The 50,481-nt window shown below is 58.6% G+C and carries 42 protein-coding genes, 1 tRNA gene and 3 pseudogenes; 32 read left to right on the forward strand and 14 right to left on the reverse strand.

The genetic code is table 11. The features are described from left to right. Positions 1 to 78 precede the first annotated feature (78 nt). Together rocD and JCM12178_RS06210 are read right to left on the reverse strand one after the other, a co-directional pair. Positions 79 to 1,313, reverse strand: a pseudogene (rocD, locus tag JCM12178_RS20730) (ornithine--oxo-acid transaminase). Positions 1,314 to 1,412: 99 nt separating this feature from the next. Then, the gene (locus tag JCM12178_RS06210; protein ID WP_054649717.1) at positions 1,413 to 1,805 is read right to left on the reverse strand and encodes a Ros/MucR family transcriptional regulator; all 393 of its coding nucleotides are present in this window, start codon (positions 1,803 to 1,805) and stop codon (positions 1,413 to 1,415) included. 236 nt (positions 1,806 to 2,041) lie between these two features. Between JCM12178_RS06210 and JCM12178_RS06215 the strand changes: the two genes are divergently transcribed. The 11 genes and pseudogenes from JCM12178_RS06215 to JCM12178_RS06260 all read left to right on the forward strand — a co-directional run bounded on the left by JCM12178_RS06215 (position 2,042) and on the right by JCM12178_RS06260 (position 13,420). Further along, on the forward strand, positions 2,042 to 2,512 hold the full coding sequence (locus JCM12178_RS06215; RefSeq protein WP_054649719.1) for a hypothetical protein: 471 nt from the start codon (positions 2,042 to 2,044) through the stop codon (positions 2,510 to 2,512). Between the two features lie 227 nt (positions 2,513 to 2,739). Continuing rightward, the gene (locus JCM12178_RS06220) at positions 2,740 to 3,633 is read left to right on the forward strand and encodes a MerR family transcriptional regulator (protein ID WP_054649721.1); all 894 of its coding nucleotides are present in this window, start codon (positions 2,740 to 2,742) and stop codon (positions 3,631 to 3,633) included. A gap of 127 nt (positions 3,634 to 3,760) precedes the next feature. Beyond that, on the forward strand, positions 3,761 to 4,189 hold the full coding sequence (locus JCM12178_RS06225; protein WP_054649723.1) for a hypothetical protein: 429 nt from the start codon (positions 3,761 to 3,763) through the stop codon (positions 4,187 to 4,189). A 208-nt stretch (positions 4,190 to 4,397) separates the two neighbouring features. After that, positions 4,398 to 5,020, forward strand: a pseudogene (thiD, locus tag JCM12178_RS21310) (bifunctional hydroxymethylpyrimidine kinase/phosphomethylpyrimidine kinase); the annotation flags it as partial. A 144-nt stretch (positions 5,021 to 5,164) separates the two neighbouring features. Further along, a complete protein-coding gene (locus tag JCM12178_RS21315) occupies positions 5,165 to 5,677 on the forward strand; it encodes a thiamine-phosphate synthase family protein (RefSeq protein ID WP_245628654.1) in 513 nt (170 codons plus the stop codon). Between the two features lie 67 nt (positions 5,678 to 5,744). Further along, positions 5,745 to 5,829: transfer RNA gene (locus JCM12178_RS06235), tRNA-Leu, on the forward strand. 46 nt (positions 5,830 to 5,875) lie between these two features. After that, complete coding sequence (gene tig, locus JCM12178_RS06240; protein WP_172677075.1) at positions 5,876 to 7,555, forward strand: trigger factor; 1,680 nt, start codon at positions 5,876 to 5,878, stop codon at positions 7,553 to 7,555. 161 nt (positions 7,556 to 7,716) lie between these two features. Beyond that, entirely contained in the window at positions 7,717 to 8,325 is a 609-nt protein-coding gene (clpP, locus tag JCM12178_RS06245) for an ATP-dependent Clp endopeptidase proteolytic subunit ClpP (RefSeq protein ID WP_054649725.1), read from the forward strand. A 21-nt stretch (positions 8,326 to 8,346) separates the two neighbouring features. Beyond that, entirely contained in the window at positions 8,347 to 9,582 is a 1,236-nt protein-coding gene (gene clpX, locus JCM12178_RS06250) for an ATP-dependent Clp protease ATP-binding subunit ClpX (RefSeq protein ID WP_439646697.1), read from the forward strand. Between the two features lie 137 nt (positions 9,583 to 9,719). Beyond that, positions 9,720 to 12,179, forward strand: a complete 2,460-nt coding sequence (lon, locus tag JCM12178_RS06255) for an endopeptidase La (protein WP_054649729.1) — start codon at positions 9,720 to 9,722, stop codon at positions 12,177 to 12,179. A gap of 194 nt (positions 12,180 to 12,373) precedes the next feature. Beyond that, the gene (locus JCM12178_RS06260) at positions 12,374 to 13,420 is read left to right on the forward strand and encodes an ABC transporter substrate-binding protein (protein ID WP_157054799.1); all 1,047 of its coding nucleotides are present in this window, start codon (positions 12,374 to 12,376) and stop codon (positions 13,418 to 13,420) included. Between the two features lie 113 nt (positions 13,421 to 13,533). Here the strand turns inward: JCM12178_RS06260 and JCM12178_RS06265 are convergent, their stop codons facing one another. From JCM12178_RS06265 to JCM12178_RS06280, 4 genes are all read right to left on the reverse strand, one after another. Next, positions 13,534 to 14,265, reverse strand: a complete 732-nt coding sequence (locus tag JCM12178_RS06265; protein WP_054649733.1) for an amino acid ABC transporter ATP-binding protein — start codon at positions 14,263 to 14,265, stop codon at positions 13,534 to 13,536. Continuing rightward, entirely contained in the window at positions 14,265 to 15,272 is a 1,008-nt protein-coding gene (locus JCM12178_RS06270) for an amino acid ABC transporter permease (RefSeq protein ID WP_054649735.1), read from the reverse strand. Before JCM12178_RS06270 ends, JCM12178_RS06265 begins: the two co-directional genes overlap by 1 nt. Before the next feature lie 72 nt (positions 15,273 to 15,344). Then, complete coding sequence (locus JCM12178_RS06275) at positions 15,345 to 16,211, reverse strand: transporter substrate-binding domain-containing protein (protein ID WP_157054801.1); 867 nt, start codon at positions 16,209 to 16,211, stop codon at positions 15,345 to 15,347. Positions 16,212 to 16,346: 135 nt separating this feature from the next. Further along, positions 16,347 to 16,526 (reverse strand): hypothetical protein, encoded by a 180-nt coding sequence (locus tag JCM12178_RS06280; RefSeq protein WP_054649737.1) that lies wholly within the window; start codon positions 16,524 to 16,526, stop codon positions 16,347 to 16,349. Between the two features lie 375 nt (positions 16,527 to 16,901). Between JCM12178_RS06280 and JCM12178_RS06285 the strand changes: the two genes are divergently transcribed. The 6 genes from JCM12178_RS06285 to JCM12178_RS06310 all read left to right on the forward strand — a co-directional run bounded on the left by JCM12178_RS06285 (position 16,902) and on the right by JCM12178_RS06310 (position 24,738). After that, positions 16,902 to 18,470: a hybrid sensor histidine kinase/response regulator gene (locus tag JCM12178_RS06285; RefSeq protein ID WP_054649739.1), complete on the forward strand. Its 1,569-nt coding sequence runs from the start codon at positions 16,902 to 16,904 to the stop codon at positions 18,468 to 18,470. Positions 18,471 to 18,473: 3 nt separating this feature from the next. Beyond that, a complete protein-coding gene (locus tag JCM12178_RS06290) occupies positions 18,474 to 19,574 on the forward strand; it encodes an AI-2E family transporter (protein ID WP_054649741.1) in 1,101 nt (366 codons plus the stop codon). A gap of 3 nt (positions 19,575 to 19,577) precedes the next feature. Continuing rightward, on the forward strand, positions 19,578 to 20,771 hold the full coding sequence (gene mltA, locus JCM12178_RS06295) for a murein transglycosylase A (RefSeq protein ID WP_054649743.1): 1,194 nt from the start codon (positions 19,578 to 19,580) through the stop codon (positions 20,769 to 20,771). Positions 20,772 to 21,578: 807 nt separating this feature from the next. Beyond that, complete coding sequence (locus JCM12178_RS06300; protein WP_054649745.1) at positions 21,579 to 22,352, forward strand: THxN family PEP-CTERM protein; 774 nt, start codon at positions 21,579 to 21,581, stop codon at positions 22,350 to 22,352. A 470-nt stretch (positions 22,353 to 22,822) separates the two neighbouring features. Further along, the gene (locus tag JCM12178_RS06305) at positions 22,823 to 24,241 is read left to right on the forward strand and encodes a sigma-54-dependent transcriptional regulator (protein ID WP_054649747.1); all 1,419 of its coding nucleotides are present in this window, start codon (positions 22,823 to 22,825) and stop codon (positions 24,239 to 24,241) included. A 68-nt stretch (positions 24,242 to 24,309) separates the two neighbouring features. Further along, on the forward strand, positions 24,310 to 24,738 hold the full coding sequence (locus JCM12178_RS06310) for a hypothetical protein (RefSeq protein ID WP_157054803.1): 429 nt from the start codon (positions 24,310 to 24,312) through the stop codon (positions 24,736 to 24,738). Here JCM12178_RS06310 and JCM12178_RS06315 read toward each other — a convergent pair. Then, the gene (locus JCM12178_RS06315) at positions 24,704 to 25,822 is read right to left on the reverse strand and encodes a sensor domain-containing diguanylate cyclase (RefSeq protein ID WP_054649751.1); all 1,119 of its coding nucleotides are present in this window, start codon (positions 25,820 to 25,822) and stop codon (positions 24,704 to 24,706) included. The two genes, JCM12178_RS06310 and JCM12178_RS06315, sit on opposite strands and share 35 nt — an antisense overlap. Further along, entirely contained in the window at positions 25,819 to 26,433 is a 615-nt protein-coding gene (locus tag JCM12178_RS06320; RefSeq protein WP_054649753.1) for a DUF294 nucleotidyltransferase-like/CBS domain-containing protein, read from the reverse strand. Before JCM12178_RS06320 ends, JCM12178_RS06315 begins: the two co-directional genes overlap by 4 nt. Positions 26,434 to 26,567: 134 nt before the next feature. Here JCM12178_RS06320 and JCM12178_RS06325 point away from each other — a divergent pair, with 134 nt between their 5' ends. The 3 genes from JCM12178_RS06325 to JCM12178_RS06335 are packed head-to-tail and all read left to right on the forward strand — an operon-like array spanning position 26,568 to position 30,025. After that, positions 26,568 to 27,068, forward strand: a complete 501-nt coding sequence (locus tag JCM12178_RS06325; RefSeq protein WP_054649755.1) for a PilZ domain-containing protein — start codon at positions 26,568 to 26,570, stop codon at positions 27,066 to 27,068. Positions 27,069 to 27,089: 21 nt separating this feature from the next. Continuing rightward, the gene (locus JCM12178_RS06330; protein ID WP_245628651.1) at positions 27,090 to 27,992 is read left to right on the forward strand and encodes an N-acyl amino acid synthase FeeM domain-containing protein; all 903 of its coding nucleotides are present in this window, start codon (positions 27,090 to 27,092) and stop codon (positions 27,990 to 27,992) included. Between the two features lie 17 nt (positions 27,993 to 28,009). Beyond that, the gene (locus JCM12178_RS06335) at positions 28,010 to 30,025 is read left to right on the forward strand and encodes a ThiF family adenylyltransferase (RefSeq protein WP_054649759.1); all 2,016 of its coding nucleotides are present in this window, start codon (positions 28,010 to 28,012) and stop codon (positions 30,023 to 30,025) included. Between the two features lie 154 nt (positions 30,026 to 30,179). Here JCM12178_RS06335 and JCM12178_RS18945 read toward each other — a convergent pair whose 3' ends face one another. The 6 genes and pseudogenes from JCM12178_RS18945 to JCM12178_RS06365 form a co-directional block, all read right to left on the reverse strand. Beyond that, the gene (locus JCM12178_RS18945; RefSeq protein WP_054649761.1) at positions 30,180 to 31,049 is read right to left on the reverse strand and encodes a PEP-CTERM sorting domain-containing protein; all 870 of its coding nucleotides are present in this window, start codon (positions 31,047 to 31,049) and stop codon (positions 30,180 to 30,182) included. Positions 31,050 to 31,198: 149 nt separating this feature from the next. Further along, on the reverse strand, positions 31,199 to 31,888 hold the full coding sequence (locus JCM12178_RS06345; protein ID WP_054649763.1) for a CAAX prenyl protease-related protein: 690 nt from the start codon (positions 31,886 to 31,888) through the stop codon (positions 31,199 to 31,201). Further along, entirely contained in the window at positions 31,885 to 32,973 is a 1,089-nt protein-coding gene (locus tag JCM12178_RS06350) for an HlyD family secretion protein (RefSeq protein WP_054649765.1), read from the reverse strand. Before JCM12178_RS06350 ends, JCM12178_RS06345 begins: the two co-directional genes overlap by 4 nt. After that, positions 32,970 to 33,605 (reverse strand): ABC transporter ATP-binding protein, encoded by a 636-nt coding sequence (locus tag JCM12178_RS06355; protein ID WP_245628652.1) that lies wholly within the window; start codon positions 33,603 to 33,605, stop codon positions 32,970 to 32,972. The genes JCM12178_RS06350 and JCM12178_RS06355 overlap by 4 nt, the downstream gene beginning before the upstream one ends. Further along, positions 33,488 to 34,822: an ABC transporter permease gene (locus tag JCM12178_RS06360; protein ID WP_245628653.1), complete on the reverse strand. Its 1,335-nt coding sequence runs from the start codon at positions 34,820 to 34,822 to the stop codon at positions 33,488 to 33,490. Before JCM12178_RS06360 ends, JCM12178_RS06355 begins: the two co-directional genes overlap by 118 nt. Positions 34,823 to 34,834: 12 nt before the next feature. After that, positions 34,835 to 35,865, reverse strand: a pseudogene (locus tag JCM12178_RS06365) (SDR family oxidoreductase). 471 nt (positions 35,866 to 36,336) lie between these two features. Here JCM12178_RS06365 and JCM12178_RS06370 point away from each other — a divergent pair. Genes JCM12178_RS06370 through JCM12178_RS06425 form a run of 12 tightly spaced genes read left to right on the forward strand, consistent with a single transcriptional unit; the run spans position 36,337 to position 50,369 of the window. After that, positions 36,337 to 37,386 (forward strand): FemAB family XrtA/PEP-CTERM system-associated protein, encoded by a 1,050-nt coding sequence (locus tag JCM12178_RS06370; protein ID WP_054649769.1) that lies wholly within the window; start codon positions 36,337 to 36,339, stop codon positions 37,384 to 37,386. Beyond that, positions 37,383 to 38,570 carry a DegT/DnrJ/EryC1/StrS family aminotransferase gene (locus JCM12178_RS06375; RefSeq protein WP_054649771.1) on the forward strand — a complete coding sequence of 396 codons (1,188 nt, stop codon included), beginning with the start codon at positions 37,383 to 37,385 and terminating at the stop codon, positions 38,568 to 38,570. The genes JCM12178_RS06370 and JCM12178_RS06375 overlap by 4 nt, the downstream gene beginning before the upstream one ends. After that, a complete protein-coding gene (locus JCM12178_RS06380; protein ID WP_054649773.1) occupies positions 38,563 to 39,675 on the forward strand; it encodes a glycosyltransferase family 2 protein in 1,113 nt (370 codons plus the stop codon). The genes JCM12178_RS06375 and JCM12178_RS06380 overlap by 8 nt, the downstream gene beginning before the upstream one ends. Positions 39,676 to 39,682: 7 nt before the next feature. Beyond that, positions 39,683 to 40,939 (forward strand): O-antigen ligase family protein, encoded by a 1,257-nt coding sequence (locus JCM12178_RS06385; protein ID WP_054649775.1) that lies wholly within the window; start codon positions 39,683 to 39,685, stop codon positions 40,937 to 40,939. Next, positions 40,926 to 43,163 carry a WD40/YVTN/BNR-like repeat-containing protein gene (locus JCM12178_RS06390; RefSeq protein WP_054649777.1) on the forward strand — a complete coding sequence of 746 codons (2,238 nt, stop codon included), beginning with the start codon at positions 40,926 to 40,928 and terminating at the stop codon, positions 43,161 to 43,163. Before JCM12178_RS06385 ends, JCM12178_RS06390 begins: the two co-directional genes overlap by 14 nt. 27 nt (positions 43,164 to 43,190) lie before the next feature. After that, on the forward strand, positions 43,191 to 44,180 hold the full coding sequence (locus tag JCM12178_RS06395; protein WP_054649779.1) for an acyltransferase family protein: 990 nt from the start codon (positions 43,191 to 43,193) through the stop codon (positions 44,178 to 44,180). Positions 44,181 to 44,187: 7 nt separating this feature from the next. Next, on the forward strand, positions 44,188 to 45,306 hold the full coding sequence (locus tag JCM12178_RS06400; protein WP_054649781.1) for a glycosyltransferase: 1,119 nt from the start codon (positions 44,188 to 44,190) through the stop codon (positions 45,304 to 45,306). Between the two features lie 18 nt (positions 45,307 to 45,324). Next, positions 45,325 to 46,803: a lipopolysaccharide biosynthesis protein gene (locus JCM12178_RS06405; RefSeq protein ID WP_054649783.1), complete on the forward strand. Its 1,479-nt coding sequence runs from the start codon at positions 45,325 to 45,327 to the stop codon at positions 46,801 to 46,803. Positions 46,804 to 46,812: 9 nt separating this feature from the next. Further along, positions 46,813 to 48,015: a glycosyltransferase family 4 protein gene (locus JCM12178_RS06410; RefSeq protein WP_054649785.1), complete on the forward strand. Its 1,203-nt coding sequence runs from the start codon at positions 46,813 to 46,815 to the stop codon at positions 48,013 to 48,015. A gap of 54 nt (positions 48,016 to 48,069) precedes the next feature. Continuing rightward, positions 48,070 to 48,978 carry a sulfotransferase family protein gene (locus tag JCM12178_RS06415; protein WP_172677076.1) on the forward strand — a complete coding sequence of 303 codons (909 nt, stop codon included), beginning with the start codon at positions 48,070 to 48,072 and terminating at the stop codon, positions 48,976 to 48,978. Continuing rightward, a complete protein-coding gene (locus tag JCM12178_RS06420) occupies positions 48,975 to 49,784 on the forward strand; it encodes an acyltransferase (RefSeq protein ID WP_054649789.1) in 810 nt (269 codons plus the stop codon). Before JCM12178_RS06415 ends, JCM12178_RS06420 begins: the two co-directional genes overlap by 4 nt. A 3-nt stretch (positions 49,785 to 49,787) precedes the next feature. Continuing rightward, on the forward strand, positions 49,788 to 50,369 hold the full coding sequence (locus tag JCM12178_RS06425; RefSeq protein WP_054649791.1) for an acyltransferase: 582 nt from the start codon (positions 49,788 to 49,790) through the stop codon (positions 50,367 to 50,369). The last annotated feature ends 112 nt before the right edge of the window (positions 50,370 to 50,481 follow it).

The following is a 50,481-nucleotide window of genomic DNA, read 5'->3' on the forward strand; positions in this document are numbered from 1 at the left end:
GTATGAGCGGGCTTTTTTGCGTTCGTGGTTTGACTTGCAAGCGGAAGATAGGCGTCCCGCTTGTCTTATTCCAGGGCCTTATGTCAGTACCTTTTCGATCTCGCCCAGTGCCCAGTCTAGTTGCTCTTTGGTTATGACAAGAGGCGGGGCAAAACGGATAACCGTTTCATGTGTCTCCTTGCAGAGCAGCCCGGCTTTCATCAGTTTTTCACAAAACGGTCTTGCAGGGCCCGTTTCCGGAGTCAGCTCAACGCCAACAAGTAAGCCCTTGCCGCGCACTTCCTTTACATATGGTGAATTGAAGGCCCGCAACTGGTCCATGAAGTAGTTTCCAAGTGTCTCGGCATGCTGGATGAGGTTTTCGTCCTGCAGCACTTTGAGCGCCTCACGGGCCACAGCGCAGGCGAGAGGATTACCGCCGAAGGTGCTGCCATGGTCGCCCGGCATGAATACATTGAGAATGTCGTCGTTGGAAAGAACGGCCGAGATAGGGTAGAAACCGCCGGAAAGCGCCTTGCCCACCAGGGTGGCGTCAGCTTCGATTCCGTCATGCTCCTCAGCAAAAAGTTTCCCGGTTCTGCCAAGCCCTGTTTGAATTTCATCAAAAATAAGCATGACTTCATGCTGGTCGCATATCTCGCGGCATCGCTTCAGGTAGCCTCTGGTGGCACAATGACGCCGCCTTCTCCCTGAATGGGCTCCACAAGGAAACCGACAGTGTTCTGGGTGATGGCATTCTCAAGGGCCTCTGCGTTTCCGAACTCGACGACCTTGAAGCCGGGGGTGAACGGTCCGAATCCTTCCTTGTACTGTTCGTCCGTACTGAAGCCGACAATCGTGATGGTTCGGCCGTGGAAATTGTTCGAGCAGACAATGATTTCCGCCTTTTCGGGCTCAACCTTTTTGTGCGCATATCCCCATTTGCGGACGGCCTTTATCACTGTTTCAACGGCCTCGGCACCGCTGTTCATCGGCAGCACTTTATGTGAGTTGGTCAGGGCGCATATCTCTTTATAAAAAGGCCCAAGCTGGTCGTTTCTGAAGGCGCGGGAAGTCAGTGTAAGTTTGGCCGCTTGGTCTGTCATGGCTTTGAGGATTCGGGGGTGGCAATGGCCCTGATTTACGGCGGAGTAAGCTGAAAGACAATCGAGATAGCGCTTGCCCTCGACATCGTAGACCCAGACGCCTTCGCCTTTGGTCAGAACCACGTCCAGAGGCTTGTAGTTGTGGGCACCGTAGCGGTTTTCCAGTTCGATGAGTGACTGCGTATTCACAAGACCTCCATGAGTTATGCGATGAGTATTGTTGCTCACATATCACGCAGCCTTGATAAAATGAATGTTCTTTTTCACTCATTGTCATGCATAAAAAAAGCCCGCTTGCTGGCGGGCCTTTCGTAATATCGATCTGAATTACTTCTTTTTGCCTCTCTTTTTCCAGAGCTGCATTTCTTTCATTTTTTTGCGACGCTCACGCTGCAAGGATTTGCACACAAGAGGAGTGTTCTTTTTGTAGCCGAATTTTTCGCGGTACTCTACCGGGGTCAGGTCGTGGCTTGCAAGGTGCTTCTTGGTGAGAATCTTGAAAGACTTGCCACAGACGCAACAGATTACGGATTTCTCACGGATGGCCTTATTGGGCTCACAGGCCATCGGTTCTTCTTCGGTTGTGGGGGTGCCTTCTGCAATCGCCTGGATTCCGGTTGCAATCTTCTGCACCATGGAAGTGATTTCTTCTTCAGTCATGGTACGAACGCTTGCCTGCGCCTTGACGATTTCAAGTGCTTGTTTGAGGTACTCTTCCATGTCGACTCCCTATTGTAAAATGGTGTAACATTGCTCAAAAGACGTAATGTTGCTTTCCAATAACAGAAGAAATCTTTTGCGTCCAGATTGAAAGAGAAAACAATCAGTCGTTATCGCAAATTAATAATACTTTGGAGAGCTCATGCAGTTTTTGTAGCTTCACAGGGAAATGTTGATTCCCGGGACCTCATGACGTATTAAGGCTTCTTCAGAAGCCAATCATGAGAGGAGGATTCATGTCCGCTGAAAAAAGCAATATTCACGTGTTGGAAGACGCCAAGAAAGAAGGCGAAGAGCAAACCGCAACTGAGGCGTCTATCGATGCCACGACGCTGGACGAGGCCATCAAAAGCCGCCTTTCCACCCAGAAAGACATGAGCAAGGTCGCAGTCATCGTCTCCCTGCTTTCCGTGGTTCTTCTGGTTATCTTCTTTTTCGGCCTGAACAGGAACATCGCCGGTCTGAACGCCGAGGTAAAAAGTCTTGGCGAGCTCCGCGGGCAGGTGCAGAGTCTTGATGAACGTCTGATTTCACTTGAGGATGTTTCCGGCCAGATGAAACGCACTGCCATCTACAACCTGACCAACGAGATGACCATGGAGTCTGCATATCTGGAAGGTCAGATTGAAGACGAGGCGCAGAAAGAAAAGCTGCGTGAGATTCAGAAGCTTCTTGGCGAATTCAGGCAAGGTCTTTTAAATAAGTAGTCGCGACCGAGACGAAGTATGAGGGAGGGGTGTGCCCCTCCCTTTTTTTGTTCAAGTGACTGAACACCGTTGATCACTTTAGTTGTGTAATATCAATGTTATTTTGTTTTTTGTTGCTCATTGGGTGGCTTTTAGTTTGTTGTTCATCCATATTTCATAAGGGTAGTTGACTTGTTGTGATCAAATGTGTATTGATCGTTCAATGATTGGTGCTTTAGAGGTGTACGATGAACGGCTGTGGTGAAGAATTTGTCAGTTTGCGCGAGGTTGGTCGTCGGTTGAACATTCCGGCGTCCACCGTTGTGTATTACAAGGATAAGTTCTCTCGTTACATACCGTCTGTCGGTGGAGAAGGCCGCAGGAAACGCTACCCTTCCGAAGTGTTGGAAGTGTTCAGGAGGATCAGGGAAATGTTCGGCAAGAATTATTCAGTTGAACAGATTGAGCGTGAGCTGGCGCTGAAATTTGGGACAATGATCAATGATGAACAAGAGGGTGCCACTTCTGTCTCCGGCGACATGAAGCGCGTTTTGACGCGCCTTTCGGAGGCCATGCAGGATCAGACGCTCTTTAGAAGTGAGATCCGGTCGCTTCGTGATGAAGTCGCCGAGTTGCGGCGTGAGCATCGTGAAGTTGTGGGGCGCTACCGCGAGCGAGTCGGCCTTCTCGAAAAGGGCTTTGAGATGCTCAAGAAAAAGAACGCGGAGCTCGAGCGGAAAATTTCTACCAGTGCAGGGGGAGGAATAGATTTTCCGCCTGCCGAGTATCTTGCTAGCCCGCTGGTCATTCGGACGGACGGTGAGTTCCTCGGTGTGCAGGGGAAGGGGCGCAAGCATTTCTCGCTTAAGGATTTCGTCTCGCTCATTGAGCGGCGCATGTCTGAGTCCATGAAGGTTGAAACCTCGTGGTCGCGCAAGGATGGCACCTGGGTGCTGGTGGTGCGTACACAGGCCAACGGCAACGGGACCGATCAGAATATCGTCCTCGTCACACGGAAAACCGTGACTCCGAGCGGGAACACCGTGACTGAAATTGTCCGCATGAATATCAACGGCAACGATGCGCCCGAAGCGCTCCTGCTGAGTCTCTTCCGTCAGGTTCGTTCTGTTTTTGGCGGCTAGGTGCCTATATTTTTTTTACTAAAATTCAGTCTAGAAAATTTCTTGATCTGGTTGACGCTTTTGATTATATAGTTGGAGTTGAAAAATGACAGCAGTGCATGCCCTGAAGGCCAGAGAGGAGAGCCGTATGCCCCAGGTTGCCGCAAGGATTTCGCATGATCAGGAGAAATGGCTCAAGGAGTTTTTCAAAACGAAAAGCGCCGGAGCCGAATTCATCCTGCCGTGGGCCGTAGATGTTTTCTTCAAATCGATTCGCAGTGTCTCCAACGAGTTCTCCGTTGCCGAGCTCAAGACGATTCTGGAGTCCCACAAGGACGTCAAGCTGCTGCCGAATCAGTCCAAGCAGGCCTACCTCATGCTCCGCGTTCAGGAAGCATGTGACGAACACAATGTTCACATCCAGCACGGAGCGAGCAAGAGCAACCTGGAAGTGAAGCTCCGTCGTCTTTCCGATCTTCAGGCCACCGCTCTCATGATCTGGGCATGCGCGTTCTGGGTCAGCAAGAGCTGGAACGGCGTTGCTGTCGATGATTACGTGAAGCTCTCCTGCGGTTAGGCGCTTTTATCGCGCCCTGCTTGCCTGCGTCAGCTATTTCCAGTATTGGTCCTGAACCACGCTTTGTGCGGAGGATGTATGGTGCATCCTCCGTTTTCGTATTCAACGCGCAAGGAGAGCCATGAACCCTCTTCCCTGTATCCTTACCATAGCCGGATCCGACTCCGGTGGCGGCGCCGGGATTCAGGCGGACCTGAAGACCATCTCCATGCTGGGCGCATACGGTGCGAGCGTCATCACCGCACTTACTGCCCAGAACACCACGGCCGTCACGGCCATTCACGCCCCACAGCCGGTATTCGTGGCCGAACAGATGAAGGCCGTTATTTCGGACTTTGACGTGCGGGCGGCCAAGACCGGAATGCTGTTTTCCGCACCGATCATCAAGCGCTGGCGCCGTTTTTTGCGGCCAAGACCTTTCCGCTGGTGGTCGACCCTGTCTGTGTCGCGCAGAGCGGTGCAAAGCTGCTTGAGGATGAGGCTGTCGAGGCGATGGTCGAGTTGGTGTTCCCCCACGCGACCCTTCTGACGCCGAACATCCCAGAGGCCGAGCTGTTCACTGGCATGAGCATCAAAACCACTGACGACATGGTCGCAGCGGCCGAGAAAATGCTTGGTATGGGACCAAAGGCCGTCCTGATAAAGGGTGGACACATGGATTCTGTGACCGCCACCGACTGGCTGGCCATGCCCGGCCACAAGCCGATGCCGCTCATGCAGCGCCGCGTGGATACGCAGAACAACCACGGCACTGGGTGCACGCTGTCCGCAGCCATTGCTACGGGACTCGGTCAGGGGCTTGATCTTTATGCCGCCGTACGCGGTGCGCAGAAATATCTCAATCTGGCTCTGCGGGCGTCATTTTCCCTCGGCGCAGGCAGTGGGCCGCCCAACCATCTTGCGCCATGGATCAAGGAGAAGGCGCGCGGGGAGGTTGTGTCCGAGCTTGAAGCCGTGGGGATGCGCTTCGTGGGCATGAGCGGTTTTTCCGAGCTGGTTCCCGAGTGCAGGATGAATGTTGTTTGCGGTGTTCCGTTTGCCGACGAGCCGGATGATGTTGCCGGATTCACCGGCGGAATCTCCGCTAGTCGTAACGGAGTGATTTGTCCTGTCGGGCATCCCGGTTTCGGCGCTTCGACGCGCGTTGCCGCGGCGCTTCTTGCCATGCGAAAATACGATGAAGAACAGCGTTGGGCAGTGAATCTCAACCCGTCGGAAGCCGTGATAGGCGCGCTTCGCGGTGCTGGCTTGGGCGTTGCGTATGTCGATCCGGATGCGCAGTGGTTTGATGAGCATGTTGAGGACGGCATTTCAAAAGCCATTGCGCGTGCTCTTGCGGAGAGCGCTGCTGCCGACGCGGCCGCCGTGCTGTGTTCCGGGGGCGAGTGCCGTCTGCCGATGCTCTGGCTTTTCGCTGCTGACTCAGAAGAGCTTTTGGCTCGGATTTGCGCCGTTATCGATCAATTGAAAAGCGCCGAAAGCCTTTAGCAGAGGGGGATTGAGTACGCTAAAGGTTGACAGATAGTAAAATGCTTGCTTAATAAGCACGTCTTTTGCGGGCGTGGCGGAATTGGTAAACGCGCCAGATTTAGGATCTGGTGCCTTGCGGCTTGGGGGTTCGAGTCCCTCCGCCCGCACCAGCTTTTGCAAATTATTGCGCTTTGTTAGCGCTGCCAGGAGGATAGGATGGAATACAAGGTTGAAGAAATTTCCCCGGTAGAACGGAAGATCAACGTCACCGTTCCGGCCGAAGAGGCGACCGCGGCGGTGTCCGCAGCCACGGCCATGTACAGAATGCGCACGGACATCAAGGGCTTTCGCAAGGGCAAAGCTCCGGCGTCCATGATCGAGAGTCGTTTCCACAAGCAGATTTATGGTGAGGCCACAACCGACCTCATCAACCTCCACATCAACCAGATTCTGGGCGAAGTGGGCATGCAGCCCCTTTCCCGTATCGACGTTGACCACGACCTCATCAAGCGTGACGAGGACTTCGAGTATTCGATTTCCTTCGAAGTGGCGCCCAAGGTCGAACTGCCCAACCTCGACGGCCTCAAGGTCGAAGAGGAAAAGGCCGTTGTGCAGCCTGAAGAGCTGGAAAAGGTCGAAGAGCGCGTCATCGATAACGCCGCCGAAGTGAAGGTGCTCGAGGACGCCCGTCAGCCCAAGGACGGCGAAGTCGCCACCGTGAGCTTTGCCGCCTATCAGGGTGACAAGGTCATTGACGGCATCAAGGCCGAAAACTTCGACCTCCCGCTGGGCGAAGGTCAGGCCCTTCCCGAATTCGAGGAGCTGGTCAAGACCCTGAGCCCCGGTGAAGACGGCGAGAAGGAAGTGACTTTCCCGGCCGATTTCATCAACGAGAATCTCGCTGGTCAGACCGTGCTGATGAAAGTCAAGCTGCATGCCGTCAAGGAACGCGTCCGCCCCGAAATGAGCGACGAGGTTGCCAAGAAGGCCGGTTTCGAGTCCGTCGAAAAGATGCGTGAGATCATCGAAAAGTCCTATCTCGACAGCCGCAAGCAGCTCGCCAAGTCCAAGGCCCAGCAGGATCTGCTGAAGCAGGCCATGGACGGTGTCGACTTCCCGCTGCCGCCCTCCATGGTCGAAGACCGTATCGACCGTCTGGTGAAGGACACCGAATACAAGCTCGACCGTCAGGGCAAGAGCCTCGCCTCCCTCGGCAAGCCGATGGAGCAGGTTCGTGAAGAACTGCGTGAGGAAGCCGAGCAGACCGTCCGCAGCGAAATCTTTCTGCTGGCCGTCGCCTCCGAGGAAGGCCTCGAAGTCACCCGCGAGGAGATCGACGCCACTCTCGGACAGCTTGCCATGCAGAACCAGATGCCGCTGCACGAGCTTAAGAAATATTACGAAGACAACAATCTCATCATGCCGCTCAAGGACCGCATCATGTGCGACAAGGCCATGGAGTCCATCTATGACCGCGCGGAAGTGACCGAGGTTGAGCCTGCAGCAGCCGAAGGCGAGAAGAAGGCCCCGGCCAAAAAGGCTCCGGCCAAGAAGGCTGCCGCCAAAAAGACCACCAAGAAGGCTGCGGACAAGGAAGAGGGCGAAAAGAAAGCCCCGGCCAAGAAGCCCGCTGCCAAGAAGGCTCCGGCCAAAAGGCTGCCGACAAGGAAGACGGCGAAAAGAAGGCTCCGGCCAAGAAGCCTGCCGCCAAGAAAACCACCAAGAAGACCGCCGATGAAGCCGAGAAAAAGGCACCGGCCAAGAAGCCCGCTGCCAAGAAGGCCCCGGCCAAAAAGGCTGCAGCCAAGAAGGACGAGGAAAAGTAGCCTCGTTTCTCCGAATGTGAAGCGGCGGTCCGGATGTCCGGGCCGCCGCTTTTTTTCATTGCAGTATTGACTTGTGATTCTGCGTGAATACTTTGGATTTTCAGACCTTCTTCCAGAGCTTGTTTTGGAAGGGGAAATGCTCCATAATGACCGCAGAAGGAGACTGGTTCAGTCTCCGCGGAACAAGCCGGCCCATGGCGGCCGGGTAACTGGGACAATAAGGAGAGTGGAATGACCGCCATTCCGATGGTCATCGAAACCACCGGCCGTACCGAACGCGCCTACGACATCTATTCGCGTCTTCTCAAAGACCGCATCGTTCTTCTGAGCGGAGCCGTTGACGACCACGTTGCCAGCCTCATCTGCGCACAGCTGCTCTTTCTGGAGTCCGAAGACCCGGAAAAAGAGATCTACATGTACATCAACTCTCCGGGCGGCGTAGTCTCCGCCGGAATGGCCATTTACGACACCATGCAGTTCATCTCGGCTCCTGTGGCCACGCTCTGCATGGGACAGGCCGCAAGCATGGGTGCCGTGCTGCTGGCTGCCGGTGCGCCGGGCAAGCGCTACGCGCTGCCTCATAGCCGCATCATGATGCACCAGCCGATGGGCGGTGCTCAGGGGCAGGCCACGGACATCAACATCCACGCCCGTGAAATCCTGCGTCTGCGGGAGGCGTTGAATTCGATACTGGTCCACCACACGGGCCAGAGCATCAAGACCATTGAGAAAGACACCGAGAGGGATTTCTTCATGTCCGCCAAGGAGGCCGCCAAATACGGCGTCATCGACCAGGTTATGGCCTCGCGCGAAGACATTGTGGAGTCCGAGGAAGGGTAATCACGAAATATGGCTGAAAATATGCAAGAAAAAGAACTCCAGTGCTCGTTCTGCGGCAAGAAGCAGAGCGAAGTGCAGCGCTTGATAGCCGGGCCCGACGTCTACATCTGCGACGAGTGCGTTGCCCTGTGCAACGACATCATGGCGCAGGAGACCGTGCACGAGGAGTTCGAGCAGGGACGTCTTCTGCCCCCGCAGGAGATTCGAGCACTGCTGGATGAATACGTCATCGGTCAGGATCAGCCCAAGAAAATCCTGTCCGTGGCGGTGCACAACCACTACAAGCGCGTGCACTACTCGCAGGGCCGCGAGAGCGACGATGTGGAACTGGACAAGAGCAACATCCTGCTCATCGGTCCCACCGGCTCGGGCAAGACGCTTCTTGCCCAGACGCTCGCGCGCATCCTGCACGTGCCTTTCGCCATCGCAGACGCCACCACGCTGACCGAAGCGGGGTACGTGGGCGAGGACGTCGAGAACATTCTCGTTCAGCTTCTGCAGAACGCGGACTACGACATCGACGCCGCCAGCCGCGGCATCATCTATGTCGATGAAATCGACAAGGTCGCGCGCAAGGGCGACAGCCCTTCCATCACCCGCGACGTGTCGGGCGAGGGTGTGCAGCAGGCGCTTCTGAAGATCATCGAGGGCACCGAGGCCAACATTCCGCCCAAGGGCGGCCGCAAACACCCGCAGCAGGAGTTCATCCGCATGGATACCTCGAACATCCTGTTCATCGTGGGCGGCGCGTTTATCGGTCTCGAAGGCATCGTGCAGCAGCGCGCGCAGGGTTCCGGCATGGGCTTTGCCGCCAAGGTCGAGGCCAAGAAGGAGCGTCCCATCGGGGAAGTCTTCTCCGAAGCCGAGCCCAACGATCTCATCAAGTTCGGCCTGATCCCCGAATTCATCGGCCGTATCCCGGTCATGACCGCGCTTCAGGAGCTGACCAAAGACGATCTGGTTCGCATCCTCAAGGAGCCCAAGAACGCTCTTGTCAAGCAGTATCAGAAGCTTTTCGACATAGACGGCGTCAAGCTGACCTTCACGCCCAACGCGCTCAAGGCCATCGCCAAGAAGGCCGTGGAGCGCAAGACCGGCGCACGCGGACTCCGGAACGTGCTTGAGTCCGTGATGCTCGACATCATGTACAAGCTGCCCGGCATGACCGGCGTCAAGGAGTGCGTGGTGAACAAGGCTGTCGTGGAGAAGGGCATTGAACCGTTGCTCTTCTACCGTCAGGAAAAGAAAAGCGCCTAGAATATCATTTCGTCCGCCCCGCTTGGCGGGGCGGGCGGATGCCGAAAGGGTTTGACATCCCTTTCTGCGGTATTAGCTATACTGCACCACGGCGTTTCGCGTCCGCGAAGCGTAACCATGTCAACCGGAGGAGCCACATGCCGACGTTTTCCTTTGACGGCAAGAAAGCCCCTGAAGATACACGCCTTCCGATGATGTCCCTGAGGGAAGTGGTCATGTTCCCGCGGTCCATTGCGCCGCTGTTCGTGGGCCGCGAAGCTTCCATCAAGGCCATCGAGACGGCCATTGCCGATTACGAAAAGAAGATTTTCCTCGTTACCCAGAAGAACCCCGAGAAGGAACACCCTGAAAAGGATGACCTTTACGAACTCGGGACTGTAAGCAAGATTCTTCAGATGTTGCGCCTGCCCGACGGCACCATCAAGGTGCTTTTCGAGGGCCTTTACCGCGCACGCTGGAATCGCGAGACCGGGAACTTCAGCCACGAGCTGGGCGAGGACGAATACCCCTGGACGACCATTGAGCGCGTCTACGAGGATGACGCCGACGAGGCCGAGTCCGTGGCGCTGGTGCGTTCCGTGCAGGAGTCCCTTGAAGAATATGCCAAGGTGAACAAGAAGCTCGCACCGGAAGCCGTGACCGCCATGACCTCTCTCAAGGATGCGGGGCAACTGGCCGATTCGGCCATGCCGCACCTGAAGGTGGACTTCGTGCGCAAGCAGGAAGTGCTGGAAGAGCTGGACCCCATCGCTCGTCTTGAGGCCGTTTACGAAATGCTGCTCGGAGAAATCGAGATCGCCAGCATTGAGAAGCGGGTCAAGGGTCGCGTCAAGGACCAGATGGAAAAGAACCAGCGCGAGTACTACCTCAACGAGCAGATCAAGGCCATCCACAAGGAGATGGGCCGCGAGGACGACCCAGCCTCCGAGGCTGCCGAGCTGGAAAAACAGCTCGAAGAAAAGGTCATGCCCGAAGAGCACAAGGACCGCGTCCGCAAGGAAATCAAGAAGATGCGGCAGACGCCGCCGAGCAGTGCGGAATACACGGTCGTGCGTAACTACATAGACTGGATCTTCGATTTGCCCTGGGGCAAGATCAAGTCCACGCACACGAGCATCGACAAGGCGCGCGGTATTCTCGACGAAGACCACTACGGCCTGAAAAAGCCCAAGGAGCGCATCCTTGAGTACATGGCCGTGGAGAGTCTCGTTGACAAGCTGCGCGGTCCGATTCTCTGTCTGGTGGGTCCTCCCGGCGTTGGCAAGACGTCCATCGCAAAGTCCATCGCCCGCGCCATGGACCGCGAGTTCGTGCGCCTGAGCCTTGGCGGCGTGCGAGACGAGGCTGAGATTCGCGGCCACCGCCGAACCTATGTCGGCGCCATGCCGGGCAAGATAATCCAATCCCTCAAGCGTTGTGAGAACAACAACCCGGTCATGTGCCTCGACGAAGTGGACAAGATGAGCGCCGATTTCCGTGGCGACCCGTCTTCGGCTCTGCTCGAAGTGCTGGACCCGGAGCAGAACTACGCGTTTGCCGACCACTACCTTGATCTGGACTACGATCTGTCCAAGATATTCTTCATCACCACGGCCAACACGCTGGATTCCATCCCCCTGCCGTTGCAGGATCGTATGGAAATCATCCGGCTGCCCGGATATCTGGAGAACGAGAAGGTCGAGATAGCCCGCAACTTCCTGCTGCCCAAGCAGCTTGAAATGCACGGGCTGAGTGAAGACAATCTCAACCTCTCGGACAATGCCATCGTGGACATGGTTCGCCGCTATACCCGTGAGGCTGGCGTGCGTAACCTTGAACGCGAACTGGCAAACATCTGCCGCAAGGCTGCCATGCAGATTGTCGAGGCAGGGGAGAAGGACAAGACCGTCAACGTCACGGTCCAGAACCTCTCCAAGTTCCTCGGCGTGTCCAAGCACCGCTACGGCGAGCGCGAGGACAAGCCTTCCGTGGGCCTTTCCACCGGCTTGGCCTGGACCCAGCTCGGCGGCGAACTGCTGATGGTGGAAGTGGCGCTTATGCCCGGTAAGGGCAAGGTGGAGATTACCGGTAAGCTCGGGGATGTGATGCAGGAGTCGGCCCGTGCGGCGCTTTCGTACCTGCGTTCCCGCTCCGACCTGTTCGGTCTCAAGCCCGACTTCTACAAGGAAGTGGATATGCACGTGCACGTTCCGGACGGCGCAACGCCCAAGGACGGCCCCAGTGCGGGTATTACGCTGGCCACGGCCATCATCTCCGCGCTCCTGAACGTGCCTGTCCGTCATGATCTGGCCATGACCGGCGAGATTACGCTTCGTGGTCGGGTACTGCCCATCGGCGGCCTGCGCGAGAAGCTTCTCGCCGCCCACCGCGGGCTGGTCAAGACCGTGCTCATTCCCGATGAAAACGAGAAGGACCTCAAGGACGTTCCCCAGACCATCCTGAAAGAACTTGAAGTCATTCCCGTCAAGCATATGGACGAGGTACTGGAGCAGGCGCTCATCATCGACGAGGGAGAGCCCTTGTTTCGTCGCGTTGAAAAGGCCACGCCCATAGCCAACAGGCTCCTCAAGGAGGAGTTCTGCAAGCAGGCCCACTAGAGTCTGTTTACGCTGATTACAACAAAGGCCCGGAACCTTGGTTCCGGGCCTTTTTGCGTTCGGGAAGGCGACTCTGTCTTTGGCTTCGGGGCGCGGGATGATGCAGGCCGATCCGGCCTGCGGCAAAGGGCGAGAAGACTGCGGCTCTGGCAGTCTCCACCAGCGATGAGTCCTCCTCTAAGGAAAGGTTGCTGATGAGTGGTGAACGTAGATCAAAATATCATTGTTTTTGCGCGGTGCGCACAGTAAAAGAAGTTTGTATCGTCTGTCCGGTCTTTTTCTGGGTGGATTTTGCGATGAAAGGTCGCAGGAGGACCATGCGCAACCTACTTTGTATATTTATACTTGTCTGCCTCATGGCAGTTTCTTCAGAAGCGGCTCAAGCAGACTGTGTTGTGTTGGTCAATAGCTATCACCAAGGATATCGATGGGTTCAGTCCTATCGCAAGGCGTTTGTCGACAACATTGCCAAAGATGCGATGGTCGTGGAAGTGGACCTTGATACCAAGCGCATCCCCAGATCCGAGTATGCAGAGCGGGCACGCAAAGCGCTTGCTCTTATTGACGAAGTCAAGCCCGAGGTGGTTGTGTTGGCGGACGACAACGCCTTTGCCCTGCTTGCGGAGGAAGTCGCCACACGGAAGATTCCCGTTGTTTTTCTCGGCGTGAATAGCAACCCTCGAAATGCGGTTACATCTCTTGATACTGTGGTTGGCGTACTGGAGCGTCCGCTGGTCAAGCGATCCATTCCGATAATCAACGAAGTGCTGAACAAGGATTTCAGGAACTTTTTGGTGTTGTTCGACGTAAGTACCACTTCAGAAGTGTTATTCAATGAGGTCTTTCACGAGAATAGTATCAAATTCATGGGATACACTGCGGAGATCAGGACCGTAGCAACCTATGATGAATGGAAAAAAGCCGTTCTGGCCGCTCCCGGGCAAGGGTTCGACGCGATCATGCTCGGGGTGCATAACACGCTTCGCGATGAAGACGGCAGACATGTTCCGTATCGCAAGGTAGCCCGCTGGACCAACATCTACTCGACCCTTCCACTTTTTGCCTTTTGGGATTTTTCCGTGTCCAGCGACATGGCTTGCGGCGGGCTCGTTCTTTTTGGTGGCCCGCAGGGCGAAGCGGCGGCACAGTTGACCAATCGCCTGCTGGAAGGTGCCAATATCGTTCAGTTGCATACCATTACGGCTGAACGGGGCAAGCTCATGTTCAGCGGGGCGGGTTGAAGCGATGGGGCCTGAAGGTCGAGAATCGAAAAGACGAGACAATCTTTTTTGTCGATTGACGTGAAAAACCGGGGCCGCTGATGCGGCCCCGGTTTTTTTGAATTTGTATCAGATTAGAGAATCTGGCTCAGGAAGAGTTTGGTGCGCTCGTGCGTTGGGGCGGTGAAGAAGTGCTCCGGCGTGCCCACCTCGATGAGCATGCCTTCGTCCATGAAGACGACGTGGTCCGCCACTTCACGCGCAAAACCCATCTCATGGGTCACGACCACCATGGTCATTCCTTCCTTTGCCAGCGTTTTCATGACATCCAGCACCTCCCCGATCATTTCCGGGTCCAGCGCCGAGGTCGGCTCGTCAAAGAGCATGACCTTGGGGTTCATGGCCAGTGAGCGTGCAATGGCGACACGCTGCTGCTGCCCCCCGGAAAGCTGACCGGGATGCACGTTGGCCTTGTCCCCGATGCCCACCTTCTTGAGCAGTTTCATACCGATCTCGTTGGCGTCCGAGTTTGATCGCTTCAGCACGGTGGTTTGCCCTATGGTCACGTTCTCCAGCACGGTTTTGTGCGGGAAGAGGTTGAACGACTGAAACACCATGCCCACGTCGGCGCGAATCTTGTTGATGTCGGTTTTGGGATCGAGGATGTCCACCCCGTCGATGAGGATTTCTCCGCGATCGGCGTATTCCAGCCGGTTCAGGCAACGCAGGAAGGTGCTTTTGCCGGAACCGGAGGGGCCGATGACCACGACCACATCGCCTTGCTTGACCGTGTAGGATACGTCCGAGAGCGCCTGCACCTCGTGGGGGACGTGGAACGTCTTGTAGATGTTCTTGACTTCGATCATCAGGAGACCGTCCTTCTTTCAAGGTACTGGACGAACATGGACAGCGCGAAGGTCATGGTCAGGTAGAGCACGCCGCAGACGAACCAGAGCTCGTAGGGCATGAGGCTTGAAGTGACGCCTTCGCGGGTGGCCTTGGTAAGCTCGCGAATGGCGATGATGCCAAGAAGCGACGAGTCCTTGATGAGGCTGATGAATTGCCCGGCCAGCGGCGGCAGGATGCGTTTGAAGGCCTGCGGCAGGATGATCTTGCGCATGGCCTGCGTCCGGGTCATTCCGAGCGATCTGGCGGCTTCCATCTGGCCCCGGTTCACGGACTGAATGCCCGCGCGCACGATTTCCGCCACATAGGCCCCCGCGAAGATGGCCAGCGAGGCAACACCGAACCACAGCGACGGAATCTCGGGGATGCCGTAGCGTATCAGCAGCGCGTTGATGAGTGTGCCGACCACGAAGTACCAGATCATTATCTGGACCAGCAGCGGCGTTCCTCGAATGATTTCGATGTAGGTTATGGCCAGCCATTTGAGGCACGGGTTCTCCGATATTCGTGCCAGCCCGGTGAAGAGACCCAGAAGGATGCCGAAGACGATGGCGATGGCGCTGACTTGTACGGTCAGCCATAAACCCACAAGGAGCAGGCCCACTCGCCACTCCTTGTACGAGCCGAGCACGTCGCCCATGTAAACGGTGTCTCCCTGCGTGACGAGCAGGGCGTTTGAAGGAACGTGGTACTGCTCGGACTGGCCGTCGCCTTCAACCACGATCACGGAGTCCTCGCCAGAGGGCTTGATGGAGGCTACTTCGCCCGGAATCTCTGACCGTATCTCGACGGTATCTTCAAAATAAAAATATTTGGGAACGCGGTTCCAGTGCCAGATGTAGTTGGCCTGTCTGGACGCCATATAGAACGAGGCGGCCACACCGATGATGATGAGGAAGAATACAGACTTCCACAATATGTGATAATACGGGCCCTTGCGTGCGGCCCGGCGCTTGCTGTCGGACATGGGTCGAACGGCCTCCGGTGGCGTGAGGCGGCCGGGAACCGCGTGGCGGTTCCCGGCCGTCGGCTTGCTCTATTACTTGAGTTCCTTGGACCAGTCGGTGCTGCCGAGCCACTTGCCGTAGATGCGGTCATAGCGGCCGTCGTTCTTGACCTGGCTCAGGAAGTTGTTCAGCCAGTTCAGGAAGTCGGGGTCACCCTTGTTGATGGCCCAGGCCAGAGGCTCGTAAGTGAAGGGCTGGTCGAGGAAGATGACCTTGCCCTTGCCCTGTTCCGCATACAGGAATGCGCAGTTGGGCAGGTCGTAGACATAGGCGTCGGCCTTGCCGTTCATCACTTCGAGGAAGGCCTCGGTTTCGGTCTCGAAAGACTTGTAGGTGCACTTGGGGATCATGCGCTTGACGGCCTGTTCGCCGGTGGTGCCGAGCTTGGAGGTCACGACGTACTTGGGATCGTTCAGGTCCTTGTACGATTCGACGTCCGCAGCGTGCTTCATGTTAAGCAGGATGGTCTGACCGACGACGATATACGGGTCGGCGAAGTTGATCTTCAGGTTGCGCTCCTGCGTGACGGTCATGCCGGACATGATGATATCGAACTTGTCGGACATGAGCGCCGGGATGATGCCGTCCCATGCGGTGTTCACCGGCACGAACTTGACACCCATGGCCTTGGCCATTTCCTTGGCCATGTCGATGTCGAAGCCAACGAAGTCGCCCTTTTTGTCGGTCATTTCAAAGGGTACGTAGCCTGCTTCGAAACCGACGCGCAGTTCGCCGCGGCTCAGAATCTTTTCAAGCGTGGATTGCTCCACGAACTGTTTGCGGACGTTGACGTTGTTGTTCGTCTGGGTCTGCTGCTGGGAGTTGCCCTGATTGCAGCCGAATGCGAACAGCAGGGTAAACAGGGCGATGGCCGCGGCCATCCAGGAATAGCGTTTCATGAGTCCTCCTTTCCACCGCATCATGCGGCCTCGGATGTCCCTTGGGACATCACGTCCTTCCTTTTTAATGATTTGTACACACTGCCTGACCGTCCTGCTCCGAGTGACCGGCTCAAAGCGGATTGCCGTACCAATTCAATAATATTTGCCTTCGGTTAGAATCTCGCTGACCAGCATTTCCACACGACAGTCAGGGCATTTCGGCACCTCTTCCATGGGCAGGTAGACTATCTGGGTGCTGCGGCACTTGGGACAGACAACTTCCACGGCTTCGGGCTGCTCCCGCTTTCTTTCACGTCCGGAATCGTCGGCCATGAAATCCCTCCTTTTAACGAGAAGTTGTACGGTAGCTTTGCGTTACGGAATTATCAAGATAAATCTACAAAAATGAGAAACAGTCACGTGGTTTTTGTTTGTATGTCTTGCTGATTGTCGAAAATGGAAAACTCCGAACAGATGTTGATTGATTTGGTTACAAAATCGTTGATGTCGGGGTTTGTTTTTGCGAAGTTTTGCTTCTTTGGGGTTTAATTTTACGTTTTGCAAAGCGCTGGCCGACCAGTGCTGGTGCCGAATGGGGGTGGTGGTATAAACCGTTCAGGTGTCTTGACCGGTCTTCAGGACCTGCTAATGTATGTTGTGACCCGTTGTATTCGTTGATAGGGTGCGGAAAAATCTCGGAGTGACTGCATGGCCGACGACATCAGGATTCTCGTTGTTGAAGACGACACCATAGCCAGCATGGACGTGCAGGCGGCGCTGGAACGCATAGGGTACCGCGTTGCGGCCACCACCTCGTCCGGTGAGGATGCTATCCGTCTTTGCGGGGAGCTGTCGCCTGACCTCGTGCTCATGGACGTCCGTCTTGAAGGCGAGATGGACGGCATTGAGGCCGCGTCGAAAATCGCCGAAGTATACGGGATTCCGGTCGTCTATCTGACTGTTTTTTCCGACAATGAAACCCTTGGGCGCGCCAAGACGTCCGGGCCTTACGGGTTCCTGCTCAAGCCGGTGGATGACCGCGACCTGCGTTCGGCCATCGAGGTTGCCATCTACAAGCATGGCATGGAGTTGGAAGTGCAGCGGGCTCGGCGCGAGGCCGACGCCGCCAACGAGGTCAAGACCTCCTTCCTCGCCACCATCAGTCACGAACTGCGCACGCCCATGAACGGCGTGCTCGGCATGACCGAGCTGCTGCTCATGTCCGACATTCCTGACGAGCACAAGGAGAGCGTCGGCCTCATCAAGCGGTCGGCCATGGACCTCCTGAAAGTGCTTAATCAGATTCTTGACTACTCCAAGCTCGAAGCGCGGATGCAGTCGCTTCGTGAGACCGAATTCAAGGTTGCGGATCTGCTGGAAAGCGTCTGCGAGCAGTTTCGGGGCATGGCCGAAGGCAAGGGTATCGAGCTTGTGAGTGTGGTGGATGACGATGTCCCTGCGCTGGTTCTGGGCGACTCCGGCAAGCTTCGGCAGGTGCTCAGAAATGTGGTGGAGAACGCCGTCAAGTTCACCAGCGAAGGGCGTGTCGAGGTTCGTGCCGCAATGCTTCCCCCTGAACAATACCATGGGAATCCGCCAGCATCCGGGCGAGTCAGGCTGAATTTTGCCGTTACCGACACGGGCTGCGGCATTCCCGAATCAAAGGTCGGCGGCATTTTCGAATGCTTTACGCAGGCCGATGACTACATGACCCGCAAGCAGGGCGGACTCGGACTTGGGCTGGCCATTTCCAAGCGCCTTGCCGCAATCCTTGGCGGGGATATCTGGACCGAGTCGGTGGAGGGCGAGGGAAGCGTCTTCCATATCACCGCCGACATGGAGCCGCGGGGCATCAAGCCCAAAGCGGATGCGACGGACGTGGACCATCTTCAGGGGCTTCGAGTTCTTATCGCCGACGACGACGTCATCAGCCAGACCTATATTTCCCGCGTGCTCGAAAAGCAGGGGTGCCGAGTCGAAGCCGTGGACGACGGCAGTATGGTTGTGCGCAGGCTCGCTGAGGAAGATTACGACCTCGTGCTCATGGATATCCAGATGCCGGAGATGGACGGCATCGAGGCCACCAAGACCATCCGTTCCGGCGGCGGTGCGGTGCGAAATCCGCATATCCCCATTGTGGCCCTGACCGCCCACGCCATGTGGGGCGACGAGCAACGCTGTCTGCATGCCGGGATGGACAACTACCTTGCCAAGCCCGCCGATCTTGAATCGCTTTCATCCGTTATTCACGCCACGCTGAACGCTGACAGGACCTGACGCATGTCCACCCAGAACAACAACTCCCAAGGTTCGTGGAGCATCTACTCCGCAACCCTGCTGGTACTGCTCGCCACAGCGCTGTACCTCGGCTATTCGCTTGTCGAGGCGTTTCTTCATTCGCTGCTGCTCTCGTGTGTGCTGGCAATCATGTCCTCGCCGGTCATGTACAAGGCGCTGGAGCTGACCGGCGGGCGTCGGAACTGGGCAGCCGTCCTGACCACCCTGACCATCGTGGTGGTGCTGCTCATCCCCATGGTTGTGGTCATCATCGCTCTTGTGAATCAGGGAATAGAGTCCGTGGCGGCCATCAACAAATGGATACGGGTCACGGATTTCGATCATCTGATGGCTTCCTCCGGCGTGCAGGGCGTGTTGCACTGGGTTCATGACAAGCTGCCGTTTCTCGATCTCAACGGCGTGGAAGTGCGGGACCGGGTTCTCGATTTTTCGCGCGATTTCGCCCAGACCATGCTCAGCTACAGCACGGTCTTCGTGCGAGACGCCTTCCGGTTGCTGCTACTCTTTCTGCTGATGGTCTTTGCGCTGTTCTACTTCCTGCGCGACGGCACCCAGATGGTCGAGTTCATCAAGCAGGTTTCCCCGCTGCGAACGCGACAGGAAGATTACATCATCGACAGCCTCAAGCGCGTGTCCCGTGGCGTGCTCATGGGCTGCCTGCTCGTGGCCGTCCTGCAGGGCCTTGTGGGCGGCGTGGGACTTGCCATCTGCGGCATCCCCGGCGTGTTTTGGGGCGCCATGACAGCGTTTTGCTCGCTGGTCCCGGTCGTCGGCACGGGCATCATCTGGGTTCCCGCGGCCATCTACCTGTTCATCACCGGCCAGTGGCAGTTGGGCGTCTTCCTGACGCTCTGGTTCTCGCTCATTGTTGTGAGCATCGACACCTTCCTTCGTCCGTATTTCATGCGCGAGGCCGCACAGGTCTCCACCTTCTACATCTTTCTCGCCATTCTCGGCGGCATCTCGGCCTTCGGCATGCTCGGCATTCTGTACGGCCCCCTGATTCTCAGTTTCCTGATGGTGATGCTGCAAATCTACACCGAAGAATATGGCGACTCCCTCAAAAAAAAGGAAAGCGACTGATTCATGCGACACGCGCTGCTGCTGACCGTTCTCCTGCTTCTCGTTTCCTGCGCCCCCAAGGAACCCGCTCCCCCCGCACCGCCTGAACCGCCCGAAGTCCAAGGGCCTCGGTTTGTCCGTGTGGATAATGTCGGGCCGGTGGTGCGTTCCCTGATGCCGCACCGGCAGGGGTTGGCCTCGTTTGAAGGACTCCGGCCCGCGCTGGAGCGAAGCCTTGCCTACGTCAAGGCTCGGCCTGCGGGCAACGCCGCCGCGCATTCAGCAGGGCTGCTGCTCACATGGAGCCAGCTTCGCGCAACGCTCGAGGACCTGCTGGCCGCGCTGCCCGAGCTGGATGCAGACCCCGGCCTGCTGGAGGAGCGGTTCGTGTGGTTCCGGCTTGATCCGGGAACGCTTTTAACCGGCTATTACGAGCCGCTCATTCGCGCCTCCAAAACGCGCTCTGCCGAGTATTTCTATCCGCTTTACGGCGTTCCGGACGACATGAAGACGCTGGAGCTCGGGCGGTTCCATCCTCGCTGGAAGGGCCAGCGGCTATTGTATCGTATGGAAGACGGCAAGGCCGTTCCGTACTTTGACCGCGAGGCCATTGACGGCGAAGGCGCGCTGGCAGGGCAGGGGCTTGAGATAGCCTGGCTTGCCGACCCCGTGGATGCCTTCTTCCTGCACATTCAGGGGTCCGGTCGGCTCGTCTACCCTGACGGCAGCATGGAACACGTGCTCTATGCGGGCAAGAACGGCCATCAGTACCGCTCGCTCGGCCGCATCCTCATCGACGACGGCAGGGTGCCGAAGGACGAGATGAGCATGAAGCGCATTCGTCGTTTTCTCGCCGAACACCCCGAGGAACGCGACGCCTACCTGTATCAAAACCCGAGCTACGTGTTCTTCCGGCTGCACGATGAAGGCCCGTACGGCAGCATCGGCAGGACGCTTACGCCGTTCGTGAGCATGGCCGTCGACCCCAAGACCATCCCGCTCGGCGCGCTGCTTGCGTTGGACACCGGACTGCCGGATGGCGACGGCACCGAGCCTTTTACGGGGGTGATGCTTGCGCAGGATACCGGCGGGGCCATCAAGGGCACCCGCTGTGACCTTTTCTGCGGCTTCGGACACAAGGCAAAATACCTTGCAGGACATTTGCAGCACGACGCCTCGGTATACCTGCTCGTGAGCAGACGTGTATTGCGGCAATGACAGCTTACGAGCGTTACACTCAGTTTCGGGCGGCTTCTTCGGAGGCCGCCTTTTTCGTGCGGAAAACCTTGTGCCCGGAGTGTAAGGTTTTTCGGAATTTGTGTGGAAAAACGTAACAATTCCGGTTTTTCCGGACTCCGTAACTCAAGCGAATCCAACGGGTTTTGACATGGAATACATCTTGCTTTTCTGTGAAATGAGTGAAGAGAGCGGCAAGGCAACAGGCACGGCAGCGTGCCGTTTCGGCTGTCGGGGCGCAGCATCTCCGGCAGCCGGATTGCCAGCCGTTTTCGGAAACGTGGAGCGAGGAGGCGCTTATGGAGTGACGGCCGAGGTCCCTTCTTCCGGATGCCCTTTCCGGAGTCCGAGCAGGTGTCACGGCACAGGTCGGAGAACTGCCCGGTTTTTTTCGACCAGCGGACAGCCCGGATGCTTCTCGGAACGGCGTGCATCTTCTTCCTGAAGAGACGCGTTTACATAAACCCTCTCACCATCCTTCCCTCTAATGGTCACCCTTTCTTCCGCCTGAGAAGGGGTGGCCGCTTCTTTTGTATGCCTGCTGTGTCAGCCTTGTCGAATAATCTTACAGTGTCATCAGGAAGATGATTTCATGTAACTATTTTTAATTAAAGCATTAAATTTTTTGTGCAGGTCCTGTTTGGGCGAAGTTGTCGATATGCTTTGCAAAGGCAGCTTGGAGCTGATGGTCGCTTGGTCTTTTTGTGCCATGAAAACAATATCTTGCATGTTTGGTCCGATGGTTGCTTAAAGCTCGGCATCAAACATTTTTCACCAACGAGGAACATTATGAATAGAGCCATCACCTGCATTTTTGCCGTACTGATCTGGACCTGCACGCTTCCGGTTGCCGCAAGCGCGTTCGTCGTGGACTGGGATTACACGCTGGACTACGGCTTTACTTCCTGGACCATAGATGAAGGCGGATCTTCAGCGCTGCCGATTCTCGCCGAAGATCCGGTCACGCTGGCCGGTGACTCCGGGTACAGGCAGCTCACCTGGGGCGATCCTGTCAATGATGACGCTCGCAGCTCCATCTGGTTTGAGCGCAAGGTCGGTACTGCGCAGACCAACGGACCCATCGTGGACGTGATAAACATGTTCCACGACAACTATCCCATCTGGAGCACCAGCGATATCCTTACCGGCGGCGTTGTTCGCTCGGTGCTGACGCTGTCGCCTTCCGGTTCCGCGGACGAGGAATCCTTTACCACCACGTTCGACTTTTTCTTCTGGGAAACCCTGAATGACGGATCGTATCAGGATGACATCTTCCTGGTGGCGAGTATCGCGGACGCCGAATTCGACTTCCTCTATGACGGAATCGAATACATGGTGTCCTTCCTGCCTTCCTTCGATCTGGTTCCGACCGAGAACCTTGTTGATAACAACATCCCCTGGCAGGGACCCGCATTCGGCTGGACCACCGTGGAAGAACAGCGCAACGAGGAGCACACCAAGTTCCAGGTGACTGCTGCCCCGGTGCCCGAGCCGTCCACCTTCATAGTCTTCGGCATCGGACTGCTTTCACTGATCGCCCTGCGCAGGCGCAGCCGGTCCTAAACAGATTCCGCTTGAAAAGCCCCGGCAGGATTTCTGCCGGGGCTTTTATTGTTTGTGAAGAGAGCAAAACCGTTTAGACCGACTGTTCTTTTTGCAATTTTCAATTGTTTGTTTGATTGTGTCCTGTTGGTTACGTCTTGATGTGTTCACAAAATATAATGGACTTAGAATGAATCCGTTGTTAAATGGTAAAATAGACGAAATTGCTTCAAGGACAGGGATGCACTTTCCATTGTTAAATACTGTAAATCGCATCTGTTGAGATTTCCATCTGTTTCTAGTGGGTTTATTGTTGTCGGATTACTTTACAGTGCGGCAGTATGTGATCCGGATTGCCTGACTGTCGTGGTCGAAAAGGTTTGCATGTCGGCCGGATGTTCAGGTGGCATGGCTGGTGTCTATGCAACTATGTTAAAGCGGCGACCGGGGCTTGGTCCCTAAGGGCGGGTTGTCGCTTCTCTGGGGGATTTGTGGGAAAAATACTCATCGTGGACGATGATCCCATCATCGGTCGGCAGGTATCCCATTGGTGCGAAGCCATGGGGCACGAATGCCGTAGCGTCGCTCATCTCCGGGCTGCGCTGAACTCCATGTCCCGATGGACACCGGACATCGTTTTTCTTGACGTTCAGTTGCCTGAAGGGGATGGCATTGAACACATTCCGGATATTTTCGACCGCCATCCAAGCGTCTCCATTGTCGTGCTCAGCGGGTGCGCCGAAGGGGGATGTATCGAAAAAGCCTTTGATGCCGGGGCCGTGGATTACATGGTCAAGCCGGTGGAAAAGGAGCGTCTCAAAGCCGTTGTCGGCAATCTTCTGAAGATGCAGGAAAAGACGGTCGAAAAAGCGGCCGCTGTTGATCGCTGCGGTATCGTCGGTGAAAGCGGCCCGCTTGAGCGCTGCATAGAGCAGATGGCACTCGCCGCCCACAGTGAAGGAAACGTTGTCATTACCGGCGAGACCGGGACTGGGAAAGAGCTCTTTGCCCGCGCCCTGCACAAGAACAGCACCCGGGCCGGAAACCGTTATGTTGTGGTGGACTGCACCAATCTCCCGGACACGCTGGCCGAGAGCCTGCTCTTCGGGCACTCACGAGGCGCGTTTACCGGCGCGGACCGCTCCAAGAAAGGGCTTTTCGAGATGGCCCATAACGGCACGCTCTTTCTGGATGAGGTTGGCGATCTCTCCATGAGTGTCCAGAAATCACTTCTGCGCGTTTTGCAGGAGAAGTCCTTCAGGCCGCTGAGTTCCGCCGACGAGGTCCACGTGGATTTCCGACTGGTCGCGGCCACCAACTGCGATCTCGCCGCCATGGTTGAGGCGGGCACCTTCCGTCGCGACCTCTATTATCGCTTGAACATGTTCTCCATCGACCTGCCGCCGCTCAGGGAACGCAATGGCGACCTTGAGCTGCTTGCGCGCCACTACGTGGACGTCCTTTGCCGTGACGCGGGCCGGGAGCCCCTCAAGGTCGGTTCACGTTTTCTGGGCGCACTGCACAAGTATGACTGGCCCGGCAATGTGCGCGAGTTTCTCAACGTCATTCGCGTCTCCGTGTTCAAGGCAATGTTCGAGGACAAGCTGAATTATTTCCACCTGCCCCAAAACATAAGAATGCGCACGGTCATGGCCGAGGCCGAGGATAAAGGCAACAACGGCGGGAAAGTCAGGCAGGGAAGCAATGACATTTCCCTGCCCATGCCTGATGAGTTGCCGGACCTCAAACAGTACCGGCGTGACATCATCGACAGGATGGAAGTCGAATACCTGCATCATCTCGTGGCGCTGTGCGATAAATCCGTCAAGCGCGCCTGTGATATATCCGGGCTCTCCAGAACCCGGTTGTATGAACTGCTCAGTAAGCACAGCATTTCGCTGCGTCCTTGAGGGCGCAGTATATTTCTAACAGGGACATAACTCTAAGGATTATGGAAAAAGACTTTACAATAAATCAGTTGATTGACATCGCCCTCCAGAATGTGGAGGAGAAGGACCGCGCCGGAGCCGTCGAGGTATTGCGCATTATGCGGGAGACATTCGGTTCGGACAAGTTGAACGAATCGAACGACAGGCGTCAGGGCGTGCGCTACGAGATGCACCAGAGCGCGGTTATCCAGATTGTCTGCTCGGATGGCGATGTCGTCTGCCTGCCTGCCGTCATTCGCAACATTTCCTTCTCGGGGTTAATGCTTGAGATTCAGGACAAGGGTCACGTCTATGCGGGCATGGTCGATTCCATCGTCCACTTCAGTGTGCTGTTCGTTATTCCCGGAAGAGACGAGCCCGTTGCCATTGATTGCCAGCCCAAACGCATGGAGCTGAGCAGGCAGGTTCGCGTGGGCGCGGAGTTCACGTCGTGCCCGGTAGGGATTCCTTTAATGTAGGCTCTTCACGCTTCAACCGCTTCTGGAAGAACATTCTTGAGTCCGAGACATCCAGAAGCTCCTTGAATTCGGTCCCGTCCTCCGGATAGATGGCAATGCCTATGGATGCGCCCATGCGCATTGTCTCGCCGTTTATATCCATGGGTTTTGCCACGGCCTCCAACAGCTTGTCCGCCACCTGCTCCGCACTTTCGCGGTTGGTGATCTGCGGAAAGATGAAAACGAATTCGTCTCCCCCAAAACGTCCCACCGTGTCCGTTTCCCGGATGGTGGTCTTGAGCCGCTTGCCGACTTCGTTGAGCAGTATGTCGCCGCTGGAGTGGCCAAAGGTGTCGTTGACCTCCTTGAAGCCGTCCAGATCCATCATCATGATGGCGAGGTGGGTCTTTTCGCGTTGGGCCTTGTGCAGTTCGGTCTGGAACCGTTCCTTGAAGAGGGAGCGGTTCGGCAGGTTTGTCAGGCTGTCATAGTAGGCAAGCCGCTGCATCTTGCGCTGGGCATTGTACTGGTCCGTGACATCCTGAACGGCGATGACATATCCCGCTTCCTTGCCTTCGATACGCACGGCGTTGATCTTGAACTGGAGCTTCTGCTGTTCGTTTCCCTTCTTCTTCCATGCGCTGAGGGTCTGCTCCTCGCCGGACTTGGAGCGTTCGATGCTGGTGAGCATCTTGTGAACCGAGATGTTGCAGGCTTCCGAAACCATGGAGATGTCGGTGCCTATCCTGATCTCCGGCGGGTCGCCGAGCATGTGGTGCAGCGTATTGTTGAAATAGACGACGCGCAGATGTTCGGTCAGGCCGAGAATGCCGGTATTCATGGACGTTCCCACCACGATGTCCAGAAAGGCGTTTTCGTGCAGCCCGGACTCTCCGTTGCCGTTGCTCGCCGGTATGCTGGCCCCCTGTGACTTCACCCAAAGGGCGTTCACGATATCGGTGAGGGCTATGGTGCCGACCGGCAGTTCGCCGATGAGCACAACGGCTTGCTCCGAGTCGTTGCGGATGCATTCCATGTATGCGTCCTGTAGCGAGGTGGTCGGCTTGACCGCTGGCACAGGGCGGGCCACGTTCATGGCCTTCATGTGCCAGATGTCGCACCCCCACGAAACCAGTCGCTGACGGTCTTGTTGTCGACCACGCCGAGCACCTTGGGGCCGTCGCTGATGATGACGCTGGTCTCTCGCGTTTCCTGAATGCGGCGGTGAATTTCGTAGAGCGAGCAGTCCGGGTCGTCGATAACCACGGCGTTTTGCCGCATGACCCGTCCGACCCTCGGGATGCCCTTGAGAAAGCTCTCGGTCATGAGGTGCTTGATGTGCACCCAGCCGAGCGGCTTGATGTTGTCGGTAACAACGAACAGATTCGGCAGACTGTCCGGATTTACCGGACTGCCCCCCGCGAGCAGGGTCTCCTCTATGTTGTCACGAAGTTGTACCACCTTGGCTTTCGGCAGCAGAGCGTCTTCGAGATTGAGCGGCGTACCCTTTAGAATGTTGCTGGCGAGGATGGTGGCCGAAAGGCTCTTGAACCCTCCGTTACCGCTTGGAAAGGGCAGATGGCAGGCGTTGAAGATGCGAAACATCGAAAAAATCTTGACGATGTCAATGTTGCTGATCGCCTTCGGCATGGGCCGCAGCGTTATGTCTTGAAATGTCGTGAGCATCGTGGTGATTGTTTCATTTTTTCTTCGCATGCTGTCCGTCTTGGTATGCTAATAGCAATTACCATGACAACAATTCGTAACTGAACGTTCGCAGATAGATATAAGAAACGGCATCGGTACAGGCTTTTTCGTTGAGGCCGGTTTGCAAGCCATGGAGGGTACAGGTGAAAGTCTGCTTTGACATCAACCACTCGGAATACTTTGCTTTGAAAGAAGTTGCCCAGATGAACAACCGGACGCCGGTGGAACATGCGAAGACCATTGTTCTCGATACGATTCGTTCAATGGGCCAGTGTATGGAGCAAAGTTGCAGCGAGCGACGGGCATATAAACGCTTCGAGTTGTCAATTTCTGCCGTATCCTGTGTAAGCTTTCCCGACAGGGTGGTTCGAAGCATTCCCGTAACCGTCAACGACATCTCCCAAGGGGGCATGCGCGTCACCTTCAACGGTGTAAAAAGCGAAGATGCACGGCGGCTGTCCGAGGTGTCGTATTTTGAAGTCGTATTTACAATTCCTGAAACATATCAAACGGTTTCCTTTTATTGCAAGAAACGGTGGAGCAACCATGACAACGGGGTGAGCATGGGGGGCGGTTTCGAGTCGGTGGATGCTTCGCTGCTGGAAATGCTGTCGAAGCACATTGGTGCCGAACAAAGCATGTGATCAAGGAGTGGAGCGATGGATATGGCAGCCAGAGAAGCGAAGGTCGAGAAGCAGTCGCAACGGGGAATCGAACGTCGGCGCACCATCCGCATACGCCGCTCCGCGCTCATCCGCGATAATCTGGACGACATCGACCGTCCAAGCATGAAGATCGCCGAAACGCTGGAGGAACTGGAGCAGGCTTTCAGGATCGTCTACCGCGAGTACCGGGCGGCAGGGTACGTCAAGGACTCGGATCCGCACCAGATGCTCTACAGTGTCTACAGCCTGCTCCCCACGGCATCCGTTTTCGTGTTCAAGAGTTATCTCGACGTTATTTCAACCATGAGTCTGTATAAGGACACCCGGGTTTTCGGATTGCCCATGGACGCCGTGTATAAGCCGGAACTCGATGAACTGCGCGCGCAAGGGCACAGGGTTGCGGAAATCGGGGCATTGGCCACCCCAAAGAACCGGCGCTGGGCCAACCTGGTGGTTTATCTTGCCAAGGCGCTTTTCCATTACGCGCATCTGGTGGATGTGGATTACGCCTGCATCATGGTTAACCCCAAGCACGTTCGGTTCTACAAGGAAATATTTCTGTTCGAGGAGATGGCGGAGGAGCGCATGTACGAGGCCGTCGGTGCGCCCGCCGTGGCTCTCTACGCCAATGTCCACACCTATGACCAGCGGATGCTGGATGCATACGGTGGTGAGGATTTCGAGACCGACCTGCTATCGTTCTTCGTCAAGATGAAGAACTCAATCATGGATCCGAGCCTGACCTATCCGGTGGACAACGACAAGCCCCTTGACCAGTCCATCATCTGCTCGCTGCTGGAAAAGCGGCCGACCATTCTCGAAGGGCTGACAGAGGAACAGATTCAGGTTCTGACCTATCTCTATCCCGAAGCCGTGCGCTGCGCCAAGGCGCCCCGGCACTGAGCCGGACGGGGTTTCGGATGAACACCACCGAATTCATGCGGCAACTGGCGGCCCGGGGGCTTTCCCGCAAGGCCGACTATCACGCTGCGGCTTTCTCCCGGAACATCGGGCTGCTTTCGGCCAACGAGCAGGACCGGCTCATGCGCCGCCGCGTGGGTATCCCCGGCATGGGCGGCGTGGGCGGAAGCCACCTCATGTCGATGGTACGTGCCGGTATCGGGGCGTTCAGCATCGCGGACATGGACGCGTACAACCCGGTGAACGTCAATCGCCAGTATGGTGCGGCTTCCAGCTCCTTCGGCCGGGATAAACTCGAAACCATGGCCAAGTCCGCTCTGGACGCGAATCCCCATCTCGACCTCAGGACATTTCCCGAGGGCGTGACCCGCGACAACGTGGACGAATTCCTCGACGACGTGGACATCGTGCTCGACGGCCTTGATTTTTTCGTCTTCGAGGTGCGCCGGATGGTCTTCATCCGTGCGCTGGAGCGTGGCATTCCGGTCATCACCGCCGGTCCCATGGGCTTCAGTGTCGCCATGCTGGTCTTCATGCCGGGCGGCATGGGCTTTGACGAGTATTTCGACATTCGGGAAGATGATTCCAGAACGGACAGGCTCCTGAAGTTCGCGCTGGGACTCTCGCCGAGGGCCTTGCAGGCCGGGTATACGGACCTGAACACCGTGGATCTCGAAGGCGGGCGCGGCCCGTCGTCCGGGCTGGCCTGCCAGCTCTGTTCCGCGTTGGCCACCATGGAGGCCCTGCGGATTCTGCTGGGCCGAGGCGGCGTCAAGGCCATTCCCCGTTACCTGCAGTTCGACGCCTGCCGCCGCAAGCTGGTGCGCGGGAAGCTGCGCCGGGGCAACCGGGCCGCGACCCAGCGGTTCAAGCTGTGGTTCTTCAAGAATTTCCTGCTCAAGCCCCGTGTCCCGGCCGTGGATATCCCCAGTCCGCCGGTTCACGGCAGCGCAGACGAGCAACTCGATTTCATGATCCGGGCCGGAATACGCGCCCCTTCCGGCGACAATGTTCAGCCGTGGCGATTCCATAAGGACTGGCCCGGGCTGGACCTTATGGTGGATCGCGCGGCCGACCAGAGCTTTTTCAATGTGGAACAGTCCGCGTCCATCATGGCCTGCGGCGCTGCGCTGGAGAATATTCTGATAGCAGCACGCGCCTGTGGCCGGGACATTTCCGTGGAACGGTTCCCGGATGGCTCGGACAAGGACCTTCTGGCCCGGCTCGGCGTGGCACAAGCACCGGTTCCCGATGACGACTCCTTTCTCGATGCGGTCTGGCTTCGCGACACCAATCGCAAGCATTTCAAGCGCACTTCTGTTACACAGGGCATCTGGGAGAGCATCGCCGAGTCCCTTGAGGACATTCCCGGCGTACGCCTGCGGTGGTGCGACTCCAGAGAGTCCGTGGGTGCCTTTGCCCGCGCTGTCGGACTGGTTGACATCATCCGCTCCGAGAACCGCTCCCTGCACGAGCATCTCGCTGCCATGATCCGGTTCACCCCAGAAGAGGCCGAGACGACGCGTGACGGTTTGCCGCTTCGCAATCTTGAAGCGGGCAAGCCCGGGGAAGTGTTCCTCAAGGCCACCAGATCGTGGTCTGTGATGCGCGTTGCAAACGCGTTTCGCATGAGCCGGGCCGTGGCCGCGCACTCGGCTGCCGGAATCCGTCATTCTGGCGGTGTCGGCTGCATCGTGGCGGATGAGGCCGGGCCGGAAGGATTTCTCGCGGCCGGGCAGGCGCTCCAGCGAGCGTGGCTGCGGTTTGCCCACTACGGCATCCAGTTCCAGCCTGCTGCGGCTCCGGCTCTGTTCAGGCTGCGCCAGCTCCTTCTCGGAGACGGCTCGTTTCGCAACGCGGACCACATCCTTTTGCTTCAGAAGGCGTGGCCTCTGGTGGAACAGGCGTTTCCCGGCTTCATGACCGAAGTGCCAATGATGTTCTTCCGCGTTGGCTACGGGCCTGCAATTCGGTTCGGTACCTACCGCAGGCCGCTTTCCGGGTTCATGGTCTAGCGTTCTCGCATCCAGCAAACAAGACTTCCCCCGTGACCGTGCGTTGCGGGGGAATTTTCATGTGCAGCTTGTTGCGAGAGGGCACAAGAAAGGGAGCCTTTCCGGAGAAAGGCTCCCTGATGTATCTATTGCCGATGAGGAATTGAGGGGCGGTTTACCTCTGGAACCGGCGGCGGAAGCCGAGGAGTCCGAGGAGTCCGAGTCCGAGGATCACGAAGGTGCTCGGTTCGGGGGTCGCGACCACTGCGGGGTCGGAGATGTCGATGGCCCAGGGGACGTCCGTGCTGGAGTTCAGGGAGACGTCTGCTTCGCCGTAGATGGCCACATCGTAGTCGAAGCGTACTTCTTCAGGGTCGTTGACCAGGATGTCGCCCCAGGGTGCGTCACCGTAGGTTTCGAAGCCGAAGAGGTTGGTGCCGATCAGGTTGGATCCGTCGCTGCCCAGGATGCTGTACCAGTAGGTGTCTTCCCAGTCGAGGGTCATGGTCGCCCACGGGGTGCCGTCCACGTAGGTGGAGATGTCGCCGGGGGCGGAGTTCTTGGCGCCATCGTAGAAGTACTTCATGACCGCGTCGTTGGTCAGCTCGTCAGCCGTGAAGGTGTTGCCTACGATGCTTCCCAGCGCTGCGTCGTTCCAGGTGATGGTGCTGCCGCTGACGCTGTAGAAATTATACATGGCGTTGGTTTCCGCGAGGGAGCGGAAGGTGAGCAGCGGGCCGTCCTGCTGCTGCGTGTACTGGACAACGCCTGCGAAGAAGCCTGTCAGCTCTTCGTCCGGCTGGGGCACGACAACGCCGGGGCCGTCCGTGATTTCGCTGAGGCGGATGATGCCGTAGACGATGTCGCCGTTGTCAAGCTGGTTGGTGTCGCTTTGCGGAGCGGTGATGTCATACCCGATGATGTTTTCAAATCCCGAGTAATGGAAGATCGTCTTGCCACCGGCAAGGATCGGCGCTGCGGTAGCGGCGACTGCGGTGAAAGCCAAGAGGGCCAGGGTAACTGTCAGGGTTCTGATAAAACGCATGGTCAATTCCTCCGATTGTTTTTCTCTCTACTAAGCAACCGGTGTGCCAAAGTTTAAAACCCTATCATTCTAATACTTTAAGTGCGTGTTGGGGGCCTGAATTCGGACTATGTGTAAATACCCTCGACATATATTCGATAGGGTTTACATCACCAGAAGTGCCATTGGCGGGTGACAAGGACATGCGCGGCCAGAGCGGCGTTGCAGACCGCGTGGCAGAGCACGCACTGTGCAAGACTGCCGCTGAATCTGTACACGAGGTTGAAGGCTGCTCCGGCGATCATCCCGGCAAGCCAGTAGTGATGCTCAAGCCCGAACAGCACGGTGGTGGCGGCAAAGGAGAAAAGGGTGAACGTGCCGGGCCGAACCGAGAGAAAGTCGTTTTTGACCAGATAGCGACACAGGAAGGAACGCCAGAAGACTTCCTCCATGATCGGTACCACGAGGGCCGCGCCGAGGACCCGGATGACGATGAGAGTCGTCTGTGCGGCGGGGGAGTGAAAAACTGCCGGATCATACGAGGTCTGCTCACCCATGGTGGCGAACGGCAGGTCGAGATTGACCCATAGCACATACACCGCAATGGCGGTTGCCACGCTTGTGGCCGTGTGAACGGGACGCAAAAGTTCCCGCCAGTTCAGATCCGTGTAGAGGCGGTAGCACCAGACCAGCGCGATGGCCGTGGCTGCGGCCTTGGCGGGATAGAGCATGGCGGTGAAGCGCGGCGTGACGAGGTCCGGGGCGGCCATCTCGACCAGTTCCACCAGCAGCAGGAACGACATGTATACGGCAAAGGGCGCGACCCTTGCCGCAAGAGGGGAGGGCTGGGTGATGCTCATGGTATCGAATTCCCCGAAATCTGTTGTGCCGCGCCGGTCCTGATGAGCACGTCCCCGGTTATCCCGGTGATGAGTCCGGCGGAGTCCTTGAGCGAGACGATCACCTCAAGCACCTTGGTGTCCACCTTGTCGCCGGGCGTGTCCGTGGGCAGGAGCTTCCGGCCGGTCATATGGCTGAGTCGCGTGACCGTTCCCTTGAACTCCCTGTCCGGAAATGCGTCGCAGACGAACAGGGCCTCCTGCCCCTTTTTCACCCGCACGGCATAGTCTTCGTCCACCTCGGCCCGCACGTTCAGGGCCTCTTCATTGCCTACGGTCAGCACCGGGGCCTCGAAGAATATCGATACGTTCTCCCCGGCCTTGCGGTGCGTTCTGAGCACGGTGCCGTCGATGGGCGAGCGCAGGACGGTCTTTTCCAACTCCTCGACCATTTCCCGGGCCGTGTGCCGTGCGGCGTCGTATTCTGCGTAGCTGGAGGCGATGTCCTCCTTGCGGGACTGGTTCTGGGCGATGAGGTGCTGCTGTTCGGCTTCCTCATATTGTTTCTCGGCCACGCGGTAGTCCTTGATGGCCCTGTCCACCTCTTCCTTGGCGATGAGGTTCTTGCTGAGAAGCTCCTGACGCCGAACCATTTCGCGCTTGAGGTTCTTCATGACGGTTTCGGCCCGCTTGACCGCAGCCCATGCCGAGCTTTTCTCTTCCTTTCGGGCACCGGCAACCAGCTTCTGGTACTGGGCCAGCTTGGCCTGCTCCTGAGCCTTGGCCGCTTCAAGCCGCGCCCTGCGGTCCCCGGCCCTCAGGGATGCCACCTGCTGTCCGGCGGTGACCGGGTCGCCCTCAAGCACTTCCACCGTGGCGATGACCCCGCTTATCTCAAAGGCGAGGTTTCGCTCCTCGGAGGAGGGCTCCACCCGCCCGTAGGCCGCAATCCATTCGTTTTCGGTTTGCAGCCGGGCCAGTGAGACATAGGTCTTTGTGGCGTTCTCCGGCGAAGGCAGTCTGTCCGCGAGCCATTTGGGGGCGCGCAGGCTGACCGCTGCCACTCCGGCGGCAACGAGGATCATGAGAAGAATCAGACGCTTCATGGATGTGCCCCTTCGCGTTGATGTTCAGGCCCTTCGGCGGGGTGTAACTCGCCGTCCTCGATGTTCATGACTTCGTCGGCGAACTCCAGCGTTCTGGCGTCGTGGGTGACGATCACCAGCGAGCGGGTCCCGTCCCTGACCAGCGAGGCCATGAGTTCCATGACCCGCCTGCCGTTTTCCGAGTCGAGGGCCGCCGTGGGTTCGTCCGCGAGGATGACTTTGGGACCGCCTGCAAGGGCGCGGGCAATGGCCACGCGCTGCTTCTGGCCGCCGCTTAGGGTCTTCGGGTAGGCGTTCACCTTGTCCGAGAGGCCCACGTCGTCAAGGACCTTGAGCGCGCCCCGCCTTGCCTCTGGCTTGTCGAAGCCCCGCAGGTGCATGGCCACGAGCACGTTTTCCAGCACCGTCAGGGTGGAGAAGAGGTTGTACTCCTGAAAGATGAAGCCGAGGTGCTTGAGCCTGACCTTGGAAAGCTTGCTTCCCGGAAGGTCCGTGACCACCTCGTCGGCAATGGTCACGGTCCCGGAAGTGGGACTGAGGATACAGCCCATGATGGAGAGCAGGGTGGTCTTGCCGCTGCCCGAAGGTCCCATGAGTAGCAGAACCTTGCCGAGTTTGATGTCCAGATCCACGCCGCGCAGGGCGAACTCCCGGTGCGGCTCCGGGCCGAAGGCTTGGTGATGCCCTTGAGCGATATGACGGGTTTTTGTGTCATGCGATCACCTTCCTTGAAGACCAGCGCCGGGTCGAGGGTCATGACCTTTCTGATGGAGATGAGCGACGAGGTGACGCACATTATCAGGGTCAGGAAGAACATCATCACCGCCACCTGCGGCGGCACGATGATGGCCATGGCCGCGAAGCTGCTGATGCTGACGGCCAGATACGAGATGGACATGCCGAACCCGTAGCCGAGCACAGCGCTGAGCGCTGCCTGTGCGATGAGAATTTTGCATATATAGGAATTGGGCGCGCCCATGGCCTTGAGCGTGGCAAACTCCGGCAGGTGGTCGAGGGTGGTGGCGTAGAGCGTCTGGGCCACAATGACCGTGCCGACCACGAGGCCGAGAAATGCCGCCATCAGAATGCTGGTTCCCGCCCCGGTGTTGAACATCCAGTAGTCGCGGGTCTTCTGGCTGAAGTCGCGCGTTGTGTAAGCGTCCACGTTGTCCACGTTCTTGAGGAGCATGTCGCGCAGGGCTTCGGGCGCAACCCCGTCTTCGCCCCTGACCAGCACGTAGGTGAACTCGCGGTCGCGCAGGTGGGAGAAGCGGTGCGCGGTTTCGTATTCGGCAAACACGAAGGGGGAAGTGGTGAAGGAGCGGATGCCACGCGTCAGGCCCACCACACGGGCCTTGCGGCTGTTGATCTCGATCTGCTCGCCCAGTTTTTCGATGCCGAGCTTGTCCATGTAGAGCTGGTCGGCGATGACGCTGTCGGACAGGTCGAGCATTTTGGCCGAACCGCTCACGAATCCCCAGGGCCCGCCCATGCCCTTGTCCGGCTCGTAGCCGATGATCTCGATGGACTCCTGGCCCTTGTCCGGTTTTTTCCAGTCCGCGAACTGGATGATGAAGCGCGAGGCGGTCTTCACGCCCGGCGTGGAGATGACCTTGTAGTATTTTTCCTGCGTGAGCGGCAGGGCGATGTCGAAGTTCTTGACGCCGGGCGACGTGACCCACACATCGGCCCGCGAGTTGTCGATGACAGCGGATATGGTGTGGGTGAAGCCGATGAACAGCCCGATCTGAATGGTGATGAGCACCACCGCGAACACCACGCCCGTCAGGGTGACGACGAGTCGCACCTTGTCGTGAAGCAGGTTCTGTCTTGCGATGGTGAGGATCATGGGCGACCTGCGTCAAGCCTGCTGGAGATACCAGATGGCGGCGCGCCGCAGCCCTTCGTCCACTCCGATGTCCGGTTTGTAGCCGAGCAGTGTTCCGGCCTTGCCGATGTCCGCCAGCGAGTGGCGGATGTCCCCTGCCCGGAAGTCCCGGTAGAGCGGCTCGATGCTGTTGGCCTCCGGCGCAGTGTTGGCGACAATGCTGCGGATGCTTCGGAACAGTTCGTTCAGGGTCGTTCTTGTGCCGAGGGCCACGTTGTAGACCTGACCGCGCGCATCGGGGTTCTCGGTGGTGGCGGCCAGCAGGTTGGCCTGTACCGTGTTGTCCACGTAGCAGAAGTCGCGGCTCGTCTCGCCGTCGCCGTTTATTTCCGGCTGCTGACCGTGAACCAGCGCGGAGAACCACTTGGGGATAACGGCGGCATACGCGCCCTGCGGGTCCTGCCGGGGACCAAAGACGTTGAAGTAGCGAAGGCCGATGCAGGAGAAGTCGTAACAGGTGCGGAATACGTCCGCGTATAGTTCATTAACGTATTTGGTCAGGGCGTACGGGGAGAGAGGGCGGCCGACGCTCTCCTCGCGCTTGGGCAGGGTCGGGTCGTCGCCGTATGTTGCGCTGGAGGCTGCGTACACAAAGCTCTTCACCCCGGCATCGCGCGATGCATGAGCATGTTCAGAAAGCCGTTTATGTTGTTTTCGTTGGCCTGCGCCGGGTCGTCTATGGAGTGGGGCACACTGCCGAGCGCAGCCTGATGCAGGACGTAGTCCGCGCCTTCCACGCACTCGCTGCACGTCTCGATGTTGCGTATGTCACCGTGAATAAAGGTAAATTTATCCCACTGTCCGGGTTTTACGGATTCTCTGACATCGTCGAGGTTTTCCGTGTGGCCGGTGGACAGGTTGTCCAGCCCCACCACCTGCTGGTCCAGTTCAAGAAGCGTCTGGACAAGGTGCGAGCCGATGAAGCCCGCTGCTCCCGTCACTACCCATTTTCGGTTCGTTTCCTGAATGGACCGGTACAAGTCGTTGATCGCGATATCCTGCATGGCTGCTCCTCCTGCGCCTGAGAGTTTCCTGCAAAAAAGCAAGAAGTGTGACAGCCTGATGTGCGTTTCTATTGTTCTGAAATGTTGTGATAAAAATCGTATTATTGTTGAAGCCTGTATGTGTTTGGCCCGACCATGATGGCAAATGGCATCTGTGCAGCGCAGTCTGTTCGGAAAAACCGGACATCCCTTCTCCGGAACGCATCCGGGGTAATTTGGTTATGGCTTAATGCACTGAAAAAGAAGGTGATCGGGTTTCCATTTTGTGGTGGCACGCTTTTGGCTCTGTTTTCAGTCCTCGACAACGCGCAGCGCGGCGGTGTGCCGCATCGTGTCGGGCTTGTGGTCGGCAGGCGCGTGTCGTCAGGAGCAGTGTGACGGGGAAACGGCAGGCAGTGGAACGGGTCCCGGACATGCTGTTCGGTATGAGCGGACTGTGTGAGAGGCTTCGCATATCAAGGGGGATTTCGGATGAAAACGTCGGGATACGACGTGGGACCGGCTGTCTTCGACGCCGCCAACAGGGACCGTTGGGACGAGTATGTCCAGCGTGCCGACGGGGCCACCAACTATCACCGCAGCGGCTGGATGGAGGTCGTGCGCCGGGCCTTCGGTCACGATGTCTACCCCCTGTGGGCCACAAGCGGCGGCGAAGTGGTCGGCGTGTTGCCGTTGGTGCACATGAAAAGTCTGCTCTTCGGAAATTTCCTGACGTCCATGCCGTTTTTCAATTACGGGGGCGTGCTCGCCAATTCGCCCATAGTAGCTGAGGGGCTGGTGGAGGCTGCCGCGCAGGTCGCTCAGAGCACCGGGGCCGCGCACGTGGAGTTACGTCAGCTCGACAGCGGGCTTTCCGGATTGCCCGGCAGAAATCACAAGGTCTCCATGCGGCTCGATCTGTCCGGCGGCAGCGAAGCGCTGTGGACCGGCTTCAAGGCCAAGGTGCGCAATCAGATCCGCAAGGCCGAACGTTCCGGTCTGACTGCTGATTCGGGCGGTGCGGAGTTGCTCGACGAGTTCTACGACGTTTTTTCTCGAAACATGCGCGACCTCGGCACGCCTGTGTACCCGAAAAGGTTCTTTCAGTGTGTTCTTGAAGAGTTTTCCGATTCTTCGAGGATTTTCGTTATCCGTCACGGCGAAAACTGCGTGGCCGGGTCCGTGACCGTGTGGTTCCGTGGTCTTTTCGAGGTGCCGTGGGCTTCGTCGATTCGGAGTTACAACCCCATGTGCCCCAATAATCTTCTTTACTGGGCCATGATCCGCCAGGCGTGCGACCTCGGCAGCCTCACATTCGACTTCGGCCGTTCCACACCGGACAAGGGTACTTTCCGGTTCAAGAAACAGTGGGGGGCCGCACCGCGCAGCATGGTTTGGCAGTACCTTTTGTCCGAAGGCTGTGACATGCCGGACCTGAGCCCGGACAACCCGAAGTATCGGCTCATGGTCCGCACGTGGCAGCGGCTTCCGGTCGGGCTGACAAAACTCCTCGGCCCTCGCATCGTGAGGAATATTCCATGAGCATGCTTTCCGCCTGCCGCGCACTTGCTCCCTCCGGGGTGCCCTTTGCGCCCGCCGACATTGCCGCAGGCGTGCGGGCAGCACGGCATGAGGATGCTGCGCTCGCCGAACTGCGCCGCGAAATTGCTTCGGTTTTTGGTGTCAGGCATGTTTTTCTTTTTTCCTCGGGCCGTGCGGCCATGAGCGCGGCCTTTCGCGCACTGGGTGAGCTGTATCCCGGCAGGGACGAGGTGGCGGTGCCCGCCTACACTTCCTACTCCGTTGCTTCGGCCATAGTGAACGCCGGGTTCAGGCTCAACCCGTACGATCTGGAGCGCGGGACCATGAGCCCGGACCCGCAGGACATGGCGCGGTCCCTGAATGACAGGACACTGTGTCTCATGGCCTGCCACCTCTTCGGCTATCCCGTGGACATGGACGCGGTCCGTGGGGCGGCGTCACAAAGGGGCGTGCCGGTTTTTGATGATGCGGCGCAGGCCATGGGCGCGAGCTATCGCGGACAGCCTGCCGGAGCACTCGGTGACGTGGGGCTGTTCAGCATGAGCCGGGGCAAGAATATATCCGCAGTGGACGGTGGCATCCTCGTCACCGACCGCGACGACCTCGCCGAGGTCCTTGGCAGAATTCGGCCCGAACCGGTGTCGGCGCGCAATAGGGTGGTGATTATTTTGAAGGCGCTGGCCCTGTGCGGCTTGTTGCACCCCAGAATGTACTGGATTCCCCGCAGTCTGCCCATGTTGAAGCTTGGCGCATCTGTTTTCGATCCGGGCTTTCCGGTGAAGGGGCTGACCGGCTTTCAGGCAGGGCTCGGCCTTCGGATGCTGGACAGGCTGGACGAGTTGAACCGTTGCCGAAAACGGACGGCGGATGAATTGATGCGCCGCCTGCCGGGGTGCGAAGTGCCGCGCCCCGTGAGCGGAGCCGCCCCCGTTTTTCTTCGCCTGCCGCTGCTTAACGGCAGGGCATGCACCGTGGCCCCCGAGCTTGGGGTGGTCCCGGCCTATCCGACCACGCTGGACGGTATCCCCGGCATCGCGCCGCATCTGGCCCGGCAGGCCGACTATCCGGGCGCAAAACGTCTTGCGAGCGAGTTGGTCACGCTGCCCACGCACGGGTTCGTGTCCATGCGCGACGTGCAGACCATCACCCACACTTTTCAGACGGCCGGAGGCTGCCATGGCTGAGACCGTGTTCTGGTTCACCGCGCTCGTGATCGCCTACGCTTTTGCCGGGCTTCCGCTGACCATGCTCTTGCTCGTGCGGACCGTCGGCAGGCGCGATATGGCCCGGCCCGTGGCCTACTGGCCCGGCGTGACCATCGTGGTGTCGGCCTTCAATGAGGAAGCGGTCATCGCGGCCAAAATCGCCAACTTCGAGAAACTCGTCTATCCGCCCGAGCGGTTGGAGATGCTCATTGTCTCCGACGGCAGCACCGACACCACGGCAGAGATCGTGCGCTCCTGCGGCAACGGGCGCGTCCGGTTGATCGAGCAGCCCGAGAACCTCGGCAAGACCCGCGCGCTCAACCGTGCCGCCGAAGAGACCGGAAACGACATCCTCGTGTTCACAGACGCCAACTCCATGTTCGACCCGCACGCGGTGACGCGTTTGGCAGAACGGTTTGCGGACCCCGAGGTGGGGTTGGTGAGCGGCCACTCGGAGTACGAGGGCGGCGGAGGCGGCGGAGCCTATCGCCGCTACGAGGACATGCTGAAGAGCCTTGAATCCCGCCTGTGGGGCATCGTGGGCGCGGACGGAGCGATCTATGCCATGCGCCGCGAGCTGTATACGCCGCTGGAGCCGCAGTTCATCAACGATTTTTTGCACCCTATCCAGACGGTCATGCGCGGCTATCGCGCGGTGCAGGAGCCTGACGCCGTTTGCACAGAACCGTTTTCCGTGGGCGTGGACGAGATGGGTCGCCAGACCCGGATCATGACCCAGTCGTGGATCGTGGTGCTGTCGCAGTTCATGCCGCTGCTTCGTGCGGGCAAGGCGGGTTTTCTTTGGCAGCTCGTCATGCACAAGCTGTTGCGCTGGCTTTGCCTGCCGCTCATGGGCGTGTGTCTGGCCGCAAACCTCGCACTGCTCGGCCACTGGTGGCTTTATGACGCGGCGTTTGCCGTTCAGGTGGCGTTTTATGGTTCGGCGGCGCTGTTCCGCTGGCGGGGCCGGGGTTTCGGAAGTCTGTCATACGGATTCATCGTGCTGCACGTCGCTCCCATCCTCGGGCTGGGGCAGTACATGCGCGGCGAGCGGTATCTTTTGTGGAAACCCCGTAACAGTTAGGAAATTCATGCAATATGTTCAGGAACGAATAGGTCTGGTGCAGAAGGCCGCGGTTTACTTGCTCATGCTGGTTTTCGTGGGGCACCTTGCAGAGCTGCATCCGATATTCATGTTCCGGGGATGGGGGGCTATGGCTGCCGGGCTTGGGTTGATTGCGCTGGTGACCGCCAACAATCGCCAGAGCATCGTCGAGGTCCTGCGGGCATCGCCGCTGCTCAAGTACGTGCTGCTTTTCATGGCCATGGTCTACTGCTCGGTGCCGTTTAGCGTGTACAAGACGGGAGCGCTCAACGCCGCCATTTCGTATGGCTATGTGGTGGTCTTTTTCATGACCCTACTCGGGGTCGCCCGCGGCAAGCCCGGCGTGAACACGCTCCTCGGGGCCGGGATGGCGGTGTTCGTCATTCTCTCCGCCGGGGTGCTGCTCAATTACGGCAGCGCTCGCGCGTCGCTGGAGTATTCCTCCTACGATCCCAACGACACGGCCTATATTCTCGTGTCCCTGCTGCCGGTCATGTTCTACTTCGGCCAGAGCCGCAGGACCATGCTCGCAAAGCTGCTGGTTTTCGCCTCGCTCCCTCTAGGGGTGATTGCAATTTCCGTGACCCAGTCGCGCGGGGCCTCGTTGGCGTTCATCGTTTTGCTGCTGTTGATCCTGCGGTTCGAGAAGGTCAGCTTCTCCAAGGTGGTCATCCCCGGTGCGCTGCTGTGCCTGCTGGTGGCCTATTTCGTGCCGGATGCGTTCTGGGAACGGTTCAGCACGCTCCTGAATATCGAGTCCGACTATAATTACACAAGCGATACCGGGCGGCTGCATCTTTGGAAGCTCGGCCTGAAGTTCTTTGGCAGCAATCCGCTGTTCGGGGTCGGGGCGGGGCAGTTCACCTCTGCCAACGGCATGTTCGAGGGCAACTACATCACCGCGCACAACGCCTACATTCAGGTGGCGGCAGAGCTGGGCATCTTCGGCATCGTGGCATTTATGGCCATGGTCTTCGGCCCCTTGCGGCACCTGCGCCAGATGATGCGCGCCAACCCGGAAAATCCGCTGCACAAGGGACTTTACATCGCGTTCTTCACCCATGCGGTTGCGATTCTTTTCCTGTCCGTGGCGTATTATTTCCTGCTGTATTACCTGCTTGCCCTGTTCTTTGCGCTCACATGCCTTGAACAGCGCAGCGTGCAGGCCGTTGCGGAGAAGCCGAAGAAGTACACCATGCGCAAGAGCGCGAGAAGGCGGGAGGTGGGTTGTGAGTCGGCCTAACGTCACCGTTTTTTCCGCGCTTCTTGTGGTTCTTCTCGCGTTCTCGTTCGGACTGGCGGCGGAGCCGGAGTTCACTGTACGCGGTCCCGGCGGTGCCGGAGGCATGTATGTGCCCTCGTTCTCACCGTATGATCGCGGCGTGGTCCTGCTCGGTACGGACATGGGCGCGGCGTTTCGCTCCGGGGATGGCGGCAAGTCCTGGCGGCTCATCCACTACCGCAACTATCTGCGTTACATGCAGCACTCCGCGCGGCCCGCATATTTCCCGGACAAGGTATTCTGGAACAGCGGGCGCAGAAAGCTGGTCGTCAGCCGGGACAGCGGCGTCAACTGGTCCGAGATCAAGGCCAGACCGTGGGAAAAGGAACGTATTCTTCATCTGGCCGCTCTGCCGGGCCTTCCGGACGTGCTCCTTGTAGCTGCCGAAAGCGCCCTCTGGCGAACCGAGGATGATGGCCGAAATTGGAAGCGGGTGGTGGCTGAACCGTCTAGCGGGCTGGCAGTGCTGGGCGATATGGTTTTCAGCGCCACACCGAACGGCATCCTTCTGGTCAGCTCCGACCGGGGCCTGACGTGGGACGCAAAGCCAATACAGGTCGACGGCGCTCCCATGCCTTCCGGCAGTGTCATCGCCTTTTCAGGTTCTGCCGGGGAGCAGGAAACGCTGCTTCTGGCAAGCATCAAGGGAAAGGGCGTCCTGCGCTCAAAGGACCGGGGCGACACTTGGGAGATGACCCGCTGCCCCTCGTTCGACGCGAACATCCTGCTGCCGGTGCCGGGACAGGCCGGGAGCGCGTATGTTGCGCGGTCCGGGGCTGTGAAGTACAACAAGGTCTATCGGTCTGTGGATGGCGGCATGAACTGGGAGAGCGTGTTCCGTCTCGGAAAACCCGGTGCGCTCCTCGGCGGCGGCAACGTCGACCCCTCATGGGTGCAGACTGAGCTTTATTGGAATTACTACGTCAGCAACTGGGGACTGGCTCTGGACCCGTTCGATCCCTCGCGGCTGATTCTCGCCACGCAGGGCGACCTCTACCTGACCGACAACGGCGGCGATTCGTGGCGGCAGGGCATGAGTCGGGTGGTGGATGCTGGCGAAGGCCCGCCCCGGCTGGCGAGCATCGGGCTGGAAGTCACCAGCGCATGGAAATACTATTTCGATCCCGTCCGTGCGGATACGCACTATATCGCCTACTCGGACATCGGGTTCCTGCGCTCCGAAGACGCGGGCGCAAGCTGGACATGGTCCGCGCAGGGCGCGCCATGGAAGAACACCTTCTACCAACTGGCGCTGGACCCAGAAACGCCGGGCCGAATTTACGCGGCCACCAGCCGCAGGCACGATATCCCGCATTACCTCGCCCTGTCCAAAACGTTCCCGGATGCGGCAGTGCATCAGGGCGGCGTGGTGGTCAGCGACGACTTCGGCAAGCGCTGGACGGTTCCCTACGAGCCGGGCAAGGGCCGGGGGCTGCCAAAGCTGGCCTGCACCACCGTTGCGCTGGACCCGGACTCTCCGAAAGACAGCCGGACGCTTTACGCCGGGATGTTTGGCGAGGACGACAATGCCGGGGTCTGGAAATCCACGGACGGCGGACGGAGCTGGACAAGGAAAAGCAGCGGACTGGGCATTGCGCCGAATCGTCACGTCTACCGCATCGCCATCCACCCTCGTAGCGGCAATTTGTACTGTCTCATCACCGGCCTTCGGATGAAGGGCGCGAATTTTACGGTCCCCGGCGGGGTCTGGAAGTCCACGGACGGCGGCGAGAGCTGGCGGCACATTTCTGCCGGGAGCAATCTGAACTGGCACGCCACGTCCATGCTCCTTGATCCCGAAGACGAGAAGACCATTCTGGTAACGGCCACTTCGCCGCCCGGCCACTGGCTGGAGGGTGGCCTCTACAGGACACGCGACGGCGGCGAGAGTTGGCAGCACATCCTTGACGACAAGGAACTCGCCCGCGTGGCTGGCGGAAGCTCCTTCGACCACACCATGAGCGTGGCGGTGCATCCCGAAGATTCCAATCTGATTTACGTGGGCACGACCCACCACGGCCTCGTCTTCAGCAGGAACGGGGGAAAAAGCTGGGAAAGCTACGAGAGTTTCCCCTTCAACATCGTACAGAGCATCAACGTTCCGCCCGGTGATCCCGGCCGCATCGTGGTGACGACGTTCGGCGCGGGAGTATGGGAAGGGCCACACCTTCCCGGCAGGCGTTAGCGAAATCCGAAGCAGACGGAGAAAGCGATGAGTGAAACCATATCCAGACGGTTCAGCAGGAACGCCAGCGTGCTGAAGGTGCTCGCCATCTCGGCGATCATCGTCGGCCATTTCGCTGCGGAATCGCCGGGCATGCACCCGGTCATGAATCACTGGTGGGTTATCTCGGCGGTCGGACTCATCGTGTTCTCCTACACTTCGGCACTCTTCACGGGCATGAAATACGGGCCGGGATTTGATCTCAAAGCCTTCTGGATGCAAAAGCTCAGGCGGCTCGGCATCCCGTTCACCATCATCAACCTGTTGCTGCTCGTGCTCTTTCTGGCCGAGGGCCGGGAAGGGGTTGTCTCGGTGCAGACCTTTGCGAGCTGGCTCGGGCTGCGCGGGTTCTGGACGTGGTTCGGGGCCGGGCAGGTCGGTCCGTACGGCGCGGGGCTGTGGTTCCTGACGCTGCTGATTCTTTTCTATCTCGCCTATCCGTTGCTTGAGCGGGTCAACAGGAGCAGGACGGTTTCCAACGGCTTTACGGCCATTTCGCTGTTGGTTCTGCTGGTACTGGACCGCACGGTTCCCATGGGTCACACCCTCTGGATCACCGCTGCCGGGTTCCTTCTGGGCGTCCGCGATGCCCGCCATGGAAGGCCGTTCTCCATGAACGCGGCCATGTCCGTGCTGTTGGTCACTGCCGTCTGCATGGTTTCGCTGCGGTTCTTCCTGAACATCTCCATGTTGAGCGGCCTGTTGATGCTCATTGCGGCCCGGACGCTCGTGGATCTGGCGCGGTACCTGAACGTTCACTGGCTGGCGTATGACCTGCTGCTCCCGCTGTCGCCCTGCATTCTGGGCATGTACATCGCGCATACGTACCTGTTCATTCACCCAACCGGCCTCTTCGTGTTCGATTTCGTGGCCTCCGGTGCCCTGATACTCGCGTTCGCTTTCGTGGCGTCCCTGCTTGCCGGGCTTGCGCTTCAACGCGGCTCGGATGGCGCGCAACCCAAAACCGTACAGCCTTGAGGCAGTCATGGATTTTGTCGTTTTCGCGGAAGATTGGGGCGGCCACCCGAGCAGCACCCAGCACATCGTGACCCGGCTGATTCGCCGGGGGCACCGCGTTGTCTGGTTTAATTCCATCGGGCTCAGGAACCCCCGGTTCACCCCGCGGGACATCCGGCGCATGGGCAGCAAACTCGCCGGGGCCCTGCGGCGCGAAAACGGTAACGGCCACACGCCTGAAAACGGAACCGCACCGCTTGAGGCCATCAGCTCGGTGGTGATTCCGAAGCCGGACAACAGGCTCTTTCGCAGCATCAATCGCTCCGTGCTCTCGGCCAAGGTCCGCGATGCGCTTAAACGGCACGGTATGGACAGACCGGTGCTCTGGATAACCACGCCCACTGCCGAGTGCGTGTGTGACGCAGCCAAGTTCTCATCGGTGCTTTACTACTGCTGTGATGACTACGGGGCACTGCCGGGTGTTGATCCGGATTTCGTGCGGCGGCTGGAGCAGGTGCTCGCCGGGCGGGCCGACAGGGTCATGGTCACGCATCCGCTGCTGGCCCGGCGGTTTCCTCCCGAAAAGGTGTTCGACCTGCCGCACGGCGTGGACTGTGAGCTTTTCTCGAATGATTGCCCGAGGGCGGACGATCTGCCTCAAGGACCGGTGGCAGGCTATTACGGCTCGATTTCAAGCTGGTTGGACATAACGCTCCTGAAGCGGCTGGCGACCGAGCTGCCGCACTGGACGTTGGTGCTCGTCGGCGCCGTGGAGACCGATGTGAGCGAGCTGGAAGCGCTGGAGAACGTCCGGCTGCTGGGGCCGAGGCCTCATGCGTTGCTGCCGGGGTACTCCCGGCACTGGGATGTCTCCCTGCTGCCGTTCGTGAACAACAGCCAGATTGAGCATTGCAGCCCGCTCAAGCTGCGCGAATACCTTGCAGCCGGGCGGCCCGTGGTCAGTGTTGGTTTCCGGCGGTCCGCGACTACGCGGACGTGGTGGCCATTGCCGAACCGGGGGGACGCCGAAGGCTTCATCCGGCTGGTGCAGGAGGCCGGGGACGGCAGGGACGAGGCGCGCCGGGAGCGCGTGGTCGGAGAAAGCTGGGACAGCAGGGCCGTCATGGTCGAGACGCTGCTTGAATAATACGGAGAGACAGTTGAAATGGCAGGAATAAAATACCTTCTCGGCAACTCGGTGATGCGTAACATCGCCTACGCCCAGACCATCCTCATCGGACTCATGGTGACGCCCATCATCGTGCGCACGCTGGGGAGCGAAGGGTACGGCCAGTGGGTGCTCATCAACACGCTGCTGGCCTACTTCGTCATCTTCGACTTCGGGTTTTCCACGGGCGTGTCGCGCTACGTCTCCCGTGAGCATGGCTCCGAGTTGCGCGACGCCCTGCAGCGGTATATTTCCACGTCTTTCGCCGTGTTGAGCGCGGCGCTTCTTCTTTCTCTGCTGATCGTTGCGGCCGGATTCCTGCTTTTTCACGATACCGTCTACGAGATGATCCCGCCGCCGTTGGTGAAGGCCTCCACCATATTGGTCATCAGCTATTCCGTGATGATCCCGCTTCGCGTTTTCCACGGCGTGCTGCGCTCGCAACTGCGCTGGAACGTGATCTCCGGCATCGAGATCATCAAGGCGCTGGTCATGAACACCTGCATCGTGGTTCTCCTGCTGCGCGGCTGGGGCGTGTACGCGCTCATCTACTGCAACGCGGCCTTCCTGATTCTGGAATACGGGGCCTATTACGTCTTTTCCAAGCGCGCGCTCGAGTACACGCTTTCGCCCAGATACTGCGATTTTGCGACCTTCAAGGAGCTGTGGGGCTACAGCCTCTCGTTTTTCGCCAACCAGATGTCCGTGGTCTTCGGCCGCAGAATCCAGAACTATTTCATCGCCATCTTCATCAGCGTCCCGGCGGTCACGGTCTATTCCATCGGCGTGCAGCTTCTCGGGTACTTTGAAAGCTGCATGTTGAGCATTTTCGACATCTTCACCCCGTATTTCAGCCGCATGGAAAAGGACATGGATCAGGTGCTGGAGGACTATCTGCAGGTCTCGGCATACTGCTTCGCCCTGTCCGCCTTTGCCGGGTTCATGATCTTCATGTACGCCAAGCCGTTCATTTACCACTGGCTGGGCGGGGAGTTCCTCGGGTCCTACGAGGTCGTGGTGCTGCTTTGCATCCCGTATGTGCTTTACCTTTCCCACATTCCCGGCAGGAACCTGCTTTTCGGCACCTCGCGGCATCAGTTCCTCGTCTGGCTTTCGGTGGCCGAATGCGCGGTGACGTTCCTGCTGCTGGTCGCGCTCATCCGCGACTTCGGCATGGACGGCGTGCTCTGGTCCATGGCCGGAACCATGCTCGTGTTCCGGGGCGTGCTGTTCCCCATGCTCCTTTTCCGCAAGGTGGCCCTGAGTCCGCTCCGCTATTTCCGGGAGGTGTACCTGCGCCAGAGCGTTATCTACCTGCTGCCGCAGGTGGCGGTCTATTTCCTGATTTTCAGAAACATGGATGTCTTCTCTTACGAGATCGGCTTTGTGCTGCTGCTGCAACTGCTGATTTTTGCAGGGACGCTTGCGCTTTTCGTGCGGCGGGACATCAGGCAACCGGTGGCGGCGCGGTCGTGAGGAGTTGGCATGAGGCGTGATGTGACCATGAGTGCGGCTGCCGTGAAAGCCGAGATGCCGGAAAGCCGAGGCAGGCGCGTGATGATGTGCATGGGGTCGCGCATCCTCGGCGGTCCGGGCAAGGGGCTGGCCCAGTATCTGCGCTGTGGCGGGGCGGATTCCTGCCGTGCGCTGGTGGTCGGGTTCGACACCACCGGCGAGGCCGACAGCGAGTTCCTGACCCGCATGCGCCAAACCGGGGTCGAGGTCCGGGCGCTTCGTCAGCGGCGTGCGTTGGACTTGAGCCTCGTGGGGCAACTTCGTTCACTTGCCGAAGGCGGGAATTTCGAGATTTTTCAGTCCCACGGCTACAAGTCGCACCTGCTGTGCCTTTTGATGCGCCTTTTCCACGGCGGCCGCTGGGTGGCCTTCACCCACGGCTGGACCTGCGAAAACATCAAGATGCGTTTTTATCGGCTGCTGGAATTGGCGCTCATCCGTTTTGCCGATCAGGTGGTTGCGGTTTCGGAGAACACGGCGCAGCGGCTCGGCCCGTTACTGGGGCACAAGACCGTGGTGATTCCCAACGCCGTGGACCCGGACGAATATGACTTTTCGGCAGATGGCGGGGCACTTCGACATAAGTACGGTGTGAATGAGAGCGGCGCACTTTTTTGCACCGTGGGCCGCATGAGTCCGGAAAAGGGGCACATGGTTCTGCTTGAAGCCATTCGCCGCAATCGTGCCGATCTCGGCGGCGTGATATTTATTCTTGCCGGTGACGGGCCGTGCAGGCGCGAGTTGGAGGAGTTTGTCGCCCTGCATGGTCTGGAGCCGTTCGTGACCTTTGCCGGGTACGTGTCGGACATGTCGCCGTTCTATGCGGCCATGGACGCGCTGGTGCTGCCGTCCTTCAGCGAGGGTATGCCCAACGTGGTTCTGGAAGCCATGCTTTTCGGCAAGCCGGTGCTCGCCACACGCGTGGGCGGGGTGGCCGAGGTGGTGGTCGAAGGCGTCACCGGAGACCTCGTCCCGTCCGGCTCGCCCGAAGCACTTGGCGAAGGGGTGCTGCGCTTTGTCCGGGACAGGGAGCGCATGGAAACCATGGGCAAAGCCGGTTTTGATGAGGTCCGCCGCCGCTTTGACCCGCACGTTCGGGCCACGGCCATCACGGATTTGTATGAAACGCTCTGCAGTCAAGGGTCTGCTCTCGCCGCACAACATGGCAAGTGAGGCGGGAAAGGACCGTTTCCCAAGGGGGATAGAAGAATGTCGCTTCGAGTGACCATGACCAGAAAGATGCATAACGCGGCCTTGGGGCTGCTGATGAAGAAGCCGCTGCAGGGGTTGCTGCTGCCGCTCGGCAGACCGCTCAATCCGGAAAAATGGATTTTCGTGGTGGGCTGCTATGATTCCGGCACCACGCTTTTGGCCACCATCCTCGGACATCTGCCCGGCTTCGGAGGACTGCCCAACGAAGGGCAGTTCCTGACCGACATGCTGCCGTACCCGGAGACCCACGGCTGGCCGCGCATGTTTTGCCAGTGCCTCGACAAACTGGGCATGAACGGGGCGGGCGAGGCCGAAGCCGAGCGCATCAGGCGCCAATGGTCGATCTGGTATCCCAAGGATGCCCGCTATCTGGTGGAAAAGTCCATCACCGGCATGATCCGTATGGAGTTTCTGCAAAAGCATTTTCCCAATGCCTACTTCATCCACATCATCCGGGACGGGTACGCCGTGGCCAAGGGCATTCAGCGAAACGCGAACATGACCCGCTGGGGCACGCCCTACGACGAGTATCCCATCGAAATGTGCGCCCGCCAGTGGCTTGTGGCCGATGACGTGGCTACCGAGCAGGCCGGGCGTCTGGAACACTATCTGCCCGTCTATTACGAGGATTTTGCCGAGAACACCGGCAAATCCATGCGGCGTATCATGGAGTTTCTCGGCATCGAGTCGAACGGCGCGGGCGCAGAATCCGGAACGGAGTGCCCGGACGTGGGCAGCGAGGTCTGGCGGGTGCACGGCATGCGCTCGACAATCGTGAACATGAACGACCGCGAATACCGGCTTCTCAGTGAGCAGGACGTGGAGATCATCGGCGAGGTGGCCCGCGAAGGGCTTGAAAGGCACGGATATGCACCGCCCGAGCCCGGCGTTCGGGAACCGCTCGAAACAGGAGGTGTCGCATGAGCCTTGCGGCAATCAAGAAACGGGTCAAGGCGCGGGAGACTCCGTTTTACGACAGACTGTATCGCATCGCCATGGGCGTGCGCGGCCTCTCCTTTCCGGTCATAGGGCCGCTGCACCGGTTCCTTTACAAGGAATGGGTTTTTCGTCGCACCGTCTGGCACGACTTCTGGCGCAAGGCTTATTACGAGCCCATGTTCAAGTCACAGTGCGCCGAAGTGGGGTCGAACTTTCGCATGCAGTATGCGGGCAACGGCAGCACCACCATCCTCGGCAGGTTGGAGATTCGCCTCGGCAGCCACGTGACCATGTTCGACAACACCTTCTTTTCGGGAATCATCTCGGACGAGCGGCCGCGCCTGACCATTGGCGACCATAACTACCTTGCGCCCCTGTGCCGCATCGTGGTGGCGCGGGAGGTGACCATCGGCAACTGGAACCTCGTGGGCTGCCGCTTCATTGCGGACAACTCCGGCCACCCCGTAAGCGATGTGGAAGCCCGGCTCACCTCAGGCGGCGGCCTGCCCTCGGCCAAGAGCATCAAGCCGGTGCGCATCGGCGACTTCTGCTATCTCGCCACCCAGACCGTGGTCTACCCCGGGACCACCGTGGGAGACGGGGTTGTGGCCCAGATCGGCACGCATCTTTGCGGCAACATCCCGCCGTTCACATTGGTTGGCGGCAACCCCATGCGGATTATCGGCAAGCTGCCCATCCCGGAGTCCATGCGTGAACGCGTGGGCGAGGAGCGGTATCAGGCGTACCTCAAGGCGCACGAAGATCTCGAATTCGGCGGAAAGAAGGGGTAGTACATGCGCGGCGTTCTCAAGCAGGCGGTCCGGTTCCTTTTTCTCAGCGCGGCGCTGCCGTTCTATCTGCTCATGCGGATACTTGCGGCGGTCTCCGGCGAGAAGAAGGCGTTTCAGGGCGTTTCGCAGTTCATGGCGCTCGTCCCCGGCGGCTTCGGCTGCCACTTGCGGGCGGGCTATTACCGCCTCGCCATGCGCGACTGTTCCGGGAACTGCCGCATCGAATTCCTGACCACCTTCGTAACCCCGGACACCGCACTGGGGGAAAGCATTTACATCGGCTCACACTGCACCATCGGTCACGCCGAAATCGGCGACGACTGTCTTTTGGGTTCGGGCGTGCACGTCATGTCCGGACGCGGCCAGCACCGTTTTGCCGACCCGGAGACACCCATCCGGCTGCAGGGCGGTGAGCGAGTCACCGTGACCATCGGGCGCGACTGCTGGCTGGGCAACGGCGCGCTGGTGATGGCGGACGTGGGCGAGGGCAGCGTGGTGGCGGCGGGAAGCGTGGTTGTCGACCCCGTGGAACCGTTCAGCATCGTGGGCGGCAATCCTGCAAAAGTCATCGGGAGGCGCGGATGAACCTCGACAGCCATCAACAGGCGCAAAAGCCCCGCGTCATGCAGCTCATCTACACCCTCAGCCACGGCGGGGCCGAGCGGCTGGCGCTGACCATCCTCGACGGCCTGCGCAA

This window comes from Salidesulfovibrio brasiliensis JCM 12178, from assembly GCF_001311825.1.
GTDB classification, from domain to species: Bacteria; Desulfobacterota; Desulfovibrionia; order Desulfovibrionales; family Desulfovibrionaceae; genus Pseudodesulfovibrio; species Pseudodesulfovibrio brasiliensis.

Excerpts from the sequence above, each read along its gene's own strand:
- JCM12178_RS06210 (WP_054649717.1), bottom strand. The coding sequence starts at position 1,805 with ATGGAAGAGTACCTCAAACAAGCACTTGAAATCGTCAAGGCGCAGGCA.
- JCM12178_RS06215 (WP_054649719.1), top strand. The coding sequence starts at position 2,042 with ATGTCCGCTGAAAAAAGCAATATTCACGTGTTGGAAGACGCCAAGAAA.
- JCM12178_RS06220 (WP_054649721.1), top strand. The coding sequence starts at position 2,740 with ATGAACGGCTGTGGTGAAGAATTTGTCAGTTTGCGCGAGGTTGGTCGT.
- JCM12178_RS06225 (WP_054649723.1), top strand. The coding sequence starts at position 3,761 with ATGCCCCAGGTTGCCGCAAGGATTTCGCATGATCAGGAGAAATGGCTC.
- JCM12178_RS21315 (WP_245628654.1), top strand. The coding sequence starts at position 5,165 with ATGAGCGGTTTTTCCGAGCTGGTTCCCGAGTGCAGGATGAATGTTGTT.
- tig (WP_172677075.1), top strand. The coding sequence starts at position 5,876 with ATGGAATACAAGGTTGAAGAAATTTCCCCGGTAGAACGGAAGATCAAC.
- clpP (WP_054649725.1), top strand. The coding sequence starts at position 7,717 with ATGACCGCCATTCCGATGGTCATCGAAACCACCGGCCGTACCGAACGC.
- clpX (WP_439646697.1), top strand. The coding sequence starts at position 8,347 with ATGCAAGAAAAAGAACTCCAGTGCTCGTTCTGCGGCAAGAAGCAGAGC.
- lon (WP_054649729.1), top strand. The coding sequence starts at position 9,720 with ATGCCGACGTTTTCCTTTGACGGCAAGAAAGCCCCTGAAGATACACGC.
- JCM12178_RS06260 (WP_157054799.1), top strand. The coding sequence starts at position 12,374 with ATGAGTGGTGAACGTAGATCAAAATATCATTGTTTTTGCGCGGTGCGC.
- JCM12178_RS06265 (WP_054649733.1), bottom strand. The coding sequence starts at position 14,265 with ATGATCGAAGTCAAGAACATCTACAAGACGTTCCACGTCCCCCACGAG.
- JCM12178_RS06270 (WP_054649735.1), bottom strand. The coding sequence starts at position 15,272 with ATGTCCGACAGCAAGCGCCGGGCCGCACGCAAGGGCCCGTATTATCAC.
- JCM12178_RS06275 (WP_157054801.1), bottom strand. The coding sequence starts at position 16,211 with ATGAAACGCTATTCCTGGATGGCCGCGGCCATCGCCCTGTTTACCCTG.
- JCM12178_RS06280 (WP_054649737.1), bottom strand. The coding sequence starts at position 16,526 with ATGGCCGACGATTCCGGACGTGAAAGAAAGCGGGAGCAGCCCGAAGCC.
- JCM12178_RS06285 (WP_054649739.1), top strand. The coding sequence starts at position 16,902 with ATGGCCGACGACATCAGGATTCTCGTTGTTGAAGACGACACCATAGCC.
- JCM12178_RS06290 (WP_054649741.1), top strand. The coding sequence starts at position 18,474 with ATGTCCACCCAGAACAACAACTCCCAAGGTTCGTGGAGCATCTACTCC.
- mltA (WP_054649743.1), top strand. The coding sequence starts at position 19,578 with ATGCGACACGCGCTGCTGCTGACCGTTCTCCTGCTTCTCGTTTCCTGC.
- JCM12178_RS06300 (WP_054649745.1), top strand. The coding sequence starts at position 21,579 with ATGAATAGAGCCATCACCTGCATTTTTGCCGTACTGATCTGGACCTGC.
- JCM12178_RS06315 (WP_054649751.1), bottom strand. The coding sequence starts at position 25,822 with ATGAAGGCCATGAACGTGGCCCGCCCTGTGCCAGCGGTCAAGCCGACC.
- JCM12178_RS06320 (WP_054649753.1), bottom strand. The coding sequence starts at position 26,433 with ATGCGAAGAAAAAATGAAACAATCACCACGATGCTCACGACATTTCAA.
- JCM12178_RS06330 (WP_245628651.1), top strand. The coding sequence starts at position 27,090 with ATGGCAGCCAGAGAAGCGAAGGTCGAGAAGCAGTCGCAACGGGGAATC.
- JCM12178_RS06335 (WP_054649759.1), top strand. The coding sequence starts at position 28,010 with ATGAACACCACCGAATTCATGCGGCAACTGGCGGCCCGGGGGCTTTCC.
- JCM12178_RS18945 (WP_054649761.1), bottom strand. The coding sequence starts at position 31,049 with ATGCGTTTTATCAGAACCCTGACAGTTACCCTGGCCCTCTTGGCTTTC.
- JCM12178_RS06345 (WP_054649763.1), bottom strand. The coding sequence starts at position 31,888 with ATGAGCATCACCCAGCCCTCCCCTCTTGCGGCAAGGGTCGCGCCCTTT.
- JCM12178_RS06350 (WP_054649765.1), bottom strand. The coding sequence starts at position 32,973 with ATGAAGCGTCTGATTCTTCTCATGATCCTCGTTGCCGCCGGAGTGGCA.
- JCM12178_RS06360 (WP_245628653.1), bottom strand. The coding sequence starts at position 34,822 with ATGATCCTCACCATCGCAAGACAGAACCTGCTTCACGACAAGGTGCGA.
- JCM12178_RS06370 (WP_054649769.1), top strand. The coding sequence starts at position 36,337 with ATGAAAACGTCGGGATACGACGTGGGACCGGCTGTCTTCGACGCCGCC.
- JCM12178_RS06375 (WP_054649771.1), top strand. The coding sequence starts at position 37,383 with ATGAGCATGCTTTCCGCCTGCCGCGCACTTGCTCCCTCCGGGGTGCCC.
- JCM12178_RS06380 (WP_054649773.1), top strand. The coding sequence starts at position 38,563 with ATGGCTGAGACCGTGTTCTGGTTCACCGCGCTCGTGATCGCCTACGCT.
- JCM12178_RS06385 (WP_054649775.1), top strand. The coding sequence starts at position 39,683 with ATGCAATATGTTCAGGAACGAATAGGTCTGGTGCAGAAGGCCGCGGTT.
- JCM12178_RS06395 (WP_054649779.1), top strand. The coding sequence starts at position 43,191 with ATGAGTGAAACCATATCCAGACGGTTCAGCAGGAACGCCAGCGTGCTG.
- JCM12178_RS06400 (WP_054649781.1), top strand. The coding sequence starts at position 44,188 with ATGGATTTTGTCGTTTTCGCGGAAGATTGGGGCGGCCACCCGAGCAGC.
- JCM12178_RS06405 (WP_054649783.1), top strand. The coding sequence starts at position 45,325 with ATGGCAGGAATAAAATACCTTCTCGGCAACTCGGTGATGCGTAACATC.
- JCM12178_RS06410 (WP_054649785.1), top strand. The coding sequence starts at position 46,813 with ATGAGGCGTGATGTGACCATGAGTGCGGCTGCCGTGAAAGCCGAGATG.
- JCM12178_RS06415 (WP_172677076.1), top strand. The coding sequence starts at position 48,070 with ATGACCAGAAAGATGCATAACGCGGCCTTGGGGCTGCTGATGAAGAAG.
- JCM12178_RS06420 (WP_054649789.1), top strand. The coding sequence starts at position 48,975 with ATGAGCCTTGCGGCAATCAAGAAACGGGTCAAGGCGCGGGAGACTCCG.
- JCM12178_RS06425 (WP_054649791.1), top strand. The coding sequence starts at position 49,788 with ATGCGCGGCGTTCTCAAGCAGGCGGTCCGGTTCCTTTTTCTCAGCGCG.